Below are 56325 nucleotides of genomic sequence, written 5' to 3' on the forward strand. Positions count from 1 at the left end.
AGTAGGGAACTGCCAGGCATTAATCAAGAAGAACCCCGTACCGTAAGGTGCGGGGTTTTTTGCTTTGTGCGCCGGAAATACCGGGTGGCGGCACCGCCTGACCGTGCCTACAATTGTTAAAACGATTTTAACAATGGTGCCGCTTTGACACGTCCCTTTGATTACCAACAAGATTTTGCCAACATTAATTTCCGTGACCATGCAGAGCTGTATCAGGTGGGGCGGGGAGAGCAGGGTGTGCTCATGGTGGAACCTTACAAAAGCGAGATCCTTCCGCACTGGCGATACAAAGATGCTGAGGTTGCAGCGCGATCGGCAAAAGAAATTTACGCCCTGTTTGAAGAATATCGTCAGCAAAACGACTTTGTGGGTATGGATATGGCGCGTAAATTCATTCAGATGGGCTATACGCGCGCCAGGCGATACGCCAATCATAAAGGCGGTAAAAAGTACGATGAGAAGCGCCAGGTCAAACCGCTGGATTGCGATCCCGTAAAAGCCGAAGCCGCCGCGGTCTTCAAAAAGTGGTGGGATAAAATTCGTGCAGATGAAGATTATTTGCAGCGAAAAAAGGCGCATCAGCAGAAGTGGGGATAATTACTACGTCCGCTAATAATTCGATACCTGATCGAGTTCACAAAACGTAATGAAACATATTTGAAACATTTTATTTACCTAACGATTCGTTTTAAATCCGGTTTTACTGTTTGTGGGCAATGGCCCGCAATGTGAGACAGAGGATTTTAAAATGACAGAAACCGTAGCCAGTGCAGATACGGATAACACCAATTTGGCAGGTAAGGATACCCGTCGTCGGGTTTGGGCAATCGTTGGGGCCTCCTCGGGGAACCTCGTAGAGTGGTTTGACTTTTACGTCTATTCATTCTGTTCACTCTACTTTGCGCATATCTTTTTCCCGTCCGGGAATACCACCACTCAGCTTCTGCAAACCGCAGGCGTTTTTGCCGCCGGGTTCCTGATGCGCCCGATCGGTGGATGGCTGTTCGGCAGGATCGCAGACAGAAAAGGGCGCAAGACCTCCATGCTCATCTCCGTATGCATGATGTGTGTCGGCTCGCTGGTGATTGCCTGCCTGCCCGGATATGACACTATCGGAACATGGGCACCCGCGTTGCTGCTGCTGGCACGTCTGTTCCAGGGGCTGTCGGTCGGTGGGGAATACGGCACCAGTGCGACATACATGAGCGAAGTGGCGGTTGAAGGCCGAAAAGGTTTCTATGCATCATTCCAGTATGTGACCCTCATTGGCGGACAGCTGCTGGCGTTACTGGTTGTGGTGATCCTGCAACAAATCCTTAGCGATGAAGATCTGCACGCCTGGGGCTGGCGCATCCCGTTTGCTATGGGTGCTGCCCTGGCGGTTGTCGCCCTGTGGCTACGCCGTCAGCTTGATGAAACCTCTCAACAGGAGGTCAGGGCGCTGAAAGAGGCGGGCTCGATGAAGGGGCTCTGGCGAAACCGCAAAGCATTTTTGATGGTGTTAGGTTTTACCGCCGCGGGCTCGCTAAGTTTCTATACCTTTACCACCTACATGCAAAAATATCTGGTTAACACCACGGGCATGCATGCAAACGTTGCGAGCGTCGTCATGACGGTGGCGTTACTCGTCTTTATGCTTATCCAGCCGATTGTCGGCGCGCTGTCGGACAAAATAGGTCGCCGCACCTCCATGCTGATCTTTGGCGGCATGCTCACCCTGGGTACCGTTCCGCTTTTGACTGCGCTACAGCAGACAACGTCGCCGTATGCCGCTTTCGCGCTGATCATGGTGGCACTCATTATTATCAGTTTTTACACGGCAATCAGCGGCATTTTGAAAGCGGAAATGTTTCCCGCACAGGTGAGGGCACTGGGTGTTGGCCTCTCTTATGCGGTCGCGAATGCTCTGTTTGGCGGTTCGGCAGAGTATGTCGCGCTATCGCTTAAGTCGTGGGGCAGTGAAACGACCTTCTTCTGGTATGTCACCGTAATGGGAGCGCTGGCGTTTATTGTCTCGCTGATGCTGCATCGCAAAGGAAAAGGTATCCGCCTTTAATAATGTGCCATCTGCCAGACGGCGTAGCCGGTCGTTGCGCCGGCGACATCCCAGGCGAAATCTTTCCAGCTCCAGCCGCTCCCTGCGGGGCGGCTATCCCATAGTTCTTTTGATGCCCCAAGGCCCACTGAGAACATCAACCCTATCGCCGCGCTACGGTCCCGGCTGTATCCCTGATGCTGCGCGTACTCATTACCGGCTGCAGACAGCATAGCGGAAGCGAGGAAGTGTTGTGCTTTGTCCTGACCGGACCAGCTATCATTGGCCATATGACTGCAGCCAGTCAGAAAGAAAACGCTCAGTAACAGAGGAATACGCATCAACGGGCTCCATAAAAAAGCCCTGCGGGTAACAGGGCCTGGACATTACAGAATTCGGCTGATAAGTCGGTCAATACGGATACGACGCAAGCGGCGAATCAGCTTGCGAACTTTCACCGGATAATCGGCAATGCTCTGCAGCTCGCGGTAATGATTAACCACCGTGGTGTGCGTGCGAATCAACTCCAGTTCACGCTCACGCTGTGCGGCTAACTCATGCTGCGGGTCATGGATCAGGATCGCGTTTTCCAGATCCAGTCTCCACGCGCGCGGGTTCAGGTTGTTACCGGTCAGCAGCATCCACTCATCGTCGACCCACATACCTTTCAGATGGTAACTGTTGTCTTCATCTTTCCACAGACGCACAACCAGCTGGTCAGTATTTACGTAATACTGTAAACGGCTCAGGAAGCGGCGCAGGTTAATTTCATAAAGATAAGGCAGCGCACCGATGATTTTGAACGGCTGATCTTCAGGTATGAAGAAGTCGTTCGCCGTTTTATCCCCGACGATAATTTCCACTTTTTTACCATCGCGCAGCAGCTGAATGATATTACGCACCAGTACGGCAGGAAGGTTAAAGTACGGCGTGCAGATGGTGAGCTTTTGCTCCGCGCACGGCATCAGATGGAAGATCGTTTTATTCAGCAGGCTTGATTTGCCAAGCCCAACCAGTGGGGTAACGGATAACTCTTCGTTGTTAGCGTCGCCCTGAAAATGGTAAACAGCATCGCGCAGCTCCTGGCGGAAGGCGCGAACATCGTTTTTGATTTCCGGGCTCTTAGGGCGCTCGGGATCGTCAAGGCGATTAACGCCACGGCCATGCACCAGGTTTTTATCAACCCAGTTAAACATGATATCGGCCATCTGAGGATTACGGATCAGATGGTAGCGGTCGTAGCGATATTTATCGAGCTGATGAAGGTAAACATCATTGAGGCTTGCGCCGCTGTAAAGCACGCTGTCATCGATGATGAATCCTTTAAAATGAAGGACGCCGAGCGCTTCTCGGGTATTCACCGGGACGCCATAAACAGGTACATCGACGCCAGGATTTTCCTGCGCCGTGCGGCAATACCAGTCTGCATTGGTGTTTGAAGCGGCCGCGCCAATACGGCCTCGCTGGGCGCGATGCCAGTCAACCAGCACGCGAACATCCAGTTCCGGACGCTGACGCTTGGCTTCATAGAGCGCGTTCAGGATCGCGCGCCCGCCTTCATCTTGTTCAAGATACAGGGCCACAATGCAAATGCGTCGCGTGGCACTGGCAATCTTTTCCAGAAGCGTCTCCCGAAAATGAGCGGGAGCGTAAAAGAACTCTACATCATCAACTGACTGAGAAATCTTCGGTAGTTGAGCAAGGTGTTGTTGATGTTTATTACGCTTAAATTTTGACAACATCACAGTGCGTTTCTTCTCTGTTCATTGAAGGGTTGTCTGTACCATGCAAACAACATAAGCGGACAATGATACCACCAGTCCCGTCCAAAGTGGGTAACATTTCCAGTAGCTTACTCGGGTTTGTCTGCTGGTGTCAGGCCGAGGGATAAGGCGACAATACCTTCGTCCAACTGAATATCAACCTCAAATCCGAGTTTTCGCGCCAGGGTCACCATACCGCGATTGTTCGGCATAGTAATGCCATTCAGGCGTAACAATCCGTGATCTCGCGTATAACTGATGAGTTTTTCCAGCAGTCGTCTGCCCAGACCCAGGCCTTTAAGATCGGAGCGCACCAGCACAGCAAATTCCGCGTCAATGTTATCCGGGTCAGAAATTGCGCGCGTCACGCCGAGGATCTCATCGCCCCGTTCGGAACGTCGAACGGCGACAAACGCCATCTCTCGATCGTAGTCGATCTGGGTCATATTGGCTAAATCATCGTGGGTAAATTCGTTGATTTCGCTAAAGTAGCGGTAATAGAGATCTTCTTTCGTAACCTGAGAAATAAAGGTACGCAGCTGCGGTTCATCTTCCGGCAGAATAGGGCGGAACAGGGCGCGTTCCCCATTCTTCATCTCGACCCACTCCTCCAGCTGCAGAGGATACGGACGGATCGCCAGGCGGCTCTCTCTGTCCCCTTCAAATGGCGCGATATCCAGCGTTACGTCCAGCGCCGTAAACTCAGTGCCGGAGGCGAGCAGCGGATGGATATCCAGCCGCTGGATCTCCGCACAATCTACAACCAGGTTAGACACCTGCACCAGGAACTGACTCAACCCGGCAATATCGAGCGGACGCAGGGCGCTGCGGCCCCGGATCTTTTTGCTTTTAATCGCCTGAATGATCAGATAGCGCGCCAGATTCATGTTCAGCGGCGGTAGCGCCACCGCGGCCTGTTCCTCTGGACGCCACTCAACGCCGCCTTCCCCCAGCATAATGAGCGGGCCGAAGACAGGATCGTGTTCAACCACCACCCGCAGTTCCTGGGCGCCCGCGCGGTTAGCCATGCTTTGCACCAGCAGTCCGTGGATCCGAGCCTGCGGCCAGGCCATTTTGACGCGATCGAAAATGGCATCGGCTGCCTGCTGCACCTCCGTTGCCGTACGCAGGTACAACATGACCCCCTGAACGTCCGACTTATGCGGGATATCGGGGGAACGAAGCTTAAGGGCGACCGGGTAGCCAATCTGTTCGGCTATATGTACGGCCTCAGCGCTGTCGCTGGCGATCCAGGTTGGCAGAGTTTGCATCCCGTAGCTGCCCAGTATGGGCTGCACTTCATGCGTATCAAGCGAGGTCGCGCCTTCTTCAATGGCCTGCTGTAACAGCCGATGAACGTCGACGGTGTTCGCCGTCAGGTTTCCGGGCAAAGCCGGTGTCTCACGCAGCTGTTTCTGGTTGCGGCGATATTCCACCATATGCATAAATGCCGTGATGGTGCCTTCCGGCGTGCGGTAGGTTGGCAGTCCGGCTTCACTGAACAAGCGTCGCGCCTCCTGAGAGGAAAACTCACCGCACCAGTTGGTCAGCAGGGTGACATATTTGCCTCGCGGATGATTTCGTACCGCCTCAATCAGCGCCCGCGCGCTTTCACTGCCCGGCGCGGCCGCGCTGGGGGAGTGGATAATCATCAGCGCATCGAAATCCTGGCTGTCCAGCAAAATGGAGATTGCTCTGATATAGCGATCGCTGCTGGCATCATCGCGCAAATCAAGCGGATTGCCGGGCGTCACGCTTGCCGGAAGCGCCTCTCTGAGGCGTTGCAGCGTCTCTTCACCCAGCGTGGCCAGCTTGCCGTTACGCAGCCAAAGCTCATCCAGCGCCAGCGCGGCAGGGGCCGCGCCATTGCTGACAATCATTAACTTCTCGCCGCGCAGCGGACGCATGTGGCTCAACGTCTCAACGGCGGAAAAAAGCTCGTGTGTATCCTGCACCCGCAGCAACCCCGCGCGCTGAATGGCTGCATCCCAGGCCGGATCCATACCGGAATGAGACTGCAGCAGACGCTGCGCCGCAGGGCTGCGACCGCTTTTGATAACGAGGATCGGTTTATTGCGCGATGCGCTACGCGAAGCGGAAACAAAACGACGGGCGTCGCTCAGGTGCTCAAGATAAAGAAGGATTGCGCTGGTTTTGCTGTCTCGCGCCAGGAAATCCAGCAGTTCGTCAACGTCAATATCCAGGCTGTCGCCCAGAGCAATGAAGTAGGAGAATCCCATTTCACGCTGCTGCGCCCAGTCAAGGATGGTGTTTGAGACCGCAGCCGACTGCGAGATAAACGCCAGCTTGCCTTTACGGATCGGCACCGGGGAGAAGCTGGCGTTCAGCCCCTGCCAGGGCGCGAGCAGACCCAGGCTGTTCGGCCCGAGAATGCGCATCTGATAGCGGCTGGCGCAGGCCAGCAGTTCGGGCTGCTGTTCAGGCGGAGACGAGAGAATAATGCAGGTTTTACACCCTTTCTTGCCGAGTGACTCCAGCAGTTCCGGATTGCGTTTGGCGTTTGTACACAGAACGGCGAGATCCGGTACGAAAGGCAGGCTCTCCACGTCCGGCCAGGCAAGCACGCCCTGAACGGCCTTATAAGACGGCGTGACGGGCATAACGGGACCGTTAAATCCTCCGGCCAGAAGGTTGCGCATCATCAGATAGCCTGCACGATCCGGTTTCATTGATGCGCCGATGACGGCAATGGATTTAGGACGGAGTAGCGCTTCTAACCCTCTCTGGCTCATGCAGGCCTCCTGTGAATGCAAGCGACCTGATGATTTTAAACGCTTTCTGTCTCCGTTGCTGTGATGCTGCCCTTATGAACGGTTTTTCCCGCCAGATAGCGCTCCCGGAAGCATGAGAAATGGTTGCCCAGGGCGCCAGCTGCAGCGGTATCTCCTGCTAAATCCAGTAGCGCAATGGCTACTTCGGCAGTGCAGTATTGCCCGTCAGCATGCGCTTCGCGCAGGCGGTAGGCCGAGACGCGGGAAAGATCGACAGAAATAACCGGCAGAGCGTCGAGGTAAGGGCTTTTGCGAAACATTTTCCGCGCTTCGGTCCAGGTACCGTCCAGCATAATAAACAGCGGTGGTTTCCCTGATGGCGGCGCGGTAAGGACCTGACGCTGTTCTCCCGCATAAGATGCCGGGAAAACCACCATCGGCTGGTAGTCCGGGCTTGCCACCAGGTCGAGCAGAGCCTGAGGTGGCTCAGTGCGCGACCACTGAAACGCGGCGGTATCCGGCAGAATATCGGCAATAAGACGCCCCGTATTACTGGGCTTCATCGGTTCGGTATCGAACATGACCAGACAAAAGCGGCTCTCCGCAGTACTTGGGGCCAGCGTCTCGCACAGACACACCTTCAGCGGCAGCAGGCAGCGCTGACAGCGACGTATGCGATTGCCACGTGCAAGAAAGGGGCGAGTCGCGCGCGCAAGGCGTTCGGCGCGTAATTTAAGGACAGCGTTATCAGTCATGGGCGAAATGGAGGAAAAACCCTATTTTCGCAGAGGCGGGAACGGGGCACAAGGTGTGCCCCGGGAATGTTACAGCGATTCGTTTAACCAGCTATCAAAAGGTGCTTTTGGAACCGCACCGTTGAGCATATCGATCACTTCACCATTTTTGAAAATCATGATGGTCGGGATACTGCGAATACGAAAACGTGCGCTTAACTCGCGTTCGGCCTCGGTATTAACCTTAACGAACCGCATTTTTCCGCTGCGCTCTTCGGCCACATCTTCGAAGATTGGCGCGAAGCTGCGGCACGGACCGCACCATGGCGCCCAGAAATCGACCACCACCGGGAGATCGTCCTTGAGGAGTTTGTCCAGCGTAGCACCCGTCGCGTTAATGACATCGCCATCAAACAATTCATGGCCACAACGTCCGCATTTCGCACCGTCATCCATCCGATCGTCCGGAATGCGGTTTAAAGCCTGACAGTTGGCACATACGGTATTCATAACTAACCTCTGATAGAGCCGTGGGACAGCGGCAGAACGCCGATAATGTTTCTGATATGTTACATATTATCAGTGAGCCTGTATGAAACGACAATGTGTTTTATTCAATGGGAACAATAGTCACAGGCTTTTGTACGAAATTATGGCTATGCGCTGGCACATCGGGTAATCTGCGCGCTTCGCGCAGCGCTGGTGGAGAAAAGCATGAACGACGAAATGAAAAACAAAAGCGGCAAGGTCAAAGTGATGTATGTCCGCAGTGATGATGACTCTGATAAACGCACCCAAAATCCGCGTACCGGAAAAGGTGGCGGGCGTCCAGCGTCCTCTCGTGCAGACGGTGGCCGTCGCCCCGCCCGCGATGACAGAAATAACCGCGGTGATGACCGCAAACGTGATGACCGCAAGCGTGACGATCGCAAGCGCGATGACCGTCCGCGTGATGACTTCTCACGTGATAACGCCTCTCCGTGGCGCACCGTTTCTCGCGCCCCAGGCGATGAGACGCCGGAAAAAGCCGATCACGGCGGTATCAGCGGTAAAAGCTTTATCGACCCGGAAGTGCTGCGTCGTCAGCGCGCGGAAGAGACCCGCGTGTATGGTGAGAACGCCTGCCAGGCGCTGTTCCAGAGCCGTCCTGAGTGTATCGTCCGCGCCTGGTTTATCCAGAGCGTAACCCCGCGCTTTAAAGAAGCGCTGCGCTGGATGGCGGCGAACCGCAAAGCCTACCACGTGGTGGATGATGCCGAACTGACCAAAGCATCCGGTACCGAACACCACGGCGGCGTCTGCTTCCTGATCAAAAAACGTAACGGTACGACCGTTCAGCAGTGGGTCAGCCAGGCGGATGCCGATGACTGCGTGCTGGCGCTGGAAGACGTGGGCAACCCGCATAACCTGGGCGCAATGATGCGCAGCTGCGCGCATTTTGGCGTGAAGGGCGTGCTGCTGCAGGATGCCGCGCTGCTGGAATCCGGCGCCGCGGTCCGTACTGCGGAAGGCGGAGCGGAGCACGTACAGCCGATCACCGGCGACAGCGTTCTGGATGCCCTCGAGCAGTTCCGTAAAGCGGGCTATTCCATCGTGACCACATCCAGCCATGCCGGTACGCCGCTGTTTAAAGCGACGCTGCCGCGCAAGATGGTGCTGGTGTTGGGTCAGGAACGCGATGGTCTGTCTGATGCGGCGCTCTCCAGTTCGGATCTGAGCGTCTCTATCGACGGGACGGGCAATGTGGAAAGTCTGAACGTATCCGTTGCGACCGGCGTGCTGCTGGCCGAGTGGTGGCGTCAGAATAAGGCATAAGCCTCTTATGTGCCGGGCCTGACCCGGCACATTCAAACCCTACTCGCTCTCTGCCGGTAACACAGGCATCCAGTCAATTGGCGTTTCGCCACGTTTTTCCAGCCATTCATTTGCCAGAACAAAATGATTACTGCCAAAGAAACCGCGATGGGCAGACAGCGGTGACGGGTGCGGTGCCTTCAACACGTGATGACGCTGACGATCGATAATTGCCCCTTTCTTCTGCGCGTGAGAACCCCAGAGTAAAAACACGACCCCTTCACGATGCTCGTTGATAAGGCTGATAACTTTATCGGTAAAGGTTTCCCACCCAAGGCTGGCGTGCGAGTGCGCCTGGCCCGCCCGTACGGTGAGCACCGTGTTCAATAACAGCACGCCCTGGCGCGCCCAGCTTTCCAGATAACCGTGGTTGGGGCGGGTAAACCCGGGCACGGTTCCCTCAAGCTCTTTATACATGTTGAGCAGAGAAGGGGGGATCGCCACGCCTGGGCGTACGGAAAATGCCAGCCCGTGCGCCTGCCCAGGGCCGTGATAGGGATCCTGGCCCAGAATGACGACTTTCACATCGCTCAACTCGGTATAGCGAAACGCGTTGAATACATCTTTTTGCGGCGGATAAATCGTTTGCCCGGACTGACGCTCAGCGGCAACGGTACTGAGCGTATTGATAAAATAAGGCTGCTGCTTTTCTTCTGCCAGCACGTCATGCCAGGTTAAAGGTGTCGTCATGTCGCTCTCCTGCGAATCTCAATCTGTCACTAGCTTACCTGTTTAACGCTTGTGAGCAAAATTACGCGCTGAAATGCGTGCTAAGTCGTTAAATTTATTTTGAAATGATGCAGGTTAAGTTGAGTTGGTGGCGGTATTAAATTGATCTAAAACAATAAATTCAAACCACACTCTTTATGTGGTTGGTGTTTTTGTTGATTTAAATCAATAAATCACCGTGGTGTGAATGATATATATACACACAAGAAACAATGGTTTTACCAATTGGCCGCGTAAGGCCAGCATCAGTTAATGTAGCCTAAGGGAGGCAACACATGATTACAGGTATCCAGATTACCAAAGCGGCAAATGACGATCTGCTCAACTCTTTCTGGCTGCTGGACAGCGAGAAAAATGAAGCGCGCTGTGTGGTCGCGAAAGCGGGTTTTGCTGAAGATGAAATCGTACCGGTGAATAAACTGGGCGAAATCGAATACCGTGAAATCCCAATGGAAGTGCAGCCGGAAGTGCGCGTTGAAGGGGGTCAGCACCTGAACGTTAACGTGCTGCGCCGCGAAACGCTGATGGATGCCGTTGAGCACCCGGAAAAATACCCACAGCTGACCATCCGCGTGTCTGGTTATGCGGTTCGCTTTAACTCACTGACTCCAGAACAGCAGCGCGACGTTATCGCCCGTACGTTTACTGAAAGCCTGTAAGGCTTCAGCCACGGAGGGGAACAAAAAAGCCGGGAATTACCCCGGCTTTTTTTTACTCTTCCGTTTTTGTCTCTGGTGCAGCAGAGCTTGGCTTACGACGCTTACCAATGTTTTTGGTATCGCGGTGGCGCTGCTTCACGCGCGGCTTCTCTTTTTCTTTCTCTTTTCTCTCAGCACGTTTCGCGAGCGCTTTCTTGGACGGTTTACCCGTCATTTTTTCACTCGGCGCACGTGTGGTTGGGCGCAAGCCATCAATAACGCGCGCTTTCAGCGGCTCGTCAACATAGCGGCCAATTTTCTGCAGCAGCAGGTAGTCATGCGCTTCAACCAGTGAAATTGCAATCCCTTTGCGACCCGCGCGACCGGTACGGCCAATGCGGTGCAGGTAGGTATCTCCGCTGCGCGGCATATCGAAGTTAATGACGTGGCTCACGTCAGGGATGTCGATCCCGCGGGCGGCAACGTCTGTTGCGACCAGCACGTTAACGCGGCCATCGGTCAGGCGCTTAATGCCTTCGGTACGCTTGATCTGCGCCATCTCACCTTCAAGATAGCAGTTGTTGATCCCGGCGTTGCGCAGCATTTCAGCCAGCTCGTGCACGCGCTCGCGCTTACGCACAAACACGATAGTGCGGGTGGCGTCTTCCTGCTTCAGCAGGTGCTTGAGCAGCTCAACCTTATGCTCAAGGTTGTCCGCACGGTAATACCACTGGTGGATCTTTTTACGCTCTCGCGTAGATGGCGTCGCAGAGACTTCCACCGGATCTTCCAGCAGACGCTCTGCGAAGTCTTTAATCGCATCCCCTTCAAGGGTGGCAGAGAACAGCATCGTCTGGTTACGCCAGCGCGTTTCACCTGCAATATGCTCGATATCCTGCGCAAAGCCCATGTCCAGCATGCGGTCCGCTTCGTCGAGGATCAGCGTTTCTACCGCGCGGCAGTCGAAGTTTTCTTCTTTAATATACTGCAGCAGGCGGCCCGTCGTCGCGACGACGATGTCCTGGTTTTCGCTGAACACTTCGGCGTGGTTCATATACGCAACGCCGCCGGTGATGGTGGCGATATCCAGATGCGTATTCGCTGCGAGTTCACGCGCGTGATCGGCAACCTGCATGGCCAGCTCGCGCGTAGGCGTCAGGATCAAAATACGCGGCGGGCCAGATTTTTTACGTGGAAAGTCGAGCAGGTGCTGCAACACAGGCAGCAAATAGGCTGCTGTCTTCCCCGTGCCGGTTGGCGCAGAACCGAGCACATCGCGGCCCTCAAGCGCAGGCGGAATGGCCGCTGCCTGAATGGCGGTCGGGCGTGTAAAGCCTTTGCTCTCAAGAGCATTGAGCAGGCTTTCATCGAGTTCAAGTTCGGAAAAAGTCGTTACAGTCATGTTCTACCTCTGTGTGGGGCGCTGATTATAGACGTTACGGCTGTAATCTTCATCTGTTTGTATGGATATCGCTTTGCGGCCACTTCGCTTTCCCCTATGCTACTCCAGTTTCACTTAGAAGGTTGCCCTGACATGTCTCAACTCAAAGCGCAGCTGCGCCGCGATGGTTTTACGTTTAAACAATTCTTTGTCGCTCACGATCGCTGTGCCATGAAAGTCGGTACAGACGGCATTTTACTGGGAGCATGGGCACCTGTCGCAGGTGTTAAGCGTATTCTTGATATCGGTACCGGCAGCGGGCTGGTGGCCTTGATGCTGGCGCAGCGTACTGAAGAGCATGTCACTATTGATGCCGTTGAGCTGGATGCGCAGGCCGCAGGGCAGGCGGGTGAAAACGCGGCCGAGTCCCCCTGGGCTGACCGGATAACCGTTACGTGCGCGGACGTGCTGGCCTGGGCGCCAGAGCAGACGGCGCGTTACGATCTGATCGTCAGCAACCCCCCTTACTACGAGCCCGGCGTGGAGTGCGGTACACCGGAGCGTGAACAGGCGCGCTATACCGGTTCACTCGATCACAAAGCGCTGCTCGTCAACGCGGCTGAACTTATCTCAGAAGAGGGCTTTTTCTGCGTGGTGCTGCCAGAAAGTACGGGCAACACGTTTATCGCTACCGCGCAGGAGATCGGCTGGACGTTACGTTTGCGAACTGACATCTCAGATACGGAAAGCCGATTGCCGCACCGCGTGCTGCTGGCGCTTTCGCCAAAAGAGGGTGAGTGTTTTAATGACCGTATGGTGATCCGTGGGCCAGACCAGCGTTATTCCGAAGATTACACGGCTCTGACCCAGGCGTTTTATTTGTTTATGTAAACCTGCGGGGCAAGTATCGACGGGCCGGACTCAGCAAGCCGATCCGGGTAGTCGAGTGTGTAGTGCAAACCCCGGCTCTCTTTACGCAACATCGCGCAGCGAACAATCAGCTCGGCAACCTGCACCAGATTGCGCAGCTCCAGCAGATTATTGGAGACGCGGAAATGGGCATAATATTCATCAATTTCCTGCTGCAGCATCGTAATGCGGCGCAACGCGCGTTCCAGACGTTTCGTGGTGCGCACAATCCCAACGTAGTCCCACATAAACAGCCGTAGCTCGTGCCAGTTGTGCTGGATCACCACCAGCTCGTCCGGGTTCTCCACGCGGCTTTCATCCCAGGCCGGTAAACGCTCTGTTTCACGGGCGTAAGGCATGCGCTTCGTGATGTCCTCCGCCGCTGACCAGCCGTACACCAGACATTCAAGCAGCGAGTTAGACGCCATACGGTTCGCGCCGTGTAGCCCGGTATAGCTGACCTCACCAATAGCATACAGACCGTCTACATCAGTGCGTCCGTGATCGTCAACCATCACGCCGCCGCAGGTATAGTGGGCGGCTGGCACAATGGGCACCGGATCGCGTGTTAAATCAATGCCAAGATTGAGCAGCTTTTCGTAAATCATCGGGAAATGCTGGCGAATGAATTCTGCCGGCTTATGGCTGATATCGAGATACATGCAGTCCACGCCAAGGCGCTTCATTTCGTGGTCGATGGCGCGGGCAACAATATCACGCGGCGCCAGTTCACCGCGGGCGTCAAAGTCCGGCATAAAGCGGGTACCGTCAGGGCGTTTTAGATAAGCCCCTTCGCCGCGCAGGGCTTCCGTCAGCAGGAAATTTCGCGCCTGAGGGTGGAACAGGGCGGTGGGGTGAAACTGATTAAATTCGAGATTCGCCACGCGGCAGCCGGCGCGCCAGGCCATAGCGATACCGTCCCCGGAAGCGATATCCGGATTAGTGGTGTACTGATACACCTTAGAGGCGCCACCTGTAGCCAACACCACAGCCTTCGCCTGACAGGTTTCCACCTTCTCTTTATTACGGTTCCAGACCCACGCTCCCACCACGCGACGCGTACCGGGCAGGCCTATCTTGTCGGAAATGATCAGATCAACCGCGTTGCTCCGCTCAAGGACCCGGATGTTAGGATGGTTCAGCGCTTTGCTGACCAGCGTGGTTTCCACTTCTTTTCCGGTAGCATCCGCGGCGTGCAGGATGCGGCGGTGGCTATGGCCGCCTTCACGCGTTAAGTGGTAGCTCTCTTCACCGTTGGGCTGAACCTGAGTATCGAATAAAACACCCTGATCGATAAGCCACTGAACACAATGGCGGGCATTGCTGGCGACAAACTCTGCCGCGTGCGCATCCACGATCCCGGCCCCGGCAATCAGCGTATCTTCCACATGTGACGCAATGCTGTCGGTCTCGTCAAATACTGCGGCAATGCCGCCCTGAGCATAAAATGTGGAGCCTTCACTTATCGGGCCTTTGCTCAGAACGATAACGTTCTGATGTTCAGCCAGACGCAGCGCCAGAGAGAGACCGGCAGCGCCGCTGCCGATGATCAGTACATCACAATGAAGTTCAGGTGTTGTGTTCATGATTTTTGTTTAATTTACTAAACAGTGTTGGGGCAGAATAGCACCTGAATGCGAAATATCGCACGTTTTTTTTAAGGGAAGTTGCAATGACTAAACGCGCAGGCAGGGGTAAACGAAGGGTAAATAAATGAAATTATTTTGCGAAGCAGATCGTTAGCGTCAGATTTTGTGGTGAAATAAAGCCTGTGTTGCGTTACTCTTCTGGCGGGAAAAAGATGTTTCTTGTCAGAAAGTGGTGCGTATCGTGAACAGACTTATAATGAGAGAAAATGAACGGTCTGCGGCGCGATGAACAAAAACAAAGGCGTTACGGAACTTATTGAAGATCAGACACTCTAAGCTGGTGCTTGCTCAAAGTGCGGTAGTTATAGAGTGGCGTTTCGATAACGCGTGGAATTTAGGTTTGGGGAGACATTACCTCGGATGAGCGAGCAGTTAACGGACCAGGTCCTGGTTGAACGGGTCCAGAAGGGAGATCAGAAAGCCTTTAACCTACTGGTGGTGCGCTACCAGCATAAGGTGGCGAGTCTGGTTTCCCGCTATGTACCGTCAGGTGATGTACCTGATGTGGTGCAAGAGTCTTTTATTAAGGCCTATCGCGCGCTGGAATCTTTCCGGGGAGATAGTGCTTTTTATACCTGGCTGTACCGTATTGCTGTCAATACGGCAAAGAATTACCTTGTTGCTCAGGGTCGTCGCCCGCCGTCCAGTGATGTAGACGCTATCGACGCCGAAAACTTCGAAAGTGGCGGTGCGCTGAAAGAAATTTCGAACCCTGAGAACTTAATGTTGTCAGAAGAACTGAGACAAATTGTTTTTCGCACGATCGAGTCACTCCCGGAAGATTTACGCATGGCAATTACGTTACGGGAGCTTGATGGTCTGAGCTATGAAGAGATAGCCGCTATCATGGATTGTCCGGTCGGCACGGTTCGTTCACGAATTTTCCGTGCGCGAGAAGCTATTGATAATAAAGTTCAACCGCTTATCAGGCGTTGACGATAGCGGGATACTGGAAAAGGTATTAGGCATGCAGAAAGAAAAACTTTCCGCTTTAATGGATGGTGAGACGCTGGATAGTGAGCTGCTCAACGAGCTGTCTCATTCTCCCGAAATGCAAGAGACCTGGGAGAGTTACCATCTCATCCGTGACACGCTGCGCGGTGATACCGGAGAGGTTCTCCATTTCGATATCTCAGCCCGCGTGATGGCGGCCATCGAGAATGAGCCTGTTCATCAGACCACTCCGCTGATTCCTGAAGCGCAACCCGCACCGCACCAGTGGCAAAAAATGCCGTTCTGGCAAAAAGTGCGTCCGTGGGCCAGCCAGCTCACCCAAATGGGGGTGGCTGCATGCGTATCGCTTGCAGTTATCGTTGGCGTCCAGCACTATAATACTCAGTCTGAAACTAATCAGCAGCCAGAAGCGCCAGTGTTTAACACACTGCCGATGATGGGCAAAGCCAGCCCGGTAAGTCTGGGCGTACCGGCTGATGCCTCCGCCAGCGGCGGTCAGCAACAGCAGGTTCAGGAGCAGCGCCGTCGCATTAATGCGATGTTGCAGGATTATGAGTTGCAGCGTCGTCTGCACTCTGAACAGCTTCAGTTTGAGCAGGCCCAAACTCAGCAAGCTGCTGTGCAGGTGCCCGGAAACCAAACTTTAGGAACGCAATCGCAGTAATGAAGCAACTTTGGTTCGCCATGTCTCTGATGGCGGGTAGCCTGTTCTTCTCTGCTAACGCCTCGGCTGATGTTTCATCCGGGGCGTTGTTGCAGCAAATGAATCTGGCCAGCCAGTCACTCAATTACGAGTTGGCATTTATCAGCATCAACAAGCAGGGCGTCGAGTCGTTACGCTATCGCCATGCCCGTCTTGATAACCAGCCGCTCGCCCAGCTTTTACAGATGGATGGCCCGCGTCGGGAAGTTGTCCAGCGTGGCAACGAAATCAGCTATTTCGAGCCCGGTCTGGAGCCTTTCACGCTGAATGGCGACTATATCGTTGATTCTCTACCGTCGCTTATCTATACCGACTTCAAACGACTTGCCCCTTACTATGATTTTATTTCGGTAGGGCGTACCCGTATTGCAGACAGGCTGTGTGAAGTGATCCGCGTGGTTGCGCGCGATGGCACACGCTACAGCTATATCGTCTGGATTGATGCGGAAACCAAGCTGCCGATGCGCGTGGACCTGCTCGACCGCGACGGCGAGACGCTTGAACAGTTCCGCGTCATCTCCTTCAGCGTGAACAATCAGGTTGGCAACAGCATGCAGAATCTGGCGAAGGCCAGCCTGCCGCCGCTGCTTTCTGTTCCTGCAGGGGACTCCGCTAATTTCAACTGGGTTCCTTCCTGGATACCGCAAGGCTTTAGCGAAGTGTCCAGCAGCCGTCGTCAGTTGCCCACCATTGATACGCCGGTTGAATCACGCCTCTATTCCGATGGCTTGTTCAGCTTCTCGGTGAATATCAACCGCGCAACGGCAAACAGCGCTGAACAAATGCTTCGTACCGGGCGTCGTACGGTCAGCACCACGGTTCGCGATAACGCAGAAATCACGATTGTGGGGGAATTACCTCCGCAGACGGCGAAGCGCATTTCAGACAGCATTAAATTCAGGGCCGCACAATGATTAAAGAGTGGGCGACCGTCGTCTCGTGGCAGAATGGTATTGCGCTGGTCAGCTGTGATGTTAAAGCCTCATGCAATAGCTGCGCATCCCGAGCCGGTTGTGGCAGTCGCGTGCTGAATAAGTTAGGGCCACAGACATCGCATACGATCTCCGTGCCGAGCGAACAGCCGCTGGTGGCGGGTCAGAAGGTGGAACTGGGCATTACGGAAGGCAGTCTGCTGAGTTCCGCGATGCTGGTCTATCTCTCCCCGCTGGTGGGGCTGTTTGTCATGGGCGGCCTTTTTCAGATGCTGTTTGGCACCGACGTGGCCGCCATGTGCGGTGCAGCTTTGGGTGGCGTAGGGGGATTCTGGCTTGCCAAAGGCATCTCACCGAAGCTCGCTGCGCGCGATGAGTGGCAGCCCGTTATTCTGAGCGTTGCGCTGGCGCCTGACCAACTTCGCGTCGAGACGCTCTCTTCTGAGGCCCGGTGATCCACCGGGCTTTATCATTATTTACATCTCAAAAAAGAAAACGCCATTTCTTCGCGCTATGCTTGGCTCTAAGTGCATTTCCAGGTTGCGGGTATGTAGTGTAGAATGCTGCGTTTTCGCACTGAAAAACGTCAGGCTAAGAACAGCGGCCTCCAGGAATTCGTAAGGCATAATTATTTAACTATATGAAGAACATACGTAACTTTTCGATCATTGCTCACATTGACCACGGTAAGTCGACGCTGTCTGACCGTATTATCCAGATTTGCGGTGGCCTGTCTGATCGTGAAATGGCAGCCCAGGTACTGGACTCCATGGACCTGGAACGCGAACGCGGTATCACCATCAAAGCGCAGAGCGTGACGCTCGACTATAAAGCTTCTGATGGCGAAACCTATCAACTGAACTTTATCGACACCCCAGGCCACGTTGACTTCTCCTATGAAGTATCACGCTCGCTGGCGGCCTGTGAAGGTGCGCTGCTGGTGGTCGATGCCGGGCAGGGCGTTGAAGCCCAGACCCTGGCGAACTGCTACACCGCGATGGAAATGGATCTCGAGGTTGTGCCGGTTCTGAACAAAATCGACCTGCCAGCCGCCGATCCTGAGCGAGTGGCGGAAGAGATTGAAGACATTGTCGGCATTGACGCGACCGACGCCGTACGCTGCTCCGCGAAAACCGGTGTGGGTGTGACCGACGTGCTGGAACGCCTGGTACGTGATATTCCGGCCCCGGAAGGCGACCCGGATGGTCCATTGCAGGCGCTGATCATCGACTCATGGTTCGATAACTACCTGGGCGTGGTCTCTCTGGTGCGTATCAAAAACGGCACCATGCGTAAAGGCGACAAAATCAAGGTTATGAGTACCGGACAGGTCTACAACGCAGACCGTCTGGGTATCTTCACGCCAAAACAGGTTGACCGTACCGAGCTGAAATGCGGCGAGGTAGGCTGGCTGGTCTGCGCGATTAAAGACATCCTCGGCGCGCCAGTAGGTGATACCCTGACTGGCGCGCGTAACCCGGCAGACAAAGCGCTGCCTGGCTTCAAAAAGGTGAAACCGCAGGTTTACGCGGGTCTGTTCCCGGTCAGCTCTGACGACTACGAAAACTTCCGCGATGCGCTCGGCAAGCTGAGCCTGAACGATGCTTCCCTGTTCTATGAGCCAGAAAGTTCAACGGCGCTGGGCTTCGGCTTCCGCTGCGGCTTCCTCGGCCTGCTGCACATGGAGATCATTCAGGAACGTCTGGAGCGTGAATACGATCTGGATCTGATCACCACCGCACCAACGGTAGTCTACGAAGTAGAAACCACCTCGAAAGAAGTGATCTACGTCGACAGCCCGTCCAAGCTGCCGCCGCTGAACAACATTCACGAGCTGCGCGAGCCTATTGCAGAATGTCACATGCTGCTGCCGCAGGAGTTCCTGGGGAACGTTATTACGCTCTGTATTGAGAAGCGTGGCGTGCAGACCAACATGGTTTACCACGGTAACCAGGTGGCGCTGACCTATGAAATTCCTATGGCGGAAGTGGTACTCGACTTCTTCGACCGTCTGAAGTCTACCTCCCGTGGCTATGCGTCACTGGATTACAACTTCAAACGTTTCCAGGCCTCCAACATGGTGCGCGTGGACGTGCTGATCAACGGCGAGCGTGTGGATGCGCTGGCGCTGATCACCCACAACGACAATGCGCCGTACCGTGGCCGCGAGCTGGTTGAGAAGATGAAAGATCTGATCCCGCGTCAGCAGTTTGACATTGCGATTCAGGCGGCCATCGGTAACCACATCATTGCCCGCTCAACCGTGAAGCAGCTGCGTAAAAACGTTCTGGCGAAGTGCTATGGCGGTGACGTTAGCCGTAAGAAAAAGCTGCTGCAGAAGCAGAAAGAAGGTAAGAAGCGTATGAAGCAGGTCGGTAACGTTGAGCTGCCGCAGGAAGCATTCCTTGCCATTCTTCATGTCGGTAAAGACGGCAAATAACCTTTAAGGAGTTGGCATGGCGAACATGTTTGCCCTGATCCTGGTCATCGCTACGCTGGTGACAGGCCTGCTGTGGTGTCTAGATAAGTTTATCTTCGCCCCAAAACGCCGTGAACGTCAGGCTGCCGCGCAGGCAGCGACTGGCGATGCGCTTGACGCGAAAACCCTGAAGAAAGTTGGCCCGAAACCGGGCTGGCTGGAAACGGGCGCGTCGGTGTTCCCGGTGCTGGCGATTGTGCTGGTGGTACGTTCGTTTATTTATGAGCCGTTCCAGATCCCATCGGGATCAATGATGCCAACGCTGCTGATCGGTGATTTTATTCTGGTTGAGAAGTTTGCCTACGGCATTAAAGATCCGATTTACCAGAAAACGCTGATCGAAACGGGGCATCCGAAACGTGGCGACATCGTGGTGTTTAAATATCCGGACGATCCGCGTCTGGATTACATTAAGCGCGCGGTGGGTCTGCCGGGTGATAAAGTGACCTACGATCCGGTTGCGAAGGAAGTCACCGTTCAGCCGGGCTGCAGCTCCGGTACCGCGTGTGAAAACGCGCTGCCAATCACCTACTCAAACGTTGAGCCAAGTGATTTCGTGCAGACTTTCGCCCGTCGTAACGGCGGTGAAGCGACCAGCGGGTTCTTCCAGGTGCCAAAAGGTGAAACCAAAGAGAACGGCATTCGTCTGGTTGAGCGCAAAGAGACGCTGGGCGATGTCACTCACCGCATTCTGACCGTGCCAATCGCGCAGGACCAGGTGGGGATGTATTACAAACAGCCGGGTCAGCAGCTGGCCAGCTGGATCGTACCGCCGGGACACTACTTCATGATGGGCGATAACCGCGATAACTCCGCGGACAGCCGTTACTGGGGCTTTGTGCCGGAAGCGAATCTGGTGGGTAAAGCAACCGCGATCTGGATGAGTTTTGAGAAGCAGGAAGGCGAGTGGCCGACCGGGGTGCGCCTGAATCGTATTGGCGGAATCCATTAATTCTCAGGAAAAGAACACGTAGCCGCGTTATTTCGCGGCTACGTGAATTATTTCCTCGATAAATCTCTTTGAACTAACGACATCACCTGTCGTTGTGTATAGAATATTCCCCCGAAGTTTAAGGTTGGCCCTGCAAGGGTGCCACGGCACACGAAACCGCGTTGGTTTTCTCAGGTCGGTTTCGTGTGCTGCATTTTTGACGCATTCATTTATTGGTATCGCATGAACCCCATCGTAATTAATCGGCTTCAACGGAAGCTGGGCTACACTTTTCATCATCAGGAGTTGTTGCAACAGGCATTAACCCATCGCAGTGCCAGCAGCAAACATAATGAGCGTCTCGAGTTTCTGGGTGACTCTATTTTAAGTTTCGTGATTGCGAATGCGCTTTATCATCGTTTCCCGCGCGTGGACGAAGGTGATATGAGCCGCATGCGCGCCACGCTGGTGCGCGGCAACACCCTCGCTGAAATCGCGCGCGAATTTGAACTGGGCGAATGTCTGCGTCTTGGGCCGGGTGAACTGAAAAGCGGCGGCTTCCGTCGTGAATCTATTCTTGCCGATACGGTCGAAGCATTAATTGGTGGCGTGTTCCTGGACAGCGATATCCAGACCGTAGAAAAGCTGATCCTTAACTGGTATCAGACCCGTCTGGACGAAATTAGCCCGGGCGATAAACAAAAAGATCCGAAAACGCGCCTGCAGGAATATTTGCAGGGCCGTCATCTGCCGCTGCCATCCTATCTGGTGGTGCAGGTGCGTGGCGAAGCGCACGATCAGGAATTTACCATCCATTGCCAGGTCAGTGGCCTGAGTGAACCGGTGGTGGGCACAGGTTCAAGCCGCCGTAAGGCTGAACAGGCTGCCGCCGAACAGGCGTTAAAAATGCTGGAGCTGGAATGAGCGAAGAAAAAACCTATTGCGGATTTATTGCCATCGTCGGACGTCCGAACGTCGGCAAATCCACCCTGCTGAATAATCTGCTTGGGCAGAAGATTTCCATCACCTCGCGTAAGGCGCAGACCACGCGTCACCGCATCGTCGGCATCCATACTGAAGGCGCGTATCAGGCGATCTACGTCGATACCCCTGGCCTGCACATGGAAGAGAAGCGTGCCATTAACCGTCTGATGAACAAGGCGGCGAGCAGCTCCATCGGCGACGTAGAGCTGGTGATTTTCGTAGTGGAAGGCACCCGCTGGACGCCGGACGACGAAATGGTACTGAACAAGCTGCGTGACGGCAAAACGCCGGTGATCCTCGCGGTCAACAAAGTTGACAACGTGCAGGAAAAAGCTGACCTGCTGCCGCACCTGCAGTGGCTGGGCAGCCAGATGAACTTCCTGGATATCGTTCCGCTGTCTGCTGAGACCGGCCTGAACGTCGATACCATCGCGGGCATCGTACGTAAGCACTTGCCGGAAGCGATTCACCACTTCCCGGAAGATTACATCACCGATCGCTCTCAGCGCTTTATGGCGTCTGAAATCATCCGTGAAAAGCTGATGCGTTTCCTGGGCGCCGAGCTGCCGTACTCTGTGACGGTGGAGATCGAGCGTTTCCAGAGCAACGAGCGCGGTGGCTACGACATTAACGGCCTGATCCTCGTCGAGCGTGAAGGGCAGAAGAAGATGGTGATCGGCAACAAAGGCGCCAAGATCAAAACCATCGGTATCGAAGCCCGTAAGGACATGCAGGAGATGTTCGAAGCGCCAGTTCATCTGGAACTGTGGGTGAAGGTGAAATCTGGCTGGGCCGATGATGAGCGTGCTCTGCGCAGCCTCGGTTACGGCGAAGATCAGTAACTCAAGACGACGAGTATAATGGAAGGTTGGCAGCGCGCCTTCGTTCTCCATAGTCGTCCCTGGAGCGAAACCAGCCTGATGCTGGACGTCTTCACGGAAGAGTCGGGCCGCGTGCGCCTTGTTGCGAAAGGCGCACGTTCCAAACGTTCTAATCTGAAGGGTGCCCTACAGCCTTTTACGCCGCTGCTGGTTCGCTTTGGCGGGCGAGGGGAAGTCAAAACCTTGCGCAGCGCTGAAGCCGTCTCTCTGGCGCTTCCCCTTTCTGGCATCACGCTCTACAGCGGTCTGTATGTCAACGAGCTCATCTCCCGCGTCCTTGAACATGAGACTCGCTTCTCGGAACTTTTCTTCGATTATCTGCACTGTATCCAGGCACTGGCGGGTGCGACCGGCACGCCCGAACCCGCCCTGCGTCGTTTCGAACTGGCGCTGCTGGGCCACCTCGGGTACGGCGTGGATTTTCTGCACTGCGCAGGCAGCGGTGATGAGGTGGAAGACACCATGACCTACCGCTACCGCGAAGAAAAAGGTTTTATTGCCAGCGTCGTCGTTGATAACAGTACGTTTACCGGACGCCAGCTCAGAGCACTTTATGAACGCGAGTTTCCGGACGCCGATACCCTGCGCGCAGCAAAACGCTTTACCCGGATTGCCCTCAAGCCGTATCTTGGCGGCAAGCCCTTAAAGAGCCGCGAATTATTCAGGCAGTTTATGCCCAAACGTTAGACCACAGCATCAGAAAGAAAACCGAGGATTGTCATGGCTGAATTACTGTTAGGCGTCAACATCGACCACATCGCCACCCTGCGTAACGCGCGCGGCACGGCGTATCCCGATCCGGTTCAGGCGGCGTTTATCGCTGAACAGGCTGGTGCCGACGGCATTACCGTTCACCTGCGTGAAGACCGCCGCCACATTACCGACCGCGACGTGCGCATTCTTCGTCAGACGCTGGACACCCGTATGAATCTGGAGATGGCGGTCACCGAAGAGATGCTGACCATTGCCTGCGAGACCAAACCGCACTTCTGCTGCCTGGTGCCGGAAAAACGCCAGGAAGTGACCACCGAAGGCGGGCTGGACGTGGCGGGGCAGCAGGACAAAATGCGCGATGCCTGCAAGCGCCTGGCGGATGCCGGTATCCTGGTTTCTCTGTTTATCGACGCCGATTTCGCGCAGATTAAAGCGGCAGCCGACGTGGGCGCGCCGTATATCGAAATTCACACCGGCTGCTATGCCGATGCTAACAACGATGCCGAGCAGGCCAAAGAACTGGAGCGTATCGCCAAAGCGGCCACCTACGCCGCGAGCCTGGGACTGAAGGTTAATGCCGGTCACGGCCTGACCTACCACAACGTGAAGGCCATTGCCGCCCTGCCGGAAATGCACGAGCTGAACATCGGCCACGCCATTATTGGCCGCGCGGTGATGAGCGGCCTGAAAGAGGCGGTTTCAGAGATGAAGCGCCTGATGCTGGAAGCGCGTCAGTAATGGCCATTTTGGGCTTAGGCACCGATATCGTCGAAATAGCCCGCATCGAAGCGGTGATCGCTCGGAGCGGCGATCGCCTGGCAAGGCGCGTGCTGAGCGATAACGAATGGGCCATCTGGGAAGCGCACCAGCAGCCGGTGCGTTTTCTGGCAAAGCGCTTTGCGGTAAAAGAGGCGGCAGCCAAAGCGTTCGGGACCGGCATTCGTAACGGCCTGGCATTTAACCAGTTCGAAGTTTTTAATGATGAGCTGGGCAAACCGAGCCTGCGTCTGTGGGGTGAAGCGCAAAAGCTGGCGGAGAAGCTGGGGGTGAATCATATGCACGTGACGATCGCAGATGAACGCCACTATGCCAGCGCGACGGTGATTATCGAAAGCTAAATTTTGTCCGCGTGGTGCATCAGGACAAATTTATCCCACAGCTGCTCTTCGCTCTCGACGTGTGTCGGATCCTTCAGAATAGTGTTGGGGATCGGGCACACCTTCTGACAGGTCGGCGTCTCATAGTGGCCGACGCATTCCGTGCAGCGGTCGCTGTTAATCTCGTAAATGCTGTCGCCCATCGAAATCGCCTGATTCGGGCATTCGGGTTCGCACATATCGCAATTGATGCATTTTTTGGTAATTAACAGCGCCATCAGGAAATTCTCAGAAACAACACAAACTGGGCGGGCATTATACGCGTCAAACCAGTTTCTTTACCAGTTCTTCGCTGTGACGAATGCGCTCAGGCGCGCGCTCCAGATCCTGCTGTACCAGCGCCATAAACAGCAGGTCCGTCAGCATCATTTGTGCGCTGGTGGACGAAATTGCCGCGCTGCGCGTGGCCTGCTCTTCGGCAATGGTATACAAACAGCGCGTTGCCCGCTGCTGCAGCGCATTTGGCGTAAAGCCGGTGATCGCCAGAATTTTGCCGCCGACGCGCAGGGCTTCGTCGGTCGCCATGTTGATCTCGCGGCGCTCGCCGGAGTAGGAGATGGCCAGCAGCAGATCGTCAGGATCCATCGCCTGCACGGTCGCCAGCAGGGCGTGCATATCCTGCTCGACGATGGCGTTAAAACCGATTTTAGTCAGTTTCCAGCCAAAATTACGCGCCACCAGACCGGACGCGCCAATACCGGTCAAAATAATACGCCGCGCCGCCCGCAGCATCGCCACGCTTTCCAGTAATTTCTCTTCGGTATTCACGTCCAGCGTGGCGTGCATGGCCGCCACGTTCTCCTTGATCAGCTTTTCCCCAACCAGACGCATCGGGTCATCGCCGCGGATCTGGTTATGCACCGGCATGGACTGCGGATTCGGGTTACTCACCAGCGCTTCGCTGATTGCCAGCTTAAGAGCGGGAAAACCCTTAAACCCGATCTTCTGGGCAAATTTCACCACGCTTGACTGGCTCACTCCAGCTTCGCTTGCCAGCTGCTGTGAGCTGAGGTGGCGGGCGCGATCGGGCTGAGAAAGCAGAAAATCCGCCAGCTTTTTGTCGCTTTGAGCAAAGCCGGCGTAGCGCTGGCGAATGCGAATTAAACAGTTCATGAGTACTCCCGGCGGAAATGTGATTGTCTGCGCAAAAACGAATTCTGCTCGCCTGAATGAATTTTATATTCCATTATAGTGTGATTATTATGAATTAAAAATTCTTGAGGTACAAAAAATGAATCTTGGCTCACTTGTTTCTGAAACGCGTAACCCGCAAACCATGGATCTAGATGCGCTCTCCACCCTGGAGCTGGTTAACCGCTTTAATCAACAGGATACGCTGGTCGCGCAGGCAGTGAAAGAGACATTGCCAGAGGTGGCGAAAGCGGTCGATGCGGCGGCGGAAGCTCTTAAGGCCGGTGGTCGCATTATCTATATGGGGGCCGGTACCAGCGGGCGTCTCGGGGTGCTGGATGCCTCGGAATGTCCGCCCACCTTTGGCGTTCCGCACGGCCTGGTGGTTGGCCTGATTGCAGGTGGTCCCGGCGCGCTGCTGAAGGCCGTTGAAGGGGCGGAGGACAACAAACAGCTGGGTGAGGATGACCTGAAGGATCTGAACCTGACGGCGAACGATCTGGTGGTCGGCCTGGCGGCATCCGGGCGCACGCCGTACGTCATTGGCGGCCTGGAATACGCCAACCGGACCGGCTGCACGACGGTCGCCATCTCCTGCAACCCCGGTTCCCCGATTGCGCAGGTGGCCGCTATCGCCATCTCTCCGGTCGTTGGGCCGGAAGCGCTCACCGGCTCCACGCGCCTGAAATCCGGGACCGCGCAAAAGCTGGTGCTCAATATGATCTCCACCGGTGCGATGGTGAAGTTCGGCAAGGTCTACCAGAACCTGATGGTCGATATGCAGGCCACCAACGTCAAGCTGGTGGACAGAGCCTGCCGCATGGTGATGGAGGCGACAGGCGCGGGCCGTGAAGAGGCAGAAGCGGTGCTCAGGCAGACCGATCACGACGTAAAACCGGCCATTTTGATGATCTTAAGCGGGCTGGACGCGGCGGCTGCGCGAGCCAGACTTGATGCGCATAACGGCTTCTTACGGGCGGCATTAGAAAACTAGCAGAGGCGTTTATGGACAAAACAGCAGCGCTCGCCAGCGATATCCTGCAGGGGATAGGCGGGGAACAAAATATTCAGCGTCTGGAAAACTGCATGACGCGCGTGCGCGTCGAGGTGCATAACGACGACCAGCTTGACGTGCCGGGCCTGAAGAAGCTGTCCGGCGTCAGTGGCTACGTTAAACAGGGGCAGCAACACCAGCTGATCGTCGGGCCGGGCAAGGCGGCGCAGGTTGTCGACGCCATGCGCGCGCTGATGGTCGGCGGTGCAAGCGTGACGGTTGACGACGCTGAACGCACCAAAGCGCAGGCGAAGGCCAAATACAAAGCTCCCATGAGCGATGCGCTGCGACAGCTGGCAAACGTCTTTATCCCGCTGATCCCGGCGTTTATAGCTTCCGGCTTGATCACCGGGATCATCAACATCCTCAAGCGGCCAGATATTGTCGGGGATTTTGCCACGCAGTATCCGAACCTGCTGGGCATTCTCGGGATCTTCGGCAGCGCGGTGTTTGCCATTATGAACATCCTGGTCGGGGTCAATACCGCGAAGGTGTTTGGCGGCTCGCTGGCGATGGGCGGGGTGATGGCGGGCATTCTCTCCAGCCCGCAGCTGGCGCAGATCACGCTGTTTGGTGAGGCGCTCCAGCCTGGCCGCGGCGGGGTGATCGCGGTGCTGCTGGTGGTCATCCTGATGTGTTGGATCGAGAAGCGGCTGCGCGCGGTTCTGCCCGGCTCGATTGAGCTGATCCTCAACCCGCTGCTGACCACGTTAATTACCGGTAGCGTCGCGATTGTGGTCCTTCAGCCACTAGGCGGGTGGATCTCTGACGCCATCGCCCACGGCGCGTCTCTGGCTATCGACCGCGGCGGCCTGCTGGTGGGGGCGGTGCTGTCAGGTACCTTCCTGCCGCTGGTGCTGACCGGCCTGCATCAGGGGCTGGTGCCGATCCACGTCGAGCTGGTGCAGGCGCACGGTTATAACGCGCTGCTGCCTATTCTCTCGATGGCGGGCGTCGGGCAGGTGGGGGCAGCGATTGCCGTCCTGATGAAAACCCGCAACGCGCGCCTGAAAAAAGTGATTAAAGGGGCGCTGCCGGTCGGGCTGCTCGGCATTGGCGAGCCGCTGATATTCGGCGTCACGCTGCCGCTGGGTAAACCGTTCCTTGCGGCCTGTCTGGGGGGCGCTGTAGGCGGGGCACTCATTAGCTACTGGAAAGTCGCCACCGTTATCACCTTTGGTCTCTCCGGTTTACCGCTGGCATTAACCATCGTGACCGGAAAAGTCATGCTCTATCTGTTAGGCTATTTAGTAGCGGTGATCGCCGGGTTCCTGTTTACCTGGCTGTTAGGATTCAACGACCCAGAGGAGTAAGGTTTGGCCAATCACGAGCGTCGCGTTGTCTTTTTCGATCTGGATGGAACGCTGCATCAGCAGGATATGTTTGGTACGTTTATGCGCTACCTGCTGCGGCGTCAGCCTCTGAACGCGCTGCTCGTCTTACCGCTCTTACCCCTCATTGGCATCGCGCTGCTGGTAAAAGGCCGGGCGGCGCGCTGGCCAATGAGCCTGCTGCTGTGGGGATGTACGTTTGGCCACAGCGAAGCGCGGCTCAAACAGCTCGAAAAGGAGTTCGCTCTCTGGTTCCGCGGCCACGTTGCCGCGTTTCCCGTGGTGCAGGCGCGCCTGACCAGCTATCTTGACGCCAACGATGCCGATATCTGGCTGATTACCGGCTCCCCGCAGACGCTGGTGGAGCAGGTCTACTTTGATACCCCCTGGCTGCCGCGCGTAAATCTTATCGCCACGCAAATTTCCCGCGGCTACGGCGGCTGGGTCCTGACGATGCGCTGTCTGGGGCATGAAAAAGTGGTCCAGCTGGAAAAACGCATCGGCACGCCGCTGCGCCTTTACAGCGGCTACAGCGACAGCAAGCAGGACAACCCGCTGCTCTATTTTTGCCAGCACCGCTGGCGCGTTACTCCCCTCGGTGAACTTCAGCAACTCGAATAGTCTTATCTATAAGGGCTGTGTATAATGCCGCCCGCTTTTAGACTGGAGTATCAGCCCTTGTCCACCTCAGAACACAATCATGAATACTGGATGCGCCACGCGCTGGCGCTGGCTCAACGGGCCTGGGACGAGGGCGAAGTGCCCGTGGGCGCGGTGCTGGTTCATAACAACCGGGTGATTGGGGAAGGGTGGAACCGTCCTATTGGCCGCCACGATCCTACCGCGCACGCCGAAATTATGGCGCTTCGTCAGGGCGGGCTGGTGCTGCAAAACTATCGTCTGCTTGATACCACCCTGTACGTCACTCTTGAACCCTGCGTGATGTGCTCCGGGGCGATGGTGCACAGCCGAATCGGTACCCTGGTGTTTGGAGCGCGAGATGAAAAAACCGGTGCGGCCGGTTCACTAATGGACGTGCTGGGTCATCCAGGAATGAATCATCAGGTGCAGACTATCGGTGGGGTACTTGCACCAGAGTGTTCGGGGCTATTAAGCGATTTCTTTCGAATGCGCCGTCAGCAGAAAAAGCAACAAAAGGCAGAATTGAAGTTGTCGGATGATTAAGCTCGTCCGGAGCCACAACCGGATAACTTTCCGCCAGCTGTTTTGCCTCTGTTGCCTCTTTCTCTTTCTCCAGCAGATAGCCGACCAGGCTAATCTGATACTTACGTATATTTTCCACGTAGGCGTAGGCTTCATGTCCGCGCGCGTAGCCATACGTCAGCTTGTTGTACCATGGCTTCTGGCTCAGCAGCGGCAGGCGCTGTTTTACGTCTGACCAGCTGTCCGGGTTTCCCTTCGTTTTCGCCGTCAGAGCCCGCGCGTCAAGCATGTGCGCGTAGCCCATGTTGTAGGCCGCCAGCGCAAACCAGATCCGTTCCTCTTCCGGCACGGTTTCCGGGACTTTAGCCATCATATCCTGCAGGTAGCGCGCCCCGCCGCTGATGCTCTGTTCCGCATCGGTGCGGTCGTTAACGCCCAGGCTCAGCGCGGTATTTTTGGTTAACATCATCAGTCCGCGTACGCCCGTTGGCGACGTGGCCTGGGTGTCCCAGTGGGACTCCTGGTACGAGATAGCCGCCAGCAGTTTCCAGTCAATCTCCTGGGCATATTTTTCGAAAAGCGGCTGCAGGTCAGGCAGGACGCTGTCAACCGCGCGCAGGAAGCTGCGGGTGTCAACGTAGTCAAAGTCATCCCCGTGGCCGAGGTACTTCTCCTCAAGTCGCGCCAGCGTACCGTCTTCATTGATGGTGTTATAAAAATCCAGCATGGCCGCCGAGAGGGTCTGGTCATCATCCAGATGGGTAAACCAGGTCACCGGCTGTTCGTCCGTCACGTCCAGCGCCACGGCGATTTCAGGATGCACCCGCTGGAACAGGCTGATCGCCACCGAATCGGCGATGGTGTAGGGCAGTTTCTGATCTTTGACCTGCTCCAGCAGCTCCGTCGTGCCGAGTTTAGGGTCAACCGTCCAGCTCAGATCCGGGTATTTTTTCTCCTTTAACTCACGCAGGTCGTCAATCACTACGTGGCCGGGAGCAATCGTCAGCTGTTGCGCGTTGATCGAGGCAAGCGTACGCGGGCGCAGGCTCCCGACGCGATAAACCAGCTGCTGGGAAACGGAGTAGTAGGTCGGGCCCGGCTGGTAGTTCCTGCTGCGCTCGCTGTTATAGACCAGCCCGGCAGCGAGGATATCGGCGTTGTTGTTGTCCAGGTCGTCAAACAGCTGGTTGATGTTCTGTCGGACGGTAATTTTAAGCTTCACGCCCAGATAATCGGCAAACTGCTGCGCCAGCTCATAATCCAGACCAATAATTTTGCCGTTGATGTCGCTGTAAATCAGCGGAGAGTTGAGGGTACTGACGCGCAGTTCCCCCCGCTCCTGAATGGCGGCGATACGATTTTCGGCTTTGCCGAACCAGGGGATGGAAGGCCAGAGGGCCACTGCCAGCAGCAACGTTACAATGCCGATGAGCAGATAATTAATCTTTAATTTTTTCAATTAGTTAATTCTCTGCGACGCCGGTTGCCTCAGTCTGCTGTAGCCATGTTAATCATAAGGTTTGTCATTGAATGAGCGGCATTTTGCGTAAACTTGCGCCACTTGGCAACCAATTAGAGAGACAGGTCACATCTATTGTTAAACGCTGAAGTCGATTTTATTTCGACGCAAACGGTTTCGTCGGCGCTCAGGATTCTCTATAATGACGCCCGTTTTCCCCCCTTGCGCACACTGTAAGCGCCCCGGCGCTTCGAAGACGAGAGACTTATGATGGAAATTCTGCGTGGTTCGCCTGCACTGTCTGCCTTCCGTATTACCAAACTGCTGGCACGTTTTCAGGCGGCCGACCTTCCGGTAAGCAATATTTACGCTGAGTATGTCCATTTTGCTGACCTGAATGCCCCCCTGAATGCAGAGGAGCGCGTACAGCTGGAACGCCTGCTCAAGTATGGCCCAAATCTGAGCAGCCATACGCCAACCGGCAAACTGATCCTTGCGACGCCGCGTCCGGGCACCATCTCCCCCTGGTCTTCCAAAGCCACCGACATTGCCCACAACTGCGGCCTGAGCCAGATTAACCGTCTGGAACGCGGCGTAGCGTACTACGTCGAAGCCTCTACCCTGAGCGACGCGCAGTGGCAGGCGGTTGCGGCTGAATTGCACGACCGCATGATGGAGAGCGTGTTTGCCTCTCTTGATGACGCACGGAAGCTTTTCTCCCATCATCAGCCTGCGCCGGTACAGAGCGTGGACCTGCTGGGGCAGGGCCGTCAGGCGCTGATTGACGCCAACCTGCGTCTCGGCCTGGCGCTGGCAGAAGACGAAATTGACTACCTGCAGGACGCGTTCGTTAAGCTCAACCGCAACCCGAACGACATCGAACTCTACATGTTCGCGCAGGCCAACTCTGAGCACTGCCGCCATAAGATTTTCAACGCCGACTGGATTATCGACGGCGAACAGCAGCCGAAGTCGCTGTTCAAAATGATCAAAAACACCATGGAACAAACCCCTGACCACGTGCTGTCTGCCTATAAAGACAACGCCGCGGTGATGGAAGGTTCCGAGGTGGGCCGCTTCTTCGCCGATCGCGAAGCAGGGCGCTATGACTTCCATCAGGAGCCTGCGCATATTCTGATGAAAGTGGAAACCCACAACCACCCGACGGCCATTTCTCCGTGGCCGGGTGCGGCGACCGGCTCCGGCGGCGAAATCCGTGACGAAGGGGCGACCGGTCGTGGGGCGAAACCAAAAGCGGGTCTGGTCGGTTTCTCCGTCTCCAACCTGCGCATCCCAGGCTTTGAACAGCCGTGGGAAGAAGATTTCGGCAAGCCAGAGCGCATCGTGACCGCGCTGGATATCATGACCGAAGGTCCGCTGGGCGGCGCGGCGTTTAACAACGAATTTGGCCGTCCGGCGCTGAACGGTTACTTCCGTACCTACGAAGAGAAGGTGGACAGCCACAACGGCGAAGAGCTGCGCGGCTACCACAAACCGATCATGCTGGCAGGCGGGATCGGCAACATCCGTGCCGATCACGTGCAGAAAGGCGAGATCGTCGTCGGCGCGAAGCTGATCGTGCTGGGCGGCCCGGCGATGAACATCGGTCTGGGCGGCGGCGCGGCCTCCTCTATGGCCTCCGGCCAGTCTGATGCGGATCTCGATTTCGCCTCCGTGCAGCGTGACAACCCTGAGATGGAGCGTCGCTGCCAGGAAGTGATCGACCGCTGCTGGCAGCTGGGCGATGCTAACCCGATTCTGTTCATCCACGACGTGGGCGCGGGCGGTCTGTCCAACGCTATGCCGGAGCTGGTGAGCGACGGCGGTCGCGGTGGTCGTTTCAACCTGCGCGATATCCTGAGCGATGAGCCGGGCATGAGCCCGCTGGAAATCTGGTGTAACGAATCCCAGGAGCGCTATGTGCTGGCGGTTGCGGCCGACCAGCTGCCGCTGTTTGACGAGCTGTGCCGCCGCGAGCGCGCGCCGTATGCCGTCATCGGTGAAGCGACCGAAGAGCAGCACCTGACTCTGAGCGACACCCATTTCGACAACCAGCCTATCGATCTGCCGCTGGACGTGCTGCTCGGTAAAACGCCGAAGATGACCCGCGACGTAACAACCCGTAAAGCGGCGGGCAAAGCGTTGGATCGCCAGGGCATTACCGTGGCGGAAGCGGTCAACCGCGTGCTGCACCTGCCTGCTGTGGCAGAGAAAACCTTCCTGGTGACCATCGGCGACCGCACCGTGACCGGTATGGTGTCGCGCGATCAGATGGTTGGCCCGTGGCAGATCCCGGTGGCGAACTGCGCCGTGACCACCGCGAGCCTCGACAGCTACTACGGTGAAGCGATGGCGCTGGGCGAACGCACCCCGGTGGCGCTGCTGGACTTCGCCGCCTCTGCACGACTGGCGGTTGGTGAAGCGCTGACCAACATCGCGGCGACGCAGATTGGCGACATCAAACGTATCAAACTTTCCGCGAACTGGATGGCGGCAGCCGGTCACCCTGGTGAAGACGCTGGCCTGTATGAAGCCGTGAAAGCGGTGGGTGAGGAACTGTGCCCAGCCCTCGGCCTGACCATTCCGGTGGGTAAAGACTCCATGTCGATGAAAACCCGCTGGCAGGAGGGTAACGAGCAGCGCGAGATGACGTCTCCGTTGTCGCTGGTGATCACCGCGTTTGCCCGCGTGGAAGACGTGCGCCATACCGTTACGCCGCAGCTGGCGACCGAAGATAACGCCCTGCTGTTGATTGACCTGGGTAAAGGCCACAACGCGCTGGGTGCCACCGCACTGGCGCAGGTTTACCGTCAACTTGGCGACAAGCCAGCCGACGTGCGCGACGTGGCGCAGCTAAAAGGCTTCTACGACGCAATTCAGGCGCTGGTGGCACAGCGCAAGCTGCTGGCCTACCACGACCGTTCCGACGGCGGCCTGCTGGTGACCCTGGCAGAGATGGCCTTCACCGGCCACTGCGGCGTGGAAGCGAACATTGCAACGCTTGGCGAAGACCGCCTGGCGGCGCTGTTTAACGAAGAGCTGGGTGCGGTGATTCAGGTTCGCGCCGCAGACCGCGAGGCGGTGGAAGCGATTCTGGCGAAGCACGGTCTGGCAGATTGCGTCCATTATCTGGGGAAAGCCGTTCAGGGCGACCGCTTCGTCATTGAGGCCGACGGTCACGCCGTGTTCAGCGAAAGCCGCACCACGCTGCGCATGTGGTGGGCAGAAACTACATGGCAGATGCAGCGCCTGCGCGATAACCCGGAATGCGCCGATCAGGAGCATAACGCGAAAGCGAATGACCAGGATCCTGGCCTGAACGTGAAGCTCTCCTTCGATATCAACGAAGACATCGCTGCGCCGTACATTGCGACCGGCGCGCGTCCGAAAGTGGCCGTGCTGCGCGAGCAGGGCGTTAACTCCCACGTTGAGATGGCGGCAGCCTTCCACCGCGCGGGCTTTGACGCTATCGACGTCCACATGAGCGACCTGCTGGCCGGGCGTACCGGTCTGGAAGATTTCCATGCGCTGGTGGCGTGCGGCGGTTTCTCCTACGGTGACGTGCTGGGCGCAGGCGAAGGCTGGGCGAAGTCCATTCTGTTTAACAGCCGCGTGCGCGACGAGTTCGAGACCTTCTTCCATCGTCCGCAAACCCTGGCGCTGGGCGTGTGCAACGGCTGCCAGATGATGTCTAACCTGCGCGAGCTGATCCCGGGCAGCGAAGCCTGGCCACGCTTTGTGCGCAACCAGTCCGACCGCTTCGAAGCGCGCTTCAGTCTGGTAGAAGTGACTCAGAGCCCGTCTCTGCTGCTGCAGGGGATGGTTGGCTCTCAGATGCCAATCGCCGTTTCCCACGGCGAAGGTCAGATAGAAGTGCGCGATGCGGCCCATCTGGCGCAGCTCGAGAGCAAAGGCCTGGTGGCGCTGCGCTTTGTCGATAACTTCGGCAAGGTCACGGAAACCTATCCGGCGAACCCGAACGGCTCCGTCAATGGTATTACGGCGGTGACCAGCGAAAGCGGTCGCGCGACCATCATGATGCCGCACCCTGAACGCGTGTTCCGTACCGTCAGCAACTCCTGGCACCCGGAAAACTGGGGCGAGGACAGCCCGTGGATGCGTATCTTCCGCAACGCGCGTAAACAGCTGGGTTAAGATGTAAAGCAGGTACTTTGTAGGCCCGGTGAGCGTAGCGCCACCGGGTTTTTTTATGCGTGTCGCAAAATTGCGACAAAGATGGTATAGGGCTGTCTCCAATTGGAGACACTTAACTCATTGATTTATATATGGCAGGACAGGTTCCCGTTAAGGTGTTGCTTAATAGCGACACTTAGCCTGGAAATCATTCAGCGCACAACAAATAGATTAAACGGATAAAAGATATATATTTCAATGTGTTAATATTTTGTTTTGCATTCTGGCATGGGTGTTGCATAATATTAACCAGTGGCTCATTCACCTTCTTATGTCAGCCCCTTCGGGACGTGCTACATAAACTTCGAATGACGCACAAAAAGGTGCCTGCCGTCCAACTACTGATCATAGCGATGCTTTATCAGGCCAGGGCGAAACGTCGAGTTAGGCACCGCCTTATTCGATAACAAAGCCGGGTTTTTACCCGGCTTTGTTGTATCAGAAGGGCAGACTCAGTTACGCTCTCCGTAAACCCCCATGAAGAGAGTAATGCGTTGAAACGCTGGCCCGTTTTTCCCCGCTCCTTGCGACAGCTTGTGATGATGGCCTTTCTGCTGATCCTGCTGCCGCTGCTGATCCTCGCCTGGCAGGCATGGCAGAGCCTCAACGCGCTGAGTGCCCAGGCGGCACTGACGAACCGCACCACGCTTATCGATGCCAGACGCAGTGAAGCGATGACCAACGCCGCGCTGGAGATGGAGCGTAGCTATCGTCAGTACTGCGTGCTCGACGATCGGACGCTGGAGAAGGTGTACCAGAGCCAGCGCAAGCGCTACAGCGAAATGCTGGATGCCCACGCGGGCGTGTTGCCGGACGACAGGCTGTATCAGGCGTTACGTCAGGATCTGAACGATCTCGCGCAGCTGCAGTGCCAGAACAGCGGCCCGGATGCGGCTGCCGCCGCGCGCCTTGAGGCATTCGCCGCCGCCAATACCGAAATGGTGCAGTCAACGCGCACGGTCATTTTCTCTCGCGGCCAGCAGCTGCAGCAGGAGATTGCCGAGCGCGGCCAGTTCTTCGGCTGGCAGGCGCTGGTGCTGTTCCTCGTGAGCCTCGGGCTGGTGCTGCTCTTTACCCGCATGATCATCGGCCCGGTGAAGGGTATTCAGCGTATGATCAACCGCCTGGGGGAGGGGAAATCGCTCGGGGATACGGTTGCCTTTAAAGGCCCGCGCGAGCTGCGATCCGTCGGTCAGCGCATTATCTGGCTATCCGAGCGCCTGGCGTGGCTGGAATCCCAGCGTCATCAGTTCCTGCGCCATATTTCCCATGAGCTGAAAACCCCGCTGGCCAGCATGCGTGAAGGAACGGAGCTGCTGGCGGACGAGGTGGCAGGGCCGCTTACGCCGGAGCAGAAAGAGATTGTCGAAATTCTGGACGCCAGCAGCCGCAACCTGCAAAAGCTGATCGAGCAGCTTCTGGATTATAACCGCAAGCTGGCTGACGGGACGGTGGTACTGGAAGAGGTGGAGATTGAGCCACTGGTGGATATGGTGATCTCCGCCCATAGCTTGCCGGCAAGAGCTAAAATGATGCATACCTGGGTGGAGCTGAATGCGCCGACCTGCCTGGCTGAACCCATGCTATTAATGAGCGTTCTGGATAATCTTTACTCCAATGCGGTGCACTATGGTACTGAATCCGGTAACATTTATATCCGAAGTTATACGAAGGGCTCCCGGGTGTTTATTGACGTCGCAAACACCGGCACCCCGATCCCCGATGACGAAAAAACCATGATCTTCGAACCCTTTTTCCAGGGGAGTCATCAGCGGAAAGGCGCGGTAAAAGGAAGCGGTCTGGGATTAAGCATTGCCCGGGACTGCATACGACGCATGCAGGGTGAACTAAACATTGCCACGGACGAACGTTCAGATGTTTGCTTCCGTATTGAACTGCCCCTGAGCCGGAAAAATTAATAAAATGAATCTATATCTGGTGAGTATGTCACACGTCTTTTTCCGCGCCATACGCGCGGTGTTTTCCAGCAAAGCGGGTCGCCTGAGTCTGCCCTGTTTAGTTCTGGCGGGGTGCGTTTCCCATGCGCCGCAAAGTGCGATAAGCGGTAAACAGGAAGACAAATGGCCCGATAACCAGCTGGCGGATTTCCTCTCTACCCGCTGTGAGGATATCTGGAATCTGTCAGGGCATGATGTCGAAAATAATCCGCTGTTCTGGCTGCGCGGAATAGATTGCGCCCAGCGGCTTGCGCCGGTAGACGCCCGCATGAAGGCGGCGATGCTGGATGAAGACACCTGGCAGGACGCTTTCAAGCGTGGGATTTTACTGGCCGATGCGAAAATTACCCCCGTTGAACGTCGGGCCAACGTGACCCGTCTGGACACGTTTGTGATCAATCTTCCCGCACAGGTGCGCCCGGTATACCAGCTCTGGCGGGATGGGCAGACGTTACAGCTGCAGCTGTCTGAAGAGCGCTCCCGCTACAGCAAGCTACAGCAGTCAACCGACAGCGAGCTGGATACGCTGCGCCAACAGCAACAGCATTTACGTACTCAGCTGGATACCACGACGCGAAAGCTGGAAAACCTGACCGATATCGAAAGACAGCTCTCGTCGCGTAAATATCAGCCTGGTAGTTCATCTGCTGCACCGGACAGCGATATGCCGAAACAAGAGGATGTGAAGCATGACGAGCCGTAAACCAGCCCATCTCTTACTGGTGGATGACGATCCCGGCCTGTTAAAGCTGCTGGGGATGCGTCTGGTGAGTGAAGGCTACACCGTGGTGACCGCGGAAAGCGGGCAGGAGGGGCTTAAAGTCCTCAGCCGCGAAAAGATTGACCTGGTGATCAGCGACCTGCGGATGGACGAAATGGATGGCATGCAGCTGTTCGCCGAAATCCAGAAGCAGCAGCCTGGCATGCCGGTCATTATCCTGACGGCGCACGGGTCAATCCCGGATGCCGTCGCCGCAACCCAGCAGGGCGTGTTCAGCTTCCTCACCAAGCCGGTAGATAAAGACGCGCTCTACAAAGCCATCGACAGCGCGCTGGAGCACGCCGCGCCCTCCGGAGACGACGCATGGCGTGAATCTATCGTCACCCGCAGCCCGATAATGCTGCGTCTGCTTGAGCAGGCGCGAATGGTCGCACAGTCAGACGTCAGCGTGTTGATTAACGGCCAGAGCGGAACCGGGAAAGAGATCCTGGCGCAGGCGATCCACAACGCCAGCCCGCGCAGTAAAAATGCCTTTATCGCCATTAACTGCGGTGCCCTGCCAGAGCAGCTTCTTGAGTCTGAACTTTTTGGCCATGCCCGCGGCGCATTTACCGGCGCGGTAAGCAGCCGGGAAGGGCTGTTCCAGGCCGCGGAAGGCGGCACGCTGTTCCTCGACGAAATTGGCGACATGCCTGCGCCGCTGCAGGTCAAACTGTTGCGCGTACTTCAGGAGCGCAAAGTGCGCCCGTTGGGCAGTAACCGCGATATTGATATTAACGTGCGAATCATTTCCGCTACCCACCGCGACTTGCCCAAAGTGATGGCCCGCAACGAGTTCCGTGAAGATCTCTACTACCGTCTGAACGTGGTGAACCTGAAGATCCCGGCGCTGGCGGAGCGTGCGGAAGATATTCCGCTGCTGGCGAATCACCTCCTGCGCCAGGCGGCAGATCGGCATAAACCGTTCGTGCGCGCCTTTTCGACTGATGCGATGAAACGGCTGATGGCCGCCAGCTGGCCGGGTAACGTGCGCCAGCTGGTGAACGTGATTGAGCAGTGTGTGGCGCTGACGTCCTCGCCCGTTATCAGCGATGCGCTGGTGGAACAGGCGCTGGAAGGGGAGAACACGGCCTTGCCGACGTTTGCGGAAGCGCGTAACCAGTTCGAGCTGAACTATCTGCGCAAGCTGCTGCAGATCACCAAAGGCAACGTGACCCACGCGGCGCGGATGGCCGGACGCAACCGCACCGAGTTCTATAAGCTGCTCTCACGCCACGAGCTGGAAGCAAACGATTTTAAAGAGTAATGCCGTATGGTACTGTGAGCAATCGATTACGAGGCAGCTTACAGGCAAGAGTTTAAGGACCCACCATGAAAAAGATTGATGCGATTATTAAACCTTTCAAACTGGATGATGTACGTGAAGCGCTGGCGGAAGTAGGCATCACCGGGATGACCGTGACGGAAGTGAAAGGTTTTGGTCGTCAGAAGGGCCACACCGAACTTTATCGTGGCGCAGAGTACATGGTCGACTTTCTGCCGAAAGTGAAAATTGAAATCGTGGTCAGCGACGATATCGTCGATACCTGCGTGGATACCATTATCCGCACGGCGCAGACGGGCAAAATTGGCGACGGGAAAATCTTCGTCTTTGACGTGGCGCGCGTGATCCGTATCCGTACCGGCGAAGAAGACGACGCCGCGATTTAACCATTCGCCACCCGGCGAAAAAAAAGCCCCTCAAACGAGGGGCTTTTTGCGTTACAGCACCTTATGCGGCCCGAAACATTCGTAATGAATGTTGTCTTTATTCACGCCCAGTTCAACCAGCTGCTTCGCGGCATACTGCATAAACGCCACGGGTCCACAGACGTAGAACTGCATTTCCGGCGCGCTAAACGCGCCTTCCATCTGGCTTAAATTCATCAGTCCTTCGCTGTCAAAGCGTGCGGCAGTGCGGTCAGCCTCCGTCGGCAGGCGATACCAGGTATGCGCGGTGAAACGCGGCAGGGTCGCTCCCAGCGCTTTCACTTCATCCGCAAAGGCGTGCACGTCGCCGTTCTCCGCAGCGTGGAACCAGTTAACCTGCGCGCTGTGGTTGGCTTTCGCCAGCGTATCCAGCATCGCCAGCATTGGCGTTTGGCCCACGCCCGCGGAGATCAGCGTGACCGGGGTATTGGTTTCAATGGCCATAAAGAAGTCGCCAGCCGGCGCGGCCAGATGAACCACGTCGCCCACGCTCGCTTCGTTATGCAGCCAGTTGGATACCTGACCGCCGTCCTCGCGCTTCACCGCAATGCGGTAGCCTTTGCCGTTTGGTTTGCGGGTCAGAGAGTACTGGCGGATCTCCTGGTGCGGGAAGCCTTCAGGCTTCAGCCATACGCCCAGATACTGGCCCGGCTGGTAATCGGCCACCGGCTGGCCGTCAACCGGCTCAAATTCAAAACTGGTGATAAGCGCGCTGCGCGGCGTTTTCTCGACGATACGGAAGGCGCGCGTTCCTTCCCAGCCGCCGTTCTTGCTGGCGTTTTCGCTGTAGATCTGCGCTTCACGGTTGATAAACACGTTTGCCAGCACGCCGTAGGCTTTACCCCAGGCGTCCAGCACCTCCTGGCCCGGGCTGAACATTTCGTCCAGCGTTGCCAGCAGGTGAGTGCCGACGATGTTGTACTGCTCGGGTTGGATCTGGAAGCTGGTGTGCTTCTGCGCGATTTTTTCCACCGCAGGCAGCAACGCCGCCAGGTTTTCGATATTGCTGGCGTAGGCCGCGATGGCGTTGAAAAGCGCTTCACGCTGATCGCCGTTACGCTGGTTGCTCATATTGAAAATCTCTTTGAGCTCCGGATTGTGCGTGAACATGCGATCGTAGAAATGGGCGGTAAGTTTAGGACCGGTTTCCACCAGCAGAGGAATGGTGGCTTTAACGGTAGCGATGGTTTGAGCGTCGAGCATGGCAGCTTCCTTCTGATATTACCTAATGATGTATTTTAAATGCATCTTATAAAAAATACCCATGCTTTGTAAATGGTTCTTTGCAAGATGAAAAATACGCATCACAAACCTGAAAAGAAATCCGCTGGAAATAGTGAGATCTTTATTCCTCAAACCCTTGCGTGGCGTGAAGGAAAACGTTTGCGTAAAATCGTTTGTCAAGACCTGTTATCACAGAACTATTCAGTTATACTGTTGCCCGTCGTCCAACAGGACTGCCTTTACAGGCCAAAATTTACTTGTTAGCTGAGTCAGGAGATGCGGATGTTAAAGCGTGAAATGAACATTGCCGATTATGATGCCGAACTGTGGCAGGCTATGGAGCAGGAAAAAGTACGTCAGGAAGAGCACATCGAACTGATCGCCTCCGAAAACTACACCAGCCCGCGCGTGATGCAGGCGCAGGGCTCTCAGCTGACCAACAAATACGCTGAAGGTTACCCGGGCAAGCGCTACTACGGCGGTTGCGAGTACGTTGATATCGTTGAGCAGCTGGCTATCGACCGTGCGAAAGCACTCTTCGGCGCTGACTACGCGAACGTTCAGCCGCACTCCGGCTCTCAGGCTAACTTCGCTGTTTACACCGCGCTGCTGCAGCCGGGCGATACCGTTCTGGGTATGAACCTGGCGCAGGGCGGCCACCTGACTCACGGCTCCCCGGTTAACTTCTCCGGCAAACTGTACAACATCATTCCTTACGGTATTGATGAGTCCGGTAAAATTGACTACGAAGACATGGCTAAGCAGGCCAAAGAGCACAAGCCGAAGATGATCATCGGTGGCTTCTCTGCTTACTCCGGTATCGTTGACTGGGCAAAAATGCGTGAAATCGCAGACAGCATCGGCGCGTACCTGTTCGTTGACATGGCGCACGTTGCGGGCCTTATTGCCGCAGGCGTTTACCCGAACCCGGTTCCTCACGCTCACGTTGTGACCACCACCACCCACAAAACCCTGGCGGGTCCACGCGGTGGCCTGATCCTGGCGAAAGGCGGTGACGAAGAACTGTACAAAAAACTGAACTCTGCCGTGTTCCCAAGCGCGCAGGGCGGCCCGCTGATGCACGTTATCGCCGCAAAAGCGGTCGCGCTGAAAGAAGCGATGGAGCCAGAGTTCAAGGTGTATCAGCAGCAGGTTGCTAAGAACGCCAAAGCGATGGTGGAAGTGTTCCTGAACCGTGGCTACAAAGTGGTATCCGGCGGGACTGAAAACCACCTGTTCCTGCTGGATCTGGTTGATAAGAACCTGACCGGTAAAGAAGCTGACGCTGCCCTGGGCCGCGCCAACATCACCGTGAACAAAAACAGCGTGCCAAACGATCCGAAGAGCCCGTTCGTGACCTCCGGTATCCGTATCGGTTCTCCGGCCGTGACGCGTCGCGGCTTTAAAGAAGCGGAAGTGAAAGAGCTGGCTGGCTGGATGTGTGACGTTCTGGACAACATCAATGACGAAGCGGTTATCGAGCGCGTCAAAGGTAAAGTTCTGGATATCTGCGCACGCTTCCCGGTATACGCATAATTCCTCTGCTTTGCAGAAATAAAAAAAGGCCGCGCTTGCGGCCTTTTTTTATGGCTTAACGCCGGTCCAGGGAAATGGCCCCCGGTCCCACAATCGCCAGCAAAATAAACGCGCCAGCAATACTGACGTTCTTGTAGAAATTAATCATATTCGGCACAACCGCATCTCCGGTCATATCCCAGTAGTGGTGACCGATAATCGCCGTGCCCAGCGTATAGAAGACAAAGAGCACCGCGAGGGGGCGGGTGAAAAAGCCGAGCACGATCAGGATAGCGGCGGGAACCTCCATTACTACGGCGATAATGGCCGCCAGCATCGGCATGGGGGCACCGAGCGACGTCATATACTGAACGGTGCCGCTAAACCCCGTCAGCTTGGGATAGCCAAAAATAATAAACAGGACAACGATGGCAATACGGGCAATCAATAGCAGGAAGGAGCGTGAGGAGCCGAAATCGAAATAACGTAAGCTGTTCATGGCAAACGACCTCTTCAGGCGATGTCTTTTAAACGTAATACAATTTTGCCGCTCACGCCATACGCCGACCGGCTGTCCAGGACGTTAATTTATCGTTAATTTATAGCGCGCTAACGACTTGCTAAAGTGCAGGATAAACGCCAGACTATCGCCTCCATTTCGGGAGGGATTCATGGTCTTGCATTCCACGCGCTGGCTGGCGCTCAGCTACTTCACCTACTTCTTTAGCTACGGTATTTTTCTGCCTTTCTGGAGCGTCTGGCTCAAGGGAATTGGTTTGACGCCAGAAACCATCGGCATCCTGCTGGGCGCGGGGCTGGTGGCGCGTTTCCTCGGAAGCCTGCTGATTGCCCCCCGCGTCAGCGATCCCTCCTTACTGATTAAAGCGGTGCGCATTCTGGCCCTGCTGACGCTTGTCTTTGCGGCCTGCTTCTGGGTCAGCCACCAGTTTGCCTGGCTGATGGTGGTGATGGTTGGCTTTAATCTGTTCTTCTCCCCGCTGGTGCCGCTGACGGATGCGCTGGCGAACACCTGGCAAAAGCAGATCACCATGGACTATGGTCGCGTGCGCCTCTGGGGATCGATTGCCTTCGTGATCGGCTCGGCGTTGGTGGGGAAACTGGTCAGCCTTTACGACTACCGCGCGATTCTGGCGCTGCTGAGTATCGGTATTGCCTCGATGCTGCTGGGAATGCTGCTGCGCCCGTCGGTGATGCCGCAAGGGGAGAGTCGCCATCAGGAGAGCGCCGGCTGGCCCGCCTGGCGGAGCCTGGTGGCCCAGAGCTGGCGTTTTCTGGCGTGCGTCTGTCTGCTTCAGGGGGCGCATGCGGCGTACTATGGCTTCAGCGCCATCTACTGGCAGGGGGCGGGTTACTCGGCCTCTGCTGTCGGTTACCTGTGGTCGCTGGGGGTGGTGGCAGAAGTCATTATTTTCGCCCTGAGCAAAAAGTTGTTCCGCCGCTTCGGCGCGCGCGATCTGCTGCTGCTTTCCGCGGTCTGCGGCGTGGCGCGCTGGGGGATTATGGGCTGGACGACCGAACTGCCGTGGCTGATTGTGGCGCAGATCCTTCACTGCGGCACCTTCACCGTGTGCCACCTGGCGGCGATGCGCTATATCGCGGCGCGCGAGGGCGGGGACGTGATCCGTCTGCAGGCGGTCTACTCTGCGGTGGCGATGGGCGGCAGCATTGCGGTGATGACGGTCTTTGCGGGCTTTCTGTATCAGCATCTGGGACACGGCGTGTTCTGGGTCATGGCGCTGGTGGCGCTCCCGGCGATGTTTGTTCGACCGAAAGTGGCCGCACGGGCGTAGCTACGATTCCAGCATGGCGCGAATATGTTCCTGCTGCTGCGCGTTAAGTGATTCAACCGCGTGGATCAGCGGCGGCGAGAACAGCGGCAGCACGGTAGGATAGGGGGTGATAACCAGCGCGGCTTCGCGCGGTGCCCCCTCTTTCTGGAACGCCTGCAGCGTCAGATAGCGAATGTTGAGCGGCAGCAGGGTTAATTCGCGCAGCTGCTGTTCAATCACCTCCTCACAGGATTTATCCTCCCCGGTCAGCAGCACTACCTGTTTTTCATGCAGATCGGTCTCCTGCATCAGCCAGGCGCCGAAAATAACCGCTACCAGCGCCATCTCTTCATCGGAGAACCGCAGCCCAAATTCGGCTTCCAGCTCAAAGAGTGCCTCTTTCGTGGTGCGTAACAGCCGGGGATAGAGACGGTGAATTTCCTCGGGCAGGCTATTGTCGATGCCGATCTCAAACAGCGAGCGGTCCAGCGCCTGAGCCAGATGGATATACAGCTGATCGGTCAGCCCCTGCTCATCGCTGAAGTTCATCCCGGTCTGGGAGCGGAAACGGGCCACCATGCGCACAATGGCGCGGCGCAGGCGCTGATCCTGCTGGTGTTTATCAAGCACCGGATCGGGCGTGCGGAGCATCATAAACAGCAGCGCCAGAAACAGCTGCTCATCAACGTGCGCGCCCTGCGGCACGCGCCGCTTCCAGTGACGAACAATCTCCTGCGCCGTAAAATACTCTCCCCGCGACTGGGTCCAGCTGCGCTGCGCATGGGAAAACTGCGGCGTATTCCCTAAGTGGTGCTGGATGAGGCAGTATTGCAAGTAGAGCTGTAAGAACTGGACGTCCCGGCATTCAAACTGACGCTGCAGCTTGCGTGAGCAGAAGCCGATCAGCGCCCGCAGATTAGCATCGTCGTAGAGCGGCCGCGCGATGCCGTGCTGTTTAAGCGCGGTTTTTAAGGCTGGGGTAAACTGGTGCGAGACAAACTGCGGACAAAGGCGGAGCGCCCTGCGCAGCCAGTGCAGCAGACATAAACGCTGATTCAGGGCAGTGCCTTCAATTCGGTAGCTGCCGTCATGGTGCGTGACGATATCCAGCCGGTGATAGCGCTGGATTTCATCGCGCGTCTCGGCTATATCTTGCCGTGCCATGACCTCGTCCACGCCGTTGGCAGCGATTATGCTCTGTGCGGTGACGGCAGCATCGGGCAGGTAAAGCATCAAAAGCACCTGGCAGCGGCGCTGCGAACTGGAAAGCACAGATGGAATTTCAAGCGTCGTCATCATCTGTCGGGTATCCAGTGTGAATGTTTGATAAGAATAGCTAAAGGATGGGCGCTGAAAAGCGCGCCGGCAGGCCTTTCACTCAGGATTGCTGGGGAACATCACAGAATTTTTGACGTGAGGAATTGATGCAGACAGTTAAACAAAATGCGATGGCGTTATTTTTGGCGGTTATCACCTTTACCGCCAGCGCACATCCTCACAGTTTTATCAGCCTGAAAACCGAGCTGGTCACCGACGGCACGCAGCTGAGCGGCCTGAAAATGCGCTGGACGATGGATGAAATCACCTCGGCGGATCTGCTTTATGATGCGGGTAACGCGAAGCCGGGCGACGAAATCTGGAAAAAGCTGGCGGCAGAAGTGATGGCCAACGTGCTCGGGCAGCACTACTTCACCGAGTTCTGGCATAACGGACAAAAGGTGAAGTTCCTCAATCGCCCGACAGAATACGGCATGTCCCGCGACGGACATCAGGCAGTGCTGACGTTCGTGCTCCCACTGGCGCATCCGCAGCCGCTGGCAGGACAAACCTATACGTTTTCCACCTTTGACCCAACGTACTACGTCGATATGAGCTACGCCGAGGACAGCGACGTGCAGCTTCCTGCGTCGTTGCAAAAAACCTGCAACATTACGGTTCACACCCCGAAGCCCAGCGAAGAGACGCTGAATTTTGCTGTCTCTCTTGATAAAGAGGATGCCCCACCGGAGGACATGGAACTGGGTAAACAGTTTGCGCAGAAGGTAACGTTACAATGTCAGTGATCTCCTCTCCGGTACGAAAGCCGCGCCGCTGGCTGCACCTCTGGCCGCTGGCGCTTTTTCTACTGCTCGCCGTTTGCGGTTCGCTCTGGTTGTGGCAGGCCTGGCCGCAGGTGATGATGAAAAGCATCATCTGGCAGCGTGAGGTCAACCAGCAGATGAGCGGGCTGCTGAAGGCGGTGGCAGAGAACCCGACCAAAGCGGGCGGTTCCCTGCTGGCGTTCAGCTTTATCTATGGCGTGCTGCACGCGCTGGGGCCGGGGCACGGCAAAATCGTTATTACCACCTGGCTTGCCACCCATCCGTCGAAGCTGAAATCAAGCATTGGCCTGACGCTGGCCTCTTCGCTGCTGCAGGGGGGCGTGGCGATTGCGCTGGTGGTGGTTGTGCTTTCGCTATTACAGCTTCCCGCGCGCCAGCTGCACCTGAGCAGCTTCTGGCTGGAGAAGGGCAGCTATGCGCTGGTCGGCGTGCTGGGGCTGATCCTCTGCTGGCGGGCGCTGAAAAAGCTGCGCGCGCTGCTGCAAAAGCCCAAATTCAAAACCTTTACGCCGCACCACGTTCATGATGAACACTGCGGCTGCGGGCATCAGCATCTGCCGACGCAGGAACAATTACAGAGCGGTGACGACTGGCGCGCGCGGCTGATGATAGTTCTCTCTATGGGGATGCGCCCGTGCTCGGGGGCAATCATGGTGCTGCTGTTCAGTAAAGTGATTGGCGTGTTCGGCTGGGGCATGCTCTCGGCGCTGGCGATGGCGGCAGGAACCTCTCTCACCATTTCGTCTTTGGCGTTGCTGGTTCACAGCTTCCGTCAGCTTGCGGTAAAACTCAGCGGCAATAAAACGCCGGTACTGTGGCGACAGGTAGGATGGACAACGCTCGCGCTGGCGGGGGGAGTGATTCTGCTGGTGGCGGCGGTAACGATGTGGATGAGCGCGGCGCCGTTTAGCACCCTCTCCCCTTTGGGGAGAGGGCTGAGATGAGGAGATTAACGCTTCAGCGCATCGCTCAGCTCGTCACGCATGTTGGCCAGCATGGCTTTAACAACGCGTGGGTTACCCGCAACGATGTTGCCGGTGGTCATGTAGTTGTGGCCGCCGGTGAAGTCGCAAACAATCGCGCCTGCTTCACGTGCGATCAGCTCGCCCGCAGCGAAGTCCCACGGCTTCAGTGACAGTTCGAAGTAACCGTCAACGCGGCCGGTTGCCACGTAGGCCAGATCCAGTGCAGCAGAGCCGGTGCGACGGAAGTCAGCGCATTCGGTGAACAGCTTGCCCAGGATATTCATATAGGTAGTTGCGTGCTGCTTCGCCTTGAACGGGAAGCCGGTCGCCAGGATGGTGCCGTCCAGGTCGCGTGCGTTGCTGCAGCGCAGACGGTAGCCGTTCAGCTGCGCGCCCTGACCGCGGGTCGCGGTGAACAGTTCGTTACGCATTGGATCGTAAACAACGGCGACTTCAGTACGGCCTTTAATGCGTACTGCGATTGACACAGAGAAGTGTGGCAGGCGTTTAACGAAGTTGGTGGTGCCATCCAGTGGATCGATAACCCATTGAACATCCTGATCGGTACCTTCATGTTCACCGCTTTCTTCGGTGATGATGGTGTGCTGCGGGTAAGATTTGCGGATCGTTTCGATAATAATCGCTTCTGCGGCTTTATCGACGTTAGTCACGAAATCATTGCTGCCTTTCTGGCTGGTTTCTACGGAGTCTGGCGTTTCGTAGTGTTTGGCAATTACATTACCCGCCTTGCGCGCTGCGCGCACGGCGATGGTCAGCATCGGATGCATCGGTCTCTCTCACTGGATGTTAAAGAACAGGAAAATCGGCGCAGAGTATAGCAGCGGGATCGGATTATGTCTCCCGTTTATGATAATATGCCCGAATATTCTTCAGACACTGAACCCAGACATCTAAAAATTATGCTGCAAAACATTCGAATCGTGCTGGTCGAAACATCGCACACCGGCAACATGGGCTCCGTTGCCCGCGCTATGAAAACCATGGGCTTAACGAACCTGTGGCTGGTTAATCCGCTGGTGAAACCAGACTCTCAGGCTATCGCCCTGGCGGCCGGGGCCAGCGACGTGATCGGCAACGCGCAGATCGTTGATACCCTCGACGAAGCGCTGGCCGGCTGCAGCCTCGTTGTCGGCACCAGCGCGCGCTCACGCACGCTGCCGTGGCCGATGCTGGACCCGCGCGAATGCGGCCTGAAAAGCGTCTCAGAAGCAGAGCAGGCGCCGGTTGCGCTGGTGTTTGGCCGCGAGCGCGTTGGCCTTACCAACGACGAACTGCAGAAGTGCCACTACCACGTGGCGATTGCCGCCAACCCGGAATACAGCTCGCTGAACCTGGCAATGGCGGTGCAGGTAATCGCCTACGAAGTGCGCATGGCATGGCTGGCGACGCAGGAGAAGCAGGCAGAACCGAAAGAAGAGACGGCCTACCCGCTGGTGGACGACCTTGAGCGTTTCTACGGTCACCTGGAGCAGACGCTGCTCGCTACCGGCTTCATCCGTGAAGGCCACCCTGGCCAGGTAATGAACAAGCTGCGCCGCATGTTTACCCGCGCGCGTCCGGAAAGCCAGGAGCTGAACATCCTGCGCGGAATTCTGGCGTCGATTGAGCAGAAGAATAAAGAGTAGTGCCGATTTCCCCCTCTCCCCGTGGGAGAGGGTTGGGGTGAGGGCATCAGGCCGCACCTATATTATGAAGGCACAGAAGGTTAAATACCTGACTAAAACAGTCAAGTAAATAGTTGACCATTTTAGTCAGGAATGTCAGACTTGGCCCTGCTATGCAATACCCCCATTTTACAATAAAAAACCCCGGGCAGGGGCGAGTTTGAGGTTAAGTAAGACATGAGACTGACATCTAAAGGGCGTTATGCCGTGACCGCGATGCTGGACGTTGCGCTCAACTCCGAAGCGGGCCCGGTTCCGTTGGCTGATATTTCTGAACGACAAGGGATCTCCCTCTCTTACCTGGAACAGCTGTTCTCCAGACTGCGTAAAAATGGACTGGTGTCCAGCGTTCGTGGCCCGGGCGGCGGTTATCTGCTGGGTAAAGACGCGGGCAGTATTGCGGTTGGCGAAGTGATTAGCGCGGTGGATGAATCCGTTGACGCAACCCGTTGCCAGGGTAAAGGCGGCTGCCAGGGCGGCGATAAGTGCCTGACCCACGCGCTGTGGCGCGATCTGAGCGACCGTCTGACCGGCTTCCTGAACAACATCACCCTCGGTGAACTGGTCAATAACCAGGAAGTTCTGGACGTATCAGGCCGTCAGCACAGTCATGATTCACAACGCAGCACCCGCGCGCAGGACGCTATCGACGTCAAATTACGCGCGTAATAAAACGATAAGTATTTCAGAATCAGGCCGGGGTGGTCACACCCCGCGTACTCGGTCGTACATCCAGCCGGTTGCCTGATTCCTTGCATTGAAGCGATGTACGGAGTTTATAGAGCAATGAAATTACCGATTTATCTCGACTACTCCGCAACCACGCCGGTGGACCCGCGTGTTGCCGAGAAAATGATGCAGTGTCTGACCCTGGACGGAAACTTTGGTAACCCAGCTTCCCGTTCACACCGTTTTGGCTGGCATGCTGAAGAGGCGGTGGATATCGCCCGTAATCAGATTGCTGACCTGGTGGGTGCCGACCCGCGTGAGATTGTTTTCACCTCCGGTGCGACCGAATCCGACAACCTGGCGATCAAAGGTGCAGCCAACTTTTATCAGAAAAAAGGCAAGCACATCATCACCAGCAAAACCGAACACAAAGCCGTGCTGGACACCTGCCGCCAGCTGGAGCGTGAAGGTTTCGAAGTGACCTATCTGGCGCCGCAGAGCAACGGTATTATTGACCTGAAAGAGCTCGAAGCGGCGATGCGTGACGACACCATCCTGGTCTCCATCATGCACGTTAACAACGAAATCGGCGTCGTTCAGGACATCGCCACCATCGGCGAAATGTGCCGCGCGCGCGGTATCATCTACCACGTGGACGCGACCCAGAGCGTGGGCAAACTGCCTATCAACCTGAGCCAGCTGAAAGTAGACCTGATGTCCTTCTCCGGCCACAAAATCTATGGCCCGAAAGGGATCGGCGCACTGTACGTTCGTCGTAAGCCACGTATCCGCATCGAAGCACAGATGCACGGCGGCGGTCACGAGCGCGGCATGCGTTCCGGTACGCTGCCTGTTCACCAGATCGTGGGCATGGGCGAAGCGTACCGCATTGCGAAAGAAGAGATGGAAACCGAGATGGCACGCCTGCGCACGCTGCGTAACCGTCTGTGGGACGGCGTGAAAGATATGGAAGAAGTGTATCTGAACGGCGATCTCGAGCAGGGCGCGCCGAATATCCTCAACGTCAGCTTCAACTATGTTGAAGGCGAATCGCTGATCATGGCGCTGAAAGACCTGGCCGTTTCTTCCGGTTCTGCCTGTACGTCTGCAAGCCTGGAGCCATCCTACGTGCTGCGCGCGCTGGGTATGACTGACGAGCTGGCACACAGCTCTATCCGTTTCTCTTTAGGTCGTTTCACTACCGAAGAAGAGATTGACTACACCATCAAGCTGGTTCGTAACTCCATTGGCCGTCTGCGCGACCTTTCTCCACTGTGGGAAATGTTCAAGCAGGGCGTGGATCTGAACAGCATTGAATGGTCACATCACTAATCGGTATATAAGGAGAATTCAATCATGGCATACAGCGAAAAAGTTATCGATCATTACGAGAACCCGCGCAACGTTGGCTCTTTTGACAACAGCGATGAATCTGTCGGTAGCGGCATGGTTGGTGCGCCGGCGTGTGGCGACGTGATGAAGTTGCAGATTAAAGTCAACAATGAAGGTATCATTGAAGACGCGCGCTTCAAGACCTACGGCTGCGGTTCTGCAATTGCGTCCAGCTCCCTGGTCACCGAGTGGGTGAAGGGCAAGTCTCTGGACGAAGCACAGGCAATTAAGAACACGGATATTGCTGAAGAACTCGAACTGCCGCCGGTGAAAATTCACTGTTCAATTCTGGCAGAAGACGCGATCAAAGCCGCCATTGCGGATTACAAAAGCAAACGTGAAGCAAAATAATTGAGGTTTGAGTATGTCGATTACCCTTAGCGACAGCGCTGCCGCGCGAGTAAGCTCTTTTCTGGCGAACCGTGGTAAAGGCTTTGGCCTGCGACTGGGCGTACGTACCTCCGGGTGTTCTGGTATGGCTTACGTACTGGAGTTTGTTGACGAGCCGGCGTCTGATGACACCGTGTTTGAAGACAAGGGCGTGAAGGTGGTGGTCGATGGCAAAAGCCTGCAATTTCTCAACGGCACTCAGCTGGACTTCGTAAAAGAAGGCCTGAACGAAGGGTTCAAATTCACGAACCCGAACGTCAAAGACGAGTGTGGTTGCGGCGAAAGCTTCCACGTTTAACCGCGCGTCATCCGAAACCCCACCGTGGCTTTGCTGCGCGTGGGGTTTGTTCTAACAGGCTACCCCTGAGATTGTTATGGATTACTTCACTCTCTTCGGACTACCCGCTCAATACCCGATCGATCTTCAGGCGCTGACGGTCCGTTTTCAGGATCTGCAGCGTCAGTATCATCCGGATAAATTCGCCAGCGGGACGCAGGCAGAGCAGCTGGCTGCGGTATCGCACTCCGCGACTATCAACCAGGCCTGGCAGACGCTGCGCCATCCGCTGGCGCGTGCAGAATATCTGCTCTCGCTCCACGGCTTTGATCTGGCGAGCGAACAGCACACCGTGCGCGACACCGCGTTTCTGATGGAACAGCTGGAGCTGCGCGAAGAGCTGGATGATATTGAACAGGCCAAAGACGAAGCGCGTCTGGAACGTTTTATCACGCGCGTGAAGGGCATGTTCGATACCCGCCATCAGCAGATGGTGGAGCAACTGAACAACGAGACCTGGGACGTGGCGGCAGACACTGTGCGCAAACTCCGTTTTCTCGATAAACTGCGAAGCAGCGCTGAACAACTCGAAGAAAAGCTGCTCGATTTTTAATTTCGGAAGCAATTATGGCCTTATTACAAATTAGTGAGCCTGGCTTAAGCGCCGCACCGCACCAGCGTCGTCTGGCGGTCGGTATTGACCTGGGCACCACCAATTCCCTCGTGGCGACCGTGCGCAGCGGCCAGGCGGAAACGCTGGCCGACGAGCAGGGCCGCCATCTGCTGCCTTCCGTGGTCCACTACCAGCAGCAGGGTCACGCGGTCGGCTATGACGCCCGCGCCAACGCCGCGCGCGATCCGGCCAACACCATCAGCTCCGTAAAGCGCATGATGGGCCGCTCGCTGGCTGATATCCAGACCCGCTACCCGCACCTGCCGTATCAGCTGCAGGCCAGTGAAAACGGTCTGCCGATGATTGCCACGGCGGCCGGTTTGCTGAACCCAATTCGTGTTTCCGCTGATATCCTCAAAGCGCTGGCTGCGCGCGCGACGGCGACGCTTGGCGGCGATCTGGACGGCGTAGTGATCACCGTTCCGGCCTATTTTGACGACGCACAGCGACAGGGCACCAAAGACGCCGCGCGTCTGGCGGGCCTGCACGTGCTGCGCCTGCTGAACGAACCGACGGCGGCGGCGATTGCCTACGGCCTCGACTCCGGTCAGGAAGGGGTAATTGCGGTCTACGATCTGGGCGGCGGCACCTTTGATATTTCTATCCTGCGCCTGAGCCGCGGCGTGTTTGAAGTGCTGGCGACAGGCGGGGATTCCGCGCTCGGCGGCGATGATTTCGACCATCTGCTGGCGGACTACATCCGCGAGCAGGCGGGCATCAGCGATCGCAGCGATGCGCGCGTTCAGCGCGAACTGCTGGATGCAGCCATCGACGCCAAAATTGCGCTGAGCGATGCGCAGTCGGTCAGCGTTAATGTTGCAGGCTGGCAGGGTGAAATCACCCGCGACCAGTTCAGCGAGCTGATTGCGCCTCTGGTTAAACGCACCCTGCTGGCCTGCCGTCGCGCATTGAAGGATGCGGGCGTGGAGGCTGACGAGGTGCTGGAAGTGGTCATGGTGGGCGGCTCAACGCGCGTGCCGCTGGTGCGAGAGCGCGTGGGCGAATTTTTTGGCCGCACGCCGCTGACCTCCATCGACCCGGACAAAGTGGTTGCCGTCGGCGCCGCTATCCAGGCCGATATTCTGGTTGGCAACAAGCCGGACAGCGAAATGCTGCTGCTGGACGTCATCCCGCTGTCTCTCGGTTTAGAAACCATGGGCGGCCTGGTGGAGAAAGTGATCCCGCGTAACACCACCATTCCGGTGGCGCGTGCGCAGGAGTTCACCACCTTCAAAGACGGCCAGACCGCGATGTCCATCCACGTGATGCAGGGCGAGCGCGAACTGGTGCAGGACTGCCGCTCTCTGGCGCGCTTTGCGCTGCGCGGCATCCCGGCGCTGCCAGCTGGCGGGGCGCATATTCGCGTGACCTTCCAGGTTGATGCGGACGGCCTGCTGAGCGTCACGGCGATGGAAAAATCCACCGGAGTGGAGTCGTCCATCCAGGTGAAGCCGTCCTACGGCCTGACCGATGGCGAAATCGCCTCCATGATCCAGGATTCAATGAGCTACGCCGAGCAGGATGTGAAGGCACGTATGCTGGCTGAACAGAAAGTTGAAGCCGCACGTGTGCTGGAAAGTCTGAACGGGGCGCTCGCTGCCGATGCCGCGCTGTTAAGCGCCGCCGAGCGTCAGGTAATTGACGAGGCTGCCGCGCGCTTACGCGCAGTCGCCGAAGGCAATGACGCTGACGCAATAGAAGAAGCCATTAAAAACGTTGATAAACAAACCCAGGACTTCGCTGCTCGCCGCATGGACAAATCTGTCCGCGTCGCGCTGAAAGGCCAGTCCGTGGACGAGGTTTAATATGCCAAAGATTGTTATTTTGCCTCATGCGGACCTCTGTCCGGATGGCGCTGTTCTGGAAGCGAAGACCGGTGAAACCATTCTCGATGTTGCCCTGCGTGCAGGTATCGAAGTGGAACACGCCTGTGAAAAATCCTGTGCCTGCACCACCTGCCACTGCATCGTGCGTGAAGGTTTTGACTCTCTCGCAGAGAGCACCGAAGACGAAGACGACATGCTGGATAAAGCATGGGGTCTGGAGCCAGACAGCCGCCTGAGCTGCCAGGCCGCGGTGACCGATGAAGATCTGGTCGTGGAATTCCCACGCTACACCATCAACCACGCACGCGAGCATTAATATGGGACTGAAGTGGACAGACAGCCGTGAAATCGGCGAAGCGCTCTACGACGCGAACCCGGATCTCGATCCCAAAACCGTACGATTCACCGACATGCACCAGTGGATCTGCGATTTAGAGGATTTCGACGACGATCCAAACGCATCCAATGAAAAAATTCTGGAGGCGATTCTGTTAGTCTGGTTAGATGAAGCAGAGTAAATCACTTAACGGGCTGCCTTCAGGCGGCCCGTTTGCTAATAAGGATAAATAAAATGACCGAAGCGATGAAGATTACGCTCTCTACGCAGCCCGCCGACGCGCGCTGGGGCGAGAAAGCCAGCTACAGCATCAACAACGACGGTATCACCCTGCACCTGACGGGCAAAGATGATTTAGGTCTGATCCAGCGCGCCGCGCGTAAAATTGACGGCCTGGGCATTAAGCATGTCTCGCTGGAAGGCGAAGGTTGGGATACTGACCGCAGCTGGGCGTTCTGGGCGGGCTACAAAGGCCCGAAAGGCACCCGTAAAATTGAGTGGGCGAACCTCGACGAAGCCGGTCAGAAAGAGCTGGAAAGCCGCCTGAAAATTATCGACTGGGTGCGCGACACCATCAACGCCCCGGCGGAAGAGCTTGGTCCTGAACAGCTTGCGCAGCGCGCCGTTGACCTGCTGTGCGGCGTGGCGGGGGATAACATGTCCTACCGCATCACCAAAGGTGAAGATCTGCGCGAGCAGAACTACATGGGCATCCACACCGTGGGCCGTGGTTCTGAGCGTCCTCCGGTCCTGCTGGCGCTGGATTACAACCCAACCGGCGATAAAGACGCGCCGGTCTTTGCCTGCCTGGTCGGTAAAGGCATTACCTTCGACACCGGCGGCTACAGCCTGAAGCAGAGCGCGTTCATGGATTCCATGAAGTCCGACATGGGCGGCGCGGCAACCATCACCGGCGCGCTGGCGTTCGCCATCACCCGCGGTCTGAACAAGCGCGTGAAGCTCTACCTGTGCTGCGCGGACAACATGGTGAGCGGCAACGCCTTCAAGCTGGGCGACATCATTCGCTACCGCAACGGTAAAAATGTCGAAGTGATGAACACCGATGCCGAAGGCCGTCTGGTGCTGGCCGATGGCCTGATCGACGCCTCTGCCCAGAAGCCAGAGCTGATTATCGACATGGCGACCCTGACCGGCGCGGCGAAAACCGCCCTCGGCAACGACTACCACGCGCTGTTCAGCTTTGACGACAAGCTGGCCGCTCGCCTGCTGGCAAGCGCGGCTGCGGAAAACGAACCGTTCTGGCGTCTGCCGCTGGCCGAGTTCCACCGCAGCCAGCTGCCGTCTAACTTTGCCGAGCTGAATAACACCGCGAGCGCGGCGTACCCGGCGGGGGCAAGTACCGCAGCAGGCTTCCTGTCGCACTTCGTTGAGAACTATCACGAAGGCTGGCTGCACATCGACTGCTCCGCAACCTACCGTAAGGCGGCAGTTGAGCAGTGGTCCGCGGGTGCGACCGGTCTGGGCGTGCGTACCGTGGCGAACCTGCTGACGGCTGAGTGATCTTTTTTGCCCGGCGGCGCTGCGCTTGCACGGGCCTGTGGTTTTGTAGGCCGGGTAAGCAAAGCGCCACCCGGCGTTTATTGAAGTAGCCAAACTATGTCAGATACCAAAAACGAATTAGAAACCCTGCTGGAACAGGCGGCGACCGAGCCCGCCCACCGTCCGGCATTTTTCCGCACGCTACTGGAATCCACCGTCTGGGTACCGGGCACCGCGGCGGAAGGTGAGCAGGTTGTCGAAGACAGCGCGCTGGATCTGCTGCACTGGGAGAAAGATGACGGCACGTCGGTTATCCCGTTCTTTACTTCATTGGAAGCGTTGCAGGAAGCGGTAGAAGATGAACAGGCGTTCGTGGTGATGCCGGTGCGCACGCTGTTCGAAATGACGCTGGGCCAGACGCTGTTCCTTAACGCTAAGCTGCCAACCGGGAAAGAGTTCACCCCGCGCGAGATCAGCCATCTGATTGGTGAAGAGGGCAATCCGCTTAGCACCCAGGAGGTGCTGGAAGGGGGCGAAATGCTGCTGCTGTCTGAGGTGGCCGAGCCGCCTGCGCAGATGATCGATTCTCTGACCACGCTGTTCAAAACTCTGAAACCGGTAAGACGCGCGTTCCTCTGCTTTATCAAAGAGAGCGCTGACGAAAAGCCTGTTCTGCTGATTGGGATTGAAGCCGACGGCGATATCGACGACATCATTCAGGCGGCGGGAAGCGTGGCCACCGACACGCTGCCGGGCGATGAGCCGATCGATATCTGTCAGGTGACGAAAGGTGAGAAGGGCATCAGCCACTTCATCACCGAGCATATCACGCCGTTCTACGAGCGTCGCTGGGGCGGCTTCCTGCGCGATCTCAAGACCAACCGCATCATCTGATTACGGCGGGGTGAATGTCACCCCGTTGCCTCCAGCAGCAGTAAATCCATCAGCAGCACCAGATTCGACTCAAACGACGTCACGCCCGCGGCTTCGGCGGCGAAGTGCACCGCTTCGTCATACAGTGCAAAGTGCACGTCCGCCATGCCCGCCAGCGTATTGGCCG

Annotated in this window: 56 protein-coding genes and 1 pseudogene (1 of these 57 only partly in view); 41 read left to right on the forward strand and 16 right to left on the reverse strand. The window is 56.5% G+C overall.

Features of this window, described 5'->3' with window-relative positions; all coding sequences use genetic code 11:
* Positions 1-144: 144 nt before the first annotated feature.
* Positions 145-597 (forward strand): DUF4385 domain-containing protein, encoded by a 453-nt coding sequence (locus INF73_RS11450; protein ID WP_047368114.1) that lies wholly within the window; start codon positions 145-147, stop codon positions 595-597.
* Between the two features lie 151 nt (positions 598-748).
* The gene (locus INF73_RS11455; RefSeq protein ID WP_041908648.1) at positions 749-2056 is read left to right on the forward strand and encodes an MFS transporter; all 1308 of its coding nucleotides are present in this window, start codon (positions 749-751) and stop codon (positions 2054-2056) included.
* On the opposite strand, the gene INF73_RS11460 is transcribed toward INF73_RS11455, so the two are convergent.
* The 5 genes from INF73_RS11460 to trxC all read right to left on the reverse strand — a co-directional run bounded on the left by INF73_RS11460 (position 2053) and on the right by trxC (position 7774).
* Positions 2053-2376 (reverse strand): YfiM family lipoprotein, encoded by a 324-nt coding sequence (locus INF73_RS11460; protein ID WP_048957750.1) that lies wholly within the window; start codon positions 2374-2376, stop codon positions 2053-2055. The genes INF73_RS11455 and INF73_RS11460 overlap by 4 nt on opposite strands.
* A 45-nt stretch (positions 2377-2421) precedes the next feature.
* Positions 2422-3777: a CDP-diacylglycerol--serine O-phosphatidyltransferase gene (pssA, locus tag INF73_RS11465; RefSeq protein WP_023331103.1), complete on the reverse strand. Its 1356-nt coding sequence runs from the start codon at positions 3775-3777 to the stop codon at positions 2422-2424.
* Between the two features lie 110 nt (positions 3778-3887).
* Entirely contained in the window at positions 3888-6551 is a 2664-nt protein-coding gene (gene pat / locus INF73_RS11470) for a protein lysine acetyltransferase (RefSeq protein ID WP_193540796.1), read from the reverse strand.
* A gap of 35 nt (positions 6552-6586) precedes the next feature.
* The gene (tapT, locus tag INF73_RS11475; protein ID WP_045260163.1) at positions 6587-7285 is read right to left on the reverse strand and encodes a tRNA-uridine aminocarboxypropyltransferase; all 699 of its coding nucleotides are present in this window, start codon (positions 7283-7285) and stop codon (positions 6587-6589) included.
* A 69-nt stretch (positions 7286-7354) separates the two neighbouring features.
* Positions 7355-7774: a thioredoxin TrxC gene (trxC, locus tag INF73_RS11480; protein ID WP_028014108.1), complete on the reverse strand. Its 420-nt coding sequence runs from the start codon at positions 7772-7774 to the stop codon at positions 7355-7357.
* Positions 7775-7978: 204 nt separating this feature from the next.
* Between trxC and INF73_RS11485 the strand changes: the two genes are divergently transcribed.
* Positions 7979-9079, forward strand: a complete 1101-nt coding sequence (locus INF73_RS11485; RefSeq protein WP_193540794.1) for a tRNA/rRNA methyltransferase — start codon at positions 7979-7981, stop codon at positions 9077-9079.
* A 39-nt stretch (positions 9080-9118) separates the two neighbouring features.
* Here the strand turns inward: INF73_RS11485 and ung are convergent, their stop codons facing one another.
* Positions 9119-9808, reverse strand: coding sequence for a uracil-DNA glycosylase (gene ung, locus INF73_RS11490; protein ID WP_023333064.1), 690 nt, complete (start codon positions 9806-9808; stop codon positions 9119-9121).
* A gap of 314 nt (positions 9809-10122) precedes the next feature.
* Here ung and grcA point away from each other — a divergent pair, with 314 nt between their 5' ends.
* Positions 10123-10506 (forward strand): autonomous glycyl radical cofactor GrcA, encoded by a 384-nt coding sequence (gene grcA, locus INF73_RS11495; protein ID WP_006176733.1) that lies wholly within the window; start codon positions 10123-10125, stop codon positions 10504-10506.
* Between the two features lie 52 nt (positions 10507-10558).
* On the opposite strand, the gene srmB is transcribed toward grcA, so the two are convergent.
* The gene (gene srmB / locus INF73_RS11500) at positions 10559-11887 is read right to left on the reverse strand and encodes an ATP-dependent RNA helicase SrmB (RefSeq protein WP_193540792.1); all 1329 of its coding nucleotides are present in this window, start codon (positions 11885-11887) and stop codon (positions 10559-10561) included.
* 132 nt (positions 11888-12019) lie between these two features.
* On the opposite strand from srmB, the gene INF73_RS11505 reads away from it, so the two are divergent.
* Positions 12020-12757: a tRNA1(Val) (adenine(37)-N6)-methyltransferase gene (locus INF73_RS11505; protein WP_193540790.1), complete on the forward strand. Its 738-nt coding sequence runs from the start codon at positions 12020-12022 to the stop codon at positions 12755-12757.
* Here the strand turns inward: INF73_RS11505 and nadB are convergent.
* The gene (gene nadB / locus INF73_RS11510) at positions 12742-14361 is read right to left on the reverse strand and encodes an L-aspartate oxidase (protein ID WP_059358607.1); all 1620 of its coding nucleotides are present in this window, start codon (positions 14359-14361) and stop codon (positions 12742-12744) included. The two genes, INF73_RS11505 and nadB, sit on opposite strands and share 16 nt — an antisense overlap.
* 343 nt (positions 14362-14704) lie before the next feature.
* Between nadB and rseD the strand changes: the two genes are divergently transcribed.
* The 12 genes from rseD to acpS all read left to right on the forward strand — a co-directional run bounded on the left by rseD (position 14705) and on the right by acpS (position 24120).
* Positions 14705-14788: a rpoE leader peptide RseD gene (gene rseD / locus INF73_RS22275; RefSeq protein WP_231940818.1), complete on the forward strand. Its 84-nt coding sequence runs from the start codon at positions 14705-14707 to the stop codon at positions 14786-14788.
* Positions 14785-15360, forward strand: coding sequence for an RNA polymerase sigma factor RpoE (gene rpoE / locus INF73_RS11520; protein ID WP_028014102.1), 576 nt, complete (start codon positions 14785-14787; stop codon positions 15358-15360). The genes rseD and rpoE overlap by 4 nt, the downstream gene beginning before the upstream one ends.
* A gap of 31 nt (positions 15361-15391) precedes the next feature.
* Positions 15392-16042 (forward strand): anti-sigma-E factor RseA, encoded by a 651-nt coding sequence (gene rseA / locus INF73_RS11525; RefSeq protein WP_014832926.1) that lies wholly within the window; start codon positions 15392-15394, stop codon positions 16040-16042.
* Positions 16042-16995, forward strand: coding sequence for a sigma-E factor regulatory protein RseB (rseB, locus tag INF73_RS11530; RefSeq protein WP_041908666.1), 954 nt, complete (start codon positions 16042-16044; stop codon positions 16993-16995). Before rseA ends, rseB begins: the two co-directional genes overlap by 1 nt.
* Complete coding sequence (gene rseC, locus INF73_RS11535; RefSeq protein ID WP_045260167.1) at positions 16992-17468, forward strand: SoxR-reducing system protein RseC; 477 nt, start codon at positions 16992-16994, stop codon at positions 17466-17468. Before rseB ends, rseC begins: the two co-directional genes overlap by 4 nt.
* A 185-nt stretch (positions 17469-17653) precedes the next feature.
* The gene (gene lepA, locus INF73_RS11540) at positions 17654-19453 is read left to right on the forward strand and encodes a translation elongation factor 4 (protein WP_028014099.1); all 1800 of its coding nucleotides are present in this window, start codon (positions 17654-17656) and stop codon (positions 19451-19453) included.
* A 16-nt stretch (positions 19454-19469) separates the two neighbouring features.
* Positions 19470-20444, forward strand: coding sequence for a signal peptidase I (gene lepB / locus INF73_RS11545; protein WP_047364182.1), 975 nt, complete (start codon positions 19470-19472; stop codon positions 20442-20444).
* Between the two features lie 222 nt (positions 20445-20666).
* Positions 20667-21347 carry a ribonuclease III gene (rnc, locus tag INF73_RS11550; RefSeq protein ID WP_003860711.1) on the forward strand — a complete coding sequence of 227 codons (681 nt, stop codon included), beginning with the start codon at positions 20667-20669 and terminating at the stop codon, positions 21345-21347.
* Positions 21344-22249, forward strand: a complete 906-nt coding sequence (era, locus tag INF73_RS11555; RefSeq protein WP_028014097.1) for a GTPase Era — start codon at positions 21344-21346, stop codon at positions 22247-22249. Before rnc ends, era begins: the two co-directional genes overlap by 4 nt.
* A gap of 18 nt (positions 22250-22267) precedes the next feature.
* On the forward strand, positions 22268-22975 hold the full coding sequence (recO, locus tag INF73_RS11560) for a DNA repair protein RecO (RefSeq protein ID WP_028014096.1): 708 nt from the start codon (positions 22268-22270) through the stop codon (positions 22973-22975).
* 33 nt (positions 22976-23008) lie between these two features.
* Positions 23009-23740 carry a pyridoxine 5'-phosphate synthase gene (gene pdxJ / locus INF73_RS11565; RefSeq protein WP_193540788.1) on the forward strand — a complete coding sequence of 244 codons (732 nt, stop codon included), beginning with the start codon at positions 23009-23011 and terminating at the stop codon, positions 23738-23740.
* The gene (gene acpS, locus INF73_RS11570) at positions 23740-24120 is read left to right on the forward strand and encodes a holo-ACP synthase (protein ID WP_023294331.1); all 381 of its coding nucleotides are present in this window, start codon (positions 23740-23742) and stop codon (positions 24118-24120) included. The genes pdxJ and acpS overlap by 1 nt, the downstream gene beginning before the upstream one ends.
* Here acpS and INF73_RS11575 read toward each other — a convergent pair.
* Both INF73_RS11575 and INF73_RS11580 read right to left on the reverse strand, forming a co-directional pair.
* Complete coding sequence (locus tag INF73_RS11575; protein WP_028014093.1) at positions 24117-24377, reverse strand: YfhL family 4Fe-4S dicluster ferredoxin; 261 nt, start codon at positions 24375-24377, stop codon at positions 24117-24119. The two genes, acpS and INF73_RS11575, sit on opposite strands and share 4 nt — an antisense overlap.
* 46 nt (positions 24378-24423) lie before the next feature.
* Positions 24424-25272 carry a MurR/RpiR family transcriptional regulator gene (locus tag INF73_RS11580; RefSeq protein ID WP_028014092.1) on the reverse strand — a complete coding sequence of 283 codons (849 nt, stop codon included), beginning with the start codon at positions 25270-25272 and terminating at the stop codon, positions 24424-24426.
* 118 nt (positions 25273-25390) lie between these two features.
* Between INF73_RS11580 and murQ the strand changes: the two genes are divergently transcribed.
* The 4 genes from murQ to tadA are packed head-to-tail and all read left to right on the forward strand — an operon-like array spanning position 25391 to position 28860.
* Positions 25391-26284 carry an N-acetylmuramic acid 6-phosphate etherase gene (murQ, locus tag INF73_RS11585; RefSeq protein WP_041908675.1) on the forward strand — a complete coding sequence of 298 codons (894 nt, stop codon included), beginning with the start codon at positions 25391-25393 and terminating at the stop codon, positions 26282-26284.
* An 11-nt stretch (positions 26285-26295) separates the two neighbouring features.
* Entirely contained in the window at positions 26296-27657 is a 1362-nt protein-coding gene (locus INF73_RS11590) for a PTS transporter subunit EIIC (protein WP_045260170.1), read from the forward strand.
* Positions 27658-27660: 3 nt separating this feature from the next.
* The gene (yfhb, locus tag INF73_RS11595) at positions 27661-28296 is read left to right on the forward strand and encodes a phosphatidylglycerophosphatase C (protein WP_028014089.1); all 636 of its coding nucleotides are present in this window, start codon (positions 27661-27663) and stop codon (positions 28294-28296) included.
* 24 nt (positions 28297-28320) lie between these two features.
* Positions 28321-28860: a tRNA adenosine(34) deaminase TadA gene (gene tadA / locus INF73_RS11600; protein WP_048338854.1), complete on the forward strand. Its 540-nt coding sequence runs from the start codon at positions 28321-28323 to the stop codon at positions 28858-28860.
* Here tadA and mltF read toward each other — a convergent pair.
* Positions 28748-30298: a membrane-bound lytic murein transglycosylase MltF gene (gene mltF, locus INF73_RS11605; protein WP_193540785.1), complete on the reverse strand. Its 1551-nt coding sequence runs from the start codon at positions 30296-30298 to the stop codon at positions 28748-28750. The genes tadA and mltF overlap by 113 nt on opposite strands.
* Positions 30299-30565: 267 nt before the next feature.
* Here mltF and purL point away from each other — a divergent pair, with 267 nt between their 5' ends.
* From purL to glnB, 5 genes are all read left to right on the forward strand, one after another.
* A complete protein-coding gene (gene purL, locus INF73_RS11610) occupies positions 30566-34453 on the forward strand; it encodes a phosphoribosylformylglycinamidine synthase (RefSeq protein ID WP_193540783.1) in 3888 nt (1295 codons plus the stop codon).
* A 533-nt stretch (positions 34454-34986) separates the two neighbouring features.
* A complete protein-coding gene (gene qseE / locus INF73_RS11615; protein ID WP_028014086.1) occupies positions 34987-36411 on the forward strand; it encodes a two component system sensor histidine kinase QseE/GlrK in 1425 nt (474 codons plus the stop codon).
* Between the two features lie 4 nt (positions 36412-36415).
* On the forward strand, positions 36416-37153 hold the full coding sequence (gene qseG / locus INF73_RS11620; RefSeq protein ID WP_028014085.1) for a two-component system QseEF-associated lipoprotein QseG: 738 nt from the start codon (positions 36416-36418) through the stop codon (positions 37151-37153).
* Complete coding sequence (gene glrR / locus INF73_RS11625; RefSeq protein ID WP_028014084.1) at positions 37140-38477, forward strand: two-component system response regulator GlrR; 1338 nt, start codon at positions 37140-37142, stop codon at positions 38475-38477. Before qseG ends, glrR begins: the two co-directional genes overlap by 14 nt.
* A 65-nt stretch (positions 38478-38542) precedes the next feature.
* A complete protein-coding gene (gene glnB / locus INF73_RS11630) occupies positions 38543-38881 on the forward strand; it encodes a nitrogen regulatory protein P-II (RefSeq protein WP_003860685.1) in 339 nt (112 codons plus the stop codon).
* Between the two features lie 51 nt (positions 38882-38932).
* On the opposite strand, the gene hmpA is transcribed toward glnB, so the two are convergent.
* Entirely contained in the window at positions 38933-40123 is a 1191-nt protein-coding gene (gene hmpA, locus INF73_RS11635; protein ID WP_041908691.1) for an NO-inducible flavohemoprotein, read from the reverse strand.
* Between the two features lie 303 nt (positions 40124-40426).
* Between hmpA and glyA the strand changes: the two genes are divergently transcribed.
* Positions 40427-41680: a serine hydroxymethyltransferase gene (gene glyA / locus INF73_RS11640; protein WP_025757663.1), complete on the forward strand. Its 1254-nt coding sequence runs from the start codon at positions 40427-40429 to the stop codon at positions 41678-41680.
* Positions 41681-41735: 55 nt separating this feature from the next.
* On the opposite strand, the gene INF73_RS11645 is transcribed toward glyA, so the two are convergent.
* On the reverse strand, positions 41736-42158 hold the full coding sequence (locus INF73_RS11645; protein WP_028014082.1) for a DoxX family protein: 423 nt from the start codon (positions 42156-42158) through the stop codon (positions 41736-41738).
* Positions 42159-42330: 172 nt separating this feature from the next.
* On the opposite strand from INF73_RS11645, the gene INF73_RS11650 reads away from it, so the two are divergent.
* Positions 42331-43470 (forward strand): 3-phenylpropionate MFS transporter, encoded by a 1140-nt coding sequence (locus tag INF73_RS11650; RefSeq protein ID WP_048960048.1) that lies wholly within the window; start codon positions 42331-42333, stop codon positions 43468-43470.
* On the opposite strand, the gene csiE is transcribed toward INF73_RS11650, so the two are convergent.
* Entirely contained in the window at positions 43471-44748 is a 1278-nt protein-coding gene (csiE, locus tag INF73_RS11655; RefSeq protein ID WP_049001532.1) for a stationary phase inducible protein CsiE, read from the reverse strand. It lies immediately after the preceding gene.
* A 125-nt stretch (positions 44749-44873) separates the two neighbouring features.
* On the opposite strand from csiE, the gene INF73_RS11660 reads away from it, so the two are divergent.
* Both INF73_RS11660 and INF73_RS11665 read left to right on the forward strand, forming a co-directional pair.
* Positions 44874-45512 (forward strand): DUF1007 family protein, encoded by a 639-nt coding sequence (locus INF73_RS11660; protein ID WP_028014079.1) that lies wholly within the window; start codon positions 44874-44876, stop codon positions 45510-45512.
* Entirely contained in the window at positions 45503-46495 is a 993-nt protein-coding gene (locus tag INF73_RS11665; protein WP_028014078.1) for a nickel/cobalt transporter, read from the forward strand. Before INF73_RS11660 ends, INF73_RS11665 begins: the two co-directional genes overlap by 10 nt.
* 5 nt (positions 46496-46500) lie before the next feature.
* On the opposite strand, the gene suhB is transcribed toward INF73_RS11665, so the two are convergent.
* A complete protein-coding gene (gene suhB, locus INF73_RS11670) occupies positions 46501-47304 on the reverse strand; it encodes an inositol-1-monophosphatase (RefSeq protein WP_028014077.1) in 804 nt (267 codons plus the stop codon).
* Between the two features lie 132 nt (positions 47305-47436).
* Between suhB and trmJ the strand changes: the two genes are divergently transcribed.
* The 11 genes from trmJ to sseB all read left to right on the forward strand — a co-directional run bounded on the left by trmJ (position 47437) and on the right by sseB (position 56159).
* Positions 47437-48162, forward strand: coding sequence for a tRNA (cytosine(32)/uridine(32)-2'-O)-methyltransferase TrmJ (gene trmJ / locus INF73_RS11675; protein WP_028014076.1), 726 nt, complete (start codon positions 47437-47439; stop codon positions 48160-48162).
* Between the two features lie 216 nt (positions 48163-48378).
* A complete protein-coding gene (iscR, locus tag INF73_RS11680; RefSeq protein WP_008502158.1) occupies positions 48379-48870 on the forward strand; it encodes a Fe-S cluster assembly transcriptional regulator IscR in 492 nt (163 codons plus the stop codon).
* A 117-nt stretch (positions 48871-48987) separates the two neighbouring features.
* Positions 48988-50202, forward strand: coding sequence for a cysteine desulfurase (gene iscS / locus INF73_RS11685; protein ID WP_062935174.1), 1215 nt, complete (start codon positions 48988-48990; stop codon positions 50200-50202).
* A gap of 24 nt (positions 50203-50226) precedes the next feature.
* The gene (gene iscU, locus INF73_RS11690) at positions 50227-50613 is read left to right on the forward strand and encodes a Fe-S cluster assembly scaffold IscU (protein ID WP_003860661.1); all 387 of its coding nucleotides are present in this window, start codon (positions 50227-50229) and stop codon (positions 50611-50613) included.
* Between the two features lie 13 nt (positions 50614-50626).
* Complete coding sequence (gene iscA, locus INF73_RS11695) at positions 50627-50950, forward strand: iron-sulfur cluster assembly protein IscA (protein ID WP_003860659.1); 324 nt, start codon at positions 50627-50629, stop codon at positions 50948-50950.
* Positions 50951-51026: 76 nt separating this feature from the next.
* The gene (gene hscB / locus INF73_RS11700; RefSeq protein WP_126327207.1) at positions 51027-51542 is read left to right on the forward strand and encodes a co-chaperone HscB; all 516 of its coding nucleotides are present in this window, start codon (positions 51027-51029) and stop codon (positions 51540-51542) included.
* 14 nt (positions 51543-51556) lie between these two features.
* Entirely contained in the window at positions 51557-53407 is a 1851-nt protein-coding gene (gene hscA, locus INF73_RS11705; protein WP_059358590.1) for a Fe-S protein assembly chaperone HscA, read from the forward strand.
* Position 53408: 1 nt separating this feature from the next.
* Entirely contained in the window at positions 53409-53744 is a 336-nt protein-coding gene (gene fdx, locus INF73_RS11710) for an ISC system 2Fe-2S type ferredoxin (RefSeq protein ID WP_003860652.1), read from the forward strand.
* A gap of 1 nt (position 53745) precedes the next feature.
* Positions 53746-53946 carry a Fe-S cluster assembly protein IscX gene (iscX, locus tag INF73_RS11715; protein WP_003860650.1) on the forward strand — a complete coding sequence of 67 codons (201 nt, stop codon included), beginning with the start codon at positions 53746-53748 and terminating at the stop codon, positions 53944-53946.
* A 53-nt stretch (positions 53947-53999) separates the two neighbouring features.
* The gene (gene pepB, locus INF73_RS11720; protein ID WP_048960050.1) at positions 54000-55286 is read left to right on the forward strand and encodes an aminopeptidase PepB; all 1287 of its coding nucleotides are present in this window, start codon (positions 54000-54002) and stop codon (positions 55284-55286) included.
* A gap of 96 nt (positions 55287-55382) precedes the next feature.
* Complete coding sequence (gene sseB / locus INF73_RS11725; protein WP_193540781.1) at positions 55383-56159, forward strand: enhanced serine sensitivity protein SseB; 777 nt, start codon at positions 55383-55385, stop codon at positions 56157-56159.
* A 17-nt stretch (positions 56160-56176) separates the two neighbouring features.
* Here sseB and INF73_RS11730 read toward each other — a convergent pair.
* Positions 56177-56325, reverse strand: a pseudogene (locus tag INF73_RS11730) (MurR/RpiR family transcriptional regulator); it runs 622 nt beyond the window's last position.

Origin of the sequence: Enterobacter cloacae complex sp. P6RS, assembly GCF_014982245.1 — a bacterium.
Lineage (GTDB): Bacteria > Pseudomonadota > Gammaproteobacteria > Enterobacterales > Enterobacteriaceae > Enterobacter > Enterobacter bugandensis.

What these genes read in the sequence shown, in the direction of transcription:
- INF73_RS11455 (WP_041908648.1), top strand. Translation starts at nt 749, where the DNA reads ATGACAGAAACCGTAGCCAGTGCAGATACGGATAACACCAATTTGGCA.
- INF73_RS11460 (WP_048957750.1), bottom strand. Translation starts at nt 2,376, where the DNA reads ATGCGTATTCCTCTGTTACTGAGCGTTTTCTTTCTGACTGGCTGCAGT.
- pssA (WP_023331103.1), bottom strand. Translation starts at nt 3,777, where the DNA reads ATGTTGTCAAAATTTAAGCGTAATAAACATCAACAACACCTTGCTCAA.
- pat (WP_193540796.1), bottom strand. Translation starts at nt 6,551, where the DNA reads ATGAGCCAGAGAGGGTTAGAAGCGCTACTCCGTCCTAAATCCATTGCC.
- tapT (WP_045260163.1), bottom strand. Translation starts at nt 7,285, where the DNA reads ATGACTGATAACGCTGTCCTTAAATTACGCGCCGAACGCCTTGCGCGC.
- trxC (WP_028014108.1), bottom strand. Translation starts at nt 7,774, where the DNA reads ATGAATACCGTATGTGCCAACTGTCAGGCTTTAAACCGCATTCCGGAC.
- INF73_RS11485 (WP_193540794.1), top strand. Translation starts at nt 7,979, where the DNA reads ATGAACGACGAAATGAAAAACAAAAGCGGCAAGGTCAAAGTGATGTAT.
- ung (WP_023333064.1), bottom strand. Translation starts at nt 9,808, where the DNA reads ATGACGACACCTTTAACCTGGCATGACGTGCTGGCAGAAGAAAAGCAG.
- grcA (WP_006176733.1), top strand. Translation starts at nt 10,123, where the DNA reads ATGATTACAGGTATCCAGATTACCAAAGCGGCAAATGACGATCTGCTC.
- srmB (WP_193540792.1), bottom strand. Translation starts at nt 11,887, where the DNA reads ATGACTGTAACGACTTTTTCCGAACTTGAACTCGATGAAAGCCTGCTC.
- INF73_RS11505 (WP_193540790.1), top strand. Translation starts at nt 12,020, where the DNA reads ATGTCTCAACTCAAAGCGCAGCTGCGCCGCGATGGTTTTACGTTTAAA.
- nadB (WP_059358607.1), bottom strand. Translation starts at nt 14,361, where the DNA reads ATGAACACAACACCTGAACTTCATTGTGATGTACTGATCATCGGCAGC.
- rpoE (WP_028014102.1), top strand. Translation starts at nt 14,785, where the DNA reads ATGAGCGAGCAGTTAACGGACCAGGTCCTGGTTGAACGGGTCCAGAAG.
- rseA (WP_014832926.1), top strand. Translation starts at nt 15,392, where the DNA reads ATGCAGAAAGAAAAACTTTCCGCTTTAATGGATGGTGAGACGCTGGAT.
- rseB (WP_041908666.1), top strand. Translation starts at nt 16,042, where the DNA reads ATGAAGCAACTTTGGTTCGCCATGTCTCTGATGGCGGGTAGCCTGTTC.
- rseC (WP_045260167.1), top strand. Translation starts at nt 16,992, where the DNA reads ATGATTAAAGAGTGGGCGACCGTCGTCTCGTGGCAGAATGGTATTGCG.
- lepA (WP_028014099.1), top strand. Translation starts at nt 17,654, where the DNA reads ATGAAGAACATACGTAACTTTTCGATCATTGCTCACATTGACCACGGT.
- lepB (WP_047364182.1), top strand. Translation starts at nt 19,470, where the DNA reads ATGGCGAACATGTTTGCCCTGATCCTGGTCATCGCTACGCTGGTGACA.
- rnc (WP_003860711.1), top strand. Translation starts at nt 20,667, where the DNA reads ATGAACCCCATCGTAATTAATCGGCTTCAACGGAAGCTGGGCTACACT.
- era (WP_028014097.1), top strand. Translation starts at nt 21,344, where the DNA reads ATGAGCGAAGAAAAAACCTATTGCGGATTTATTGCCATCGTCGGACGT.
- recO (WP_028014096.1), top strand. Translation starts at nt 22,268, where the DNA reads ATGGAAGGTTGGCAGCGCGCCTTCGTTCTCCATAGTCGTCCCTGGAGC.
- pdxJ (WP_193540788.1), top strand. Translation starts at nt 23,009, where the DNA reads ATGGCTGAATTACTGTTAGGCGTCAACATCGACCACATCGCCACCCTG.
- acpS (WP_023294331.1), top strand. Translation starts at nt 23,740, where the DNA reads ATGGCCATTTTGGGCTTAGGCACCGATATCGTCGAAATAGCCCGCATC.
- INF73_RS11575 (WP_028014093.1), bottom strand. Translation starts at nt 24,377, where the DNA reads ATGGCGCTGTTAATTACCAAAAAATGCATCAATTGCGATATGTGCGAA.
- INF73_RS11580 (WP_028014092.1), bottom strand. Translation starts at nt 25,272, where the DNA reads ATGAACTGTTTAATTCGCATTCGCCAGCGCTACGCCGGCTTTGCTCAA.
- murQ (WP_041908675.1), top strand. Translation starts at nt 25,391, where the DNA reads ATGAATCTTGGCTCACTTGTTTCTGAAACGCGTAACCCGCAAACCATG.
- INF73_RS11590 (WP_045260170.1), top strand. Translation starts at nt 26,296, where the DNA reads ATGGACAAAACAGCAGCGCTCGCCAGCGATATCCTGCAGGGGATAGGC.
- tadA (WP_048338854.1), top strand. Translation starts at nt 28,321, where the DNA reads ATGCCGCCCGCTTTTAGACTGGAGTATCAGCCCTTGTCCACCTCAGAA.
- purL (WP_193540783.1), top strand. Translation starts at nt 30,566, where the DNA reads ATGATGGAAATTCTGCGTGGTTCGCCTGCACTGTCTGCCTTCCGTATT.
- qseG (WP_028014085.1), top strand. Translation starts at nt 36,416, where the DNA reads ATGAATCTATATCTGGTGAGTATGTCACACGTCTTTTTCCGCGCCATA.
- glrR (WP_028014084.1), top strand. Translation starts at nt 37,140, where the DNA reads ATGACGAGCCGTAAACCAGCCCATCTCTTACTGGTGGATGACGATCCC.
- glnB (WP_003860685.1), top strand. Translation starts at nt 38,543, where the DNA reads ATGAAAAAGATTGATGCGATTATTAAACCTTTCAAACTGGATGATGTA.
- hmpA (WP_041908691.1), bottom strand. Translation starts at nt 40,123, where the DNA reads ATGCTCGACGCTCAAACCATCGCTACCGTTAAAGCCACCATTCCTCTG.
- glyA (WP_025757663.1), top strand. Translation starts at nt 40,427, where the DNA reads ATGTTAAAGCGTGAAATGAACATTGCCGATTATGATGCCGAACTGTGG.
- INF73_RS11645 (WP_028014082.1), bottom strand. Translation starts at nt 42,158, where the DNA reads ATGAACAGCTTACGTTATTTCGATTTCGGCTCCTCACGCTCCTTCCTG.
- INF73_RS11650 (WP_048960048.1), top strand. Translation starts at nt 42,331, where the DNA reads ATGGTCTTGCATTCCACGCGCTGGCTGGCGCTCAGCTACTTCACCTAC.
- csiE (WP_049001532.1), bottom strand. Translation starts at nt 44,748, where the DNA reads ATGATGACGACGCTTGAAATTCCATCTGTGCTTTCCAGTTCGCAGCGC.
- INF73_RS11660 (WP_028014079.1), top strand. Translation starts at nt 44,874, where the DNA reads ATGCAGACAGTTAAACAAAATGCGATGGCGTTATTTTTGGCGGTTATC.
- INF73_RS11665 (WP_028014078.1), top strand. Translation starts at nt 45,503, where the DNA reads ATGTCAGTGATCTCCTCTCCGGTACGAAAGCCGCGCCGCTGGCTGCAC.
- suhB (WP_028014077.1), bottom strand. Translation starts at nt 47,304, where the DNA reads ATGCATCCGATGCTGACCATCGCCGTGCGCGCAGCGCGCAAGGCGGGT.
- trmJ (WP_028014076.1), top strand. Translation starts at nt 47,437, where the DNA reads ATGCTGCAAAACATTCGAATCGTGCTGGTCGAAACATCGCACACCGGC.
- iscR (WP_008502158.1), top strand. Translation starts at nt 48,379, where the DNA reads ATGAGACTGACATCTAAAGGGCGTTATGCCGTGACCGCGATGCTGGAC.
- iscS (WP_062935174.1), top strand. Translation starts at nt 48,988, where the DNA reads ATGAAATTACCGATTTATCTCGACTACTCCGCAACCACGCCGGTGGAC.
- iscU (WP_003860661.1), top strand. Translation starts at nt 50,227, where the DNA reads ATGGCATACAGCGAAAAAGTTATCGATCATTACGAGAACCCGCGCAAC.
- iscA (WP_003860659.1), top strand. Translation starts at nt 50,627, where the DNA reads ATGTCGATTACCCTTAGCGACAGCGCTGCCGCGCGAGTAAGCTCTTTT.
- hscB (WP_126327207.1), top strand. Translation starts at nt 51,027, where the DNA reads ATGGATTACTTCACTCTCTTCGGACTACCCGCTCAATACCCGATCGAT.
- hscA (WP_059358590.1), top strand. Translation starts at nt 51,557, where the DNA reads ATGGCCTTATTACAAATTAGTGAGCCTGGCTTAAGCGCCGCACCGCAC.
- fdx (WP_003860652.1), top strand. Translation starts at nt 53,409, where the DNA reads ATGCCAAAGATTGTTATTTTGCCTCATGCGGACCTCTGTCCGGATGGC.
- iscX (WP_003860650.1), top strand. Translation starts at nt 53,746, where the DNA reads ATGGGACTGAAGTGGACAGACAGCCGTGAAATCGGCGAAGCGCTCTAC.
- pepB (WP_048960050.1), top strand. Translation starts at nt 54,000, where the DNA reads ATGACCGAAGCGATGAAGATTACGCTCTCTACGCAGCCCGCCGACGCG.
- sseB (WP_193540781.1), top strand. Translation starts at nt 55,383, where the DNA reads ATGTCAGATACCAAAAACGAATTAGAAACCCTGCTGGAACAGGCGGCG.